Source organism: Anaeromassilibacillus sp. An172 (genome assembly GCF_002160515.1).
In the GTDB taxonomy this organism is placed as follows: domain Bacteria; phylum Bacillota; class Clostridia; order Oscillospirales; family Acutalibacteraceae; genus Limousia; species Limousia pullorum.
This window is the reverse complement of record NZ_NFKS01000008.1, coordinates 1-57,671: the sequence shown is the minus strand read 5'-3', so window position 1 is coordinate 57,671 and position 57,671 is coordinate 1. Positions and strand designations below refer to the sequence as shown.

Below are 57,671 nucleotides of genomic sequence, written 5' to 3'. Positions count from 1 at the left end.
GCGTACTTGTTTACAATTGCATGCATCTGATCCATCTTCTTTTCCATATCAGCAACCAGCTTGAACTGTGTGCGGCAACGGTCGAGATTGTGGTTTGGTCTGTGAATCTTGAAATATGTATCTCCGCTGAGATAGTCTGTGAGGAATCTGATTCCGCACTCGAATGTCATAATCTTTGCACCGATTGAAAGGCTGTAAAGCTCTTCATCTGTAAGGAATTCCTTAGCAACGCTGAGGTAACCGCTTGCAAATACCTCGAAGAGTTCAAGGCTCATTTCAATTTTGCTCAAGTCAACTTCGTCCTCTGCGCCTGTGCTTGCGCCGAAACGAATGCTGTCGCCGAAGTCATAAGCAGCTGCGCCCGGCATGATTGTATCAAGGTCGATGATGCAGATAGCCTTACCTGTAGCGTCGTCGATCATGATGTTGTTGAGCTTTGTGTCGTTATGTGTAACTCTGAGGGGAATTTTGCCCTCTTTGAGCATATTAACGATTTCGCATGCAGCCTCTTTACGTGCCATTGCAAATTCGATTTCAGCCTGAACGTCTTTTGCACGTCCGCAGATGTCCTTATTTACAGCCTCAACAAAAGCTTCGAAACGCTTCTCTGTGTTGTGGAAATTAGGAATGGACTCTGAAAGCTGGTCAGCAGGATAATCTGCCAAAAGTCTCTGGAAGTTACCGAAAGCTGCTCCGCAGTTGTAGAAATCTTCCTTAGTCTGGATGCTCTGATAGGTTGTTGCACCCTCAATGAAGATGTAAGATCTCCAGTAGTTGCCGCCCTCATCTACAAAATAGAGCTTTCCGTCCTTTGCAGGGATAACTGTGAGAGTCTCTCTGAGAACGTCTCCGCCGTTAGCCTCGATAATCTTTTTAAGGAAAGTTGTAACTCCGTAAATATTGTCCATGAGAGCTGCAGGCTCTGTAAAGATGCTGTGGTTAATTCTCTGAACAATAATTCTTCTCTTTTCGCCGTTATTCTCGATAACAGCAGCGTATGTATCGTTAATATGACCTTCACCGAATGGGCCAACGCTTACCATTTTGTCGCCTTCGTTTAAAAACTGGCTTACGATAAGGTCAAAGTTATAATTCTTCTCTGCCACTAAATATCACTCCCACAATTTTGACGGATATTCTCCGCTGTCTACTTTATCCTTTATTGACTTAACAACATATGGCTTGTCGTCCTTATATGTTACGCCGAACCATGTAGCGTCTGTCTTGAGAACCTCAACAGTTGCCTTGCCCTCGTCAATCAGCTCTCTGATAACTGTAGGAAGGAGATATTCGGACTTGAGAGGATTCTTCTCAAGGTTCTCATCCAAAAATTCCGTGAAACGCTTTGCTGTTTCATCGATGAATTTTGGTGTGAGGCACCAGCAGTTCATGGAAACGATTGAATTTTCGTCCAAGTCTACCCAGTTTTCTTCATCCTCTGTATACTGAACCTGGCCGTCTCTGCGCATAATCTTTGTTCTTTCAACAATGCTTGTGAGATAGTTGTTCTCGTCCATTGTGCAAACGCCTCTTGCAACATGGCCATACTCTGTAAGAGTGTTCTTAAGAATATAACCTGCCATGCAGTACTGCATTGGATCTGCGTTAAGGTCAGCCTTGTCAATCCACTCGGAAACCTTAACAAAAGCATCTCTGCCATAGAAGTCGTCAGCATTGATAACAAGGAAAGGCTCTTTAACCTTTCCGAGGCAGCTCATGATAGCATGTGCTGTACCCCAAGGCTTTACACGCTCTTCAGGAACCTTATATCCCTCAGGAATATTTGTAAGCTCCTGGAAAACATACTCAGTCTCGATCTGGGAAGCAATTCTGTCACCTATTACTTCACGGAATATATCGTAGTTCTCTCTCTTGATAATAAAATAAACCTTACTGAATCCTGCAAGTTTAGCATCATAAATAGAATAATCAATGATGATTTCGCCGTTAGGACCAACTGAATCAATCTGCTTCAAGCCGCCGTATCTGCTTCCCATGCCGGCTGCCATAATAACTAATGCCTTTTTCAACGAGAATTCCTCCTTAAAAATTAGATTTATTTTCAGTCTATTTATGGTGCAGCCGCAAAAAGCAGCTGCACCTTTGTTCCGTCTTTATATACCTGTCTTAAAATCAGTTGATTTCGTACCAGATAATCTCGTTAGCGTCCATATCCAAATCAAAGCTTGAACCGTCGCCTCTGTAAACAGTTGTGCTCTGTGGCTCGTATGTGTTGTTAACAACGCAGTACTTGTTGTTTGCAACATATGCGTGTACGTCAACGTTGTAGTTTGTGCTGTACCACTTGTTGAGGTCAGCCTCGCTGTGTGATGACCACATAACTGCACGGTGGAGAAGTCTTGCATTCTCGAATGTGTATGGGAGACCGCTGATGTAAACAGCACGTCCGTTACCGAACTCGTTAACTGCAAGCTGAACTTCTTTCTCTCTCTGGCAGATAATTGTTGTGCCTGGAAGAGCATAGATATTCTTTTTGCCTTCACCGAAGTCGATTTCGCCCTTAACATCCTCTGTGATGAAGTGCTCGTGCTCGTCCCAGTTGTACTTGTCCACGTTAAGTGTAAATCCAACCTCTTCCTCTACGCCGAGAACGCCGGAAAGCTGGAAGTACTTGCCCTGGTACTGATATGCAGAAGGCTCACCAACACCGATGAAGCCGCCGCCGTTGTATACGAACTTCTTGATAGCTGTAACGATTTCCTCGTCTGCCCAGAATGCGCCGCCGCTGTGTGCTGTGTAAGCGTCACCGTCGTTGATGATAACGTCGATGTCCTTGAGCATGTCAGGATTTTCCTTAATATCGTCAAAGCTGATGAACTTAACATCATATGGAGCGCCGCTGAGTGCCTCAATAACGCCGAAATATGAGTAGTTCTGCTTCTGATAAAGACCATGGTGAACCATGTGGTTACCCCATGCTCTCATCTTACCCCAGCAGTTGAGAACTGCTACTGTCTTTACGCAGTATGGAGTTGTGCCCTTTGCGTTTTCATAAAGCTCTCTGAACTCGTTGCAAACGCTCTGAACATATTCTATAAACTCAGGGAACTCAACTGCAAGCTTCAGATATCCGCCGTATCCGATACGGTCGATTGGCTTTCTGAGGATTGCACGTCTTGCTGTTACCCAGTTGTATTTTGCTTCCTTAACAGGGTCGCCGCCCTCGTGGAATGTATCCGGGAAGAAGTATGGAAGAAATCTGCCTTCTGTGTACTTAACGCCAGGAATATCGCTGATAAGACGGAGAGTTGCACCGTTACCAACACTACCAACAACTGCGTCAAGGCCGATTGTCTTGAACTCGTCCATGAATGGCTCTGTGCCGATCCAGTGGTCGCCCAAGAACATCATAGCTTCTTTGCCGTACTCGTGTGTGATGTCTACCATTTCCTTAGCAAGCTTTGCAACTTCTCTGCGCTGGAATGCCTGGAAATCTCTGAATTCCTTAGTTGGAATTCTGTATGGGTTGTTCATGTAGCCCTGATCAATGATGTATTCAGGTCTGAACTTGTAGCCAACTTCTTTTTCAAACTGCTCGAGGATATATGGGCTTACGCTTGCAGAATATCCGTACCAGTCAACATACTTTTCACGGGCAAGCTCGTCAAAAATAAGTGTGAACTGATGGAAGAATGTTGTATATCTGATAACATCAACATATGGATGCTCTTCGATAAACTTGCGCAAACGCTTCATTGTAAACTCGTGAGTCTTTGGCTGACGAACGTCGAAAGTAATCTGGTGCTCAACGCCCTTCCAGTCATTAACAACTGCGTTGTACATGTGTACCGGATCCCACATGATGTATGCCAAGAAGCTTACTGTGTAATCATGGAAAGGAACTGCCTTGTCGATTACTACGCAGCCTGTAGCTTCATCATACTTCCACTGGTCAACAGGAACAACTTCACCTGTTGTACGGTCGATAACTTCCCACCAGCGTGTGATATCATCACGTGTATTAACGGAAAGCATGTCAGGATAGAGATTTTTCATAAGCTCTATTGACAGAGAACCGTCGATAGCTGTTTTCGGAGCAGTCATAATGTACATCTGCTGTATTTCATCCGGGTTTGCTTTTGCCCATTCGTTGTCTTTTCTTGTTGTGTAATAAGTTGAATAAACTTTTGCATCTACTGACTTCAATTCCTCTGGATAGTCTGTGCCGTCACAGTCACGGATAGCATCAGCTCCCCATTTTTTCAGAAGTTCCAGTGTTTCGGGAACAACGTCAATGTCAGTAGGAATGGTAACACGACCAAATTCTCTAGTTGGCTCTTTCATAAGTTTAATTTCCTTTCAAACAAATATATGTTTACAGAAAAAATCTGCAATCAACCCTTTAGGTACAACTGTATGCCCGTCGCTGCTACGCAGTGGCGGACATACATCATCGCAAATATGCACAGTTATACCGGCATATTTTGCCCAATATTATTTTTTATTTTTTTTAACAGGTTTAACATCGTATTTTGTCCATCTTTTGTTGTACACAAAGAGAAGACCAAGCAGAATAAACAAACCTACAAACTGCATTATAAGGTGTCCGATATCTGCTACGTTACGTCCTACGAAAATTAAAACCATACCAACAATAAATGCTACAATACCGATTATTGTGCTTATAATTTTCTTAGATTCCATAATCAATGTTATATCTGCTCAAAGAGAGATATAACCAAAACCTCCTTTGCAGTTTATTATTAACCCTTAACACCGCCGGCGGTCATACCCTGTGTAAGTTTCTTCTGAACAAACATGTAGAGGATGAGAACCGGAAGCATTACCAATACAAGTCCAGCGTACATACGTCCGTATTCTGCCTTTGACTGTGAAGCCTGTGAAAGGTTCATAATACCAACCGGCAATGTTACGTTGTCTCCGGAGAGCAATGTAATTGATACGATGTACTCGTTCCAGAAAGCAAGGAAGTTAAACAGAATAACTGTGATAACACTTGGCTTTGCCATTGGAATCATAATGCTGAACATTGTCTTAAAGTAACCTGCACCGTCAACATATGCTGCTTCTTCGAAAGCTGTAGGGATAGTAACAAAATAGCTTTCGAGAAGATAAATTGTAAACGGCAAAGCTGTTGATGCAAGTACTACTGCAAGTATGAACTTGTTGTTCATAAAGAATGTCATGCCGATTGCTCTGTCGAAGCTCAAAAGAAGGAGCATAATCGGAACAACGATGTAAGATACGTTAACAAACAATCCGCCCATGAGAGCTGTGTTAAGTATTTTCTTACCCGGGAACTTAAATCTTGCAAGAACATAAGATGCCGGGATTGCAAGAACGAGAAGCAATGCAAGAGCAACTGCTGTAACAATTACAGAGTTAAGGAAGTAATCTCCCATTTTAGCTGTTGTCCAAGCTTCTACAAAGTTGTCAAATCTAAATTCACTTGGAAGTGACCAAGGGCTTGTCATTGCTGTTTCGCCACGGAAATCACTGTTAGGTCTGAACGCTGCCAGGAAAACCCAGAGCACAGGAACAATGATAATAAGTGCGAAAATGATAAGAGCGAGATAAATTATAACTTTTACTATACGCTCTTTGAGAATGGTATTTTTCATAATTTAATCCGCTCCTTTCTTAGAATTCAAGAATCTCACGCTTTGTTACCGCATTAACAATACCTGCAAGGAGGAATGAGAACAAGAACGTGATAACGCCTATTGCCATTGCACGACCATAGTCTTGTGTCTTTTCATACATGTAGTAGAGAAGAACATATGTACTTTCAGGAGCTCTTGAGCCATACATAGCACGAACAAACAGATAGCTCAAGTTGATTGTAGAAATGATGAAGAATGTAAGTGTTGTACGGATATTTGTCCATACAAGTGGAATTGTAATCTGGAAGAATACTCTTACGCGGCTTGCACCTTCAAGGTTTGCACTTTCATAAATACTCTCTGGAATGGCTGCCATACTTGACATGTACATAACCATGTAGTAACCGATTGCCTGCCAAATCATAGCAATTGCAAGGCTGAAGATAACAACCTCATTGCCTGATTTCCACTGAACTGTAAAGCCAAAGAGGCTTGTGATACTGTTGAGTATACCGATGTCTGAATCGTATACTACGTTAAAGAAGATTGATGAAATAACAACTACAGAAAGTATATTTGGGATGTAGAATATAATTCTGAAGAAATTTTGACCTTTAATTTTTTCTCTGCTGAGAATACCTGCGTATACAAGTGCAAATGCAAATGTAATGATAGTAACAAGTACTATAAGAAGAATTGTGTTCTGGAATGTGCCTATAAACTTCGGAGCAATTGTTGAATTTGTAAACAAATCTATGTAGTTCTGGAAGCCTACAAAACTTTTGCTTGTAATGTTATATTTACTGAATCCGCCGAAGAAGGAGTAATAAAAAACTTCCAATGTAGGTACAACCATGAATAATGTAAACAACACTGTTGTCGGGATAATGCACAGTCCGACAAACAGACCTCTACCGCCACTTTTTTTCATGCTGCATTTCTCCTATCGGTTATTTAATGAAAATGCGGCGGGCAGACAAACTGCCCACCGCTTGATAGATCCACATTAAAGTCGCATGGTAAGTTTATTTATACCACTTAAATCTATTTAGATTGGGGATAAATCGCTTTGAGCGACTTTTGTTCTCATTCTAATTAAGATTAAGCTGCTGCATCAGTAGCCTCTTCGCTAGCAGAAATTACTGCTGCGCCGAGAGCTGTGTTAGCATCCTTAATACCTGCGAGCCACTCGTCAACTGTGATGTCGCCTGCAACGAGCTGGTTAACTGGTGTGAAGTATGCATCTGCAGGTGTTACACCAGCGTCTGTTGTAGCTACGAAGCCACCCATAACTGCTGTTGCACCGTTATCATAGATGCTGTAGAATGTCTTGTTGTCGCCTTCGAGCTTGTCAGCGATACCTGCTACTGGCTGAACTGCGCCGTACTTAGCAAAGATATCGATAGCTGCATCTGAATACATGAATGCGATGAAAGCATCTGCGCCAGCTGTGTTCTTAGCACCCTGCGGGCTCCAGATCTGCTCGAGGAATGTGAAGGATGTTGGGTTCTTGTCAGCAGAAACTGCTGGAACAGCTGTCATGCCCCATACGAAACCTTCTGGAGTAGAGTCAGCCATCTCACCTGGGAGCCATGTGCCGTTAGGGCAGAAGAGTGCTTTGCCGTCGATAACGAGCTGCTGGTTCTTAGAGAAGTCGATGTCGTTAGCGTTCTCTGTTGTTGTTGGCTCTGTGTATGTAGCAAGCTTTGCGATAACGTCGAGTACCTGTCTTGCTTCCTCTGTATCCCAAACGCCCTCTTTGAAGGAAGTTACGTCGTTGTAGAGGTCGATGCCCTTATCTGTTGATGCGAGAAGTGCAAACATGAAAGCATCGAAGTAACCTGTTGTTGGGTATGTGAAGAGGGAGATTCCTTCTTCCTTAGCCTTGTCGCCGAGTTCCCACATCTCGTCCCATGTTGTTGGAACTGTCCAGCCCTTTTCCTCGAAGAGGTTTGCGCTGTAGAAGATGCCGCATGGGCTGTAGAACATTGGCATGAGGTATGTTTTACCATCGCCGTATGGATTTGTAGCGTTTGTCTCTGTAAATCCTTCGATGATCTTGTCGCCTACTGTTTTGTCCTCACCTGGGTTTGTGAGGGAAAGAACGCCTGTGAGGTCACGGAGCTGCATGTTGTTGATCATATTCTCTGTAATCTTAGCGTCACGGTTTGTTGCAAGGTGAACAACGTCAGGATAGTTACCTGCCTGGATTTCGTTTGCAAGAGTTGTCTCAAGAGTCTTGCTAACCTCGAGCTCAACTGTTGTGCCAGGATATGCTGCTTCGAAAGCATCTTTGATTTCGTTCCACATATCTGCGCCGTATGCTGTTTCGATAGCCTTTACAACGATTGTACCGCTTACTTCTGCGTTGCCGCCTTCACTTGTAGCAGTTGGATCTGTTGTTCCTTCTGTAGTATCTGTGTTGCCGCCGCAGCCAGCTGCGAGAGAAGCAACCATGAGAACTGACAGAATCATTGCCAATACCTTTTTCATGACTGATTTCATCCTTTCTGAAAATGAATAAAAATTTTGCCCAACCGGGCAGTCTGCAATGACAAAAGACAGGCACGTATGCCGCCTATCCTTTACATTCCATAGTATACCTCATACAGAAATAATTTCAATAAGTTTCTTGCAGTTTACTATTTTTTTATTGCTTTTTTCGTTAATTTTTATAATAATTTTTGATTTAAACGCCTTTTTTTATACCCACAAGTCCAAAAGTTTGTTTTTTATGCAAAATCAAGAAATTTTATTGTATACATGGCACAATCCAGTTGTTAATTTGTTCACATAAAGTTCTGTTTTTTTACACATATTTCCTACTTGCAAAGAGATATATAATATGTTAAAATTATCGTGATGATGAGTAGGCATGTTTCTTTTTTGTCTTAATTTAAGTTATATTTAAGAGGAGGTTATCTTATTGAGCAACGAACTTTACACAATTGACCACACTACTACTGAACATTTGGACGCAAGATTACTTTATGTAGGAAAATCCAAATACGGCAACGACTGGCACAGCACACTTCATTCACATTATTTTGCCGAGTTTTTCTATGTGACAAGCGGCAAAGGTGTTGTTAAAGTTGAGGACACAGAATTTACAGTTGAGGAAAGCGATCTCGTTATTATAAATCCAGGTGTTTCACATACAGAAAAAACTCTTTCCGGTGAAGATTTTGAATATGTTTTTGTAGGTGTTGACGGAATTGCTTTCTGCTTCGACAATCCTAACTCAAACGACGACTATACTCATATCCATTATAAAAAGGACAGAGAGGTTGTTGAAACATATCTCAAGCTTTTGCAGTCCGAAATGGATAAAGATACACCATATAAGACAACTGTATGCCAGGATTTACTCGAACTTCTTATTATCAACATAATCAGAAAGGCAAACTACAGCCTTACTCTTGATAATTCCAAGAGCGTTAACCGTGCATGCCGCACAGCAAAAAGATATATTGACGAAAACTTCCGTGAGTCCATCACTTTGGACGAGCTTGCAGAAGTTGCTAAGGTTAACAAATATTATCTTTCACACGCATTCTCAGAAGACTATAAGATTTCGCCTATAAACTACCTCATCAGCAAAAGAATTGACGAATGTAAGAACCTTTTGGTTTCCAGCAACTACTCAATCGCACAGATTGCCGGTTTCACAGGCTTCTCTTCACCTTCTTATTTCTCTCAGTGCTTCAAGAAGAACACAGGACTTCAGCCTGAACAGTACAGAAAGAGATTCCGTGCTAAGGGAGATATCCAGACAAACCCAGGCAATTTCATGAAAAAAGAAATAATCAAGTAATATTACTTTTTATAAAAGCGGCACATGATTTCTCATGTGCCTTTTTTATATAATCAAGGAAAAATATAGGGGAAAGGGTGAAAAAATGAAACAGACAATATGCACAATTCCTGTAACCGACGTATTTATTGAAAAGGATGGCTGTCCTTTCTGCCGTCTTGAGAAAAAGCTGGAGGAAAGCTACGCCCGCTACATAACCGGCGACGCCAAAATGGAGCCTACTGTGAGAATTGAAACAAATAAAACAGGCTTTTGCAAGCATCATTTGCAGCTTATGTTTGAAATAGGGGGAAGGCTTTCAAACGCACTTATTTTGGAAAGTCACTTGCAGTACATTATTGACAACTGTTTTAAAGAAGAGGAAAACGTGAAAAAAATCAAAGGGGAAGCCGCCCAGTGTGAAAAGCTTTTCCATTCCTGTTTTATCTGCCAAAATGTTTCCGAGGATTTACAAAGAGCTATGGAAACCACCGCAAAGCTTTTTGTAAAAGATGAGAGCTTTAAAAAGCTTTATTCCGCCCAGCCTTTTTTCTGTCTTGAGCACTATTCAGCCATGATAAAAACTGCCGGAGATATTCTTGGCAAAAAAGATTTTCTGGAATTTGCTGAGGTGACAAAAAGAATAACTCTGAACCATTTAAAAGAGCTTAAAGGAGACGTCACCCATTTTTGCAGTATGTTTGATTACCGAAACGCCGGAGGAGATTTTAAAAATTCCAAAGACTCCATAGAACGAAGCGCAGTCTTTTTAAACGGCCCCATGGATTTCCAAACAAAATAAACAAACCGTTACCGGCAGATTAACTGCCGGTAACGGTTTATTTTATAGGATAACGTGTATGGTAATTTTCTGTTAATCAAATATCCTTTTCCACCGGCTCAAGGCTTCTCTTTAAAATTCCGTTTACCTGAGCCAAAAGCACTCCGTAATTCACCATAGGAATACCTGCATCGTTTGCGCAGGCTATTCTATATTTCATTTCTCTTTCGTTGAGCATACATCCGCCGCAGTGGATAATAAGGCTGTATTTGCTTAAATCAAGTGGAAATTCTCCCCCTGAGGTAAACTCAAAATTGAGATTTTTTCCAGTGTATTTTCTCACCGCATTGGGGATTTTAACACTTCCGATATCGTTGCACTGTCTATGATGTGTGCATCCCTCGGAAATAAGAACGGTATCCCCGTCCTTAAGATTATCCATAGCCTTTACGCCATTTACGAGGGTTGAAAGCTCTCCCTTATGGCGTGCAAAAAGAATTGAAAATGATGTGAGTGGAACGTTCTCCGGAACGATTTTTGCAACCTCTTTAAAAGCCTGACTGTCTGTTACAACAATCTTTGGAGGCTCTTTAAAGCTTTCAAGGGCTTTTGCCAAGGTTGTAACCTGAGTAACCGCCGCCATAGCGTTGTTATCAAGCAAGTCCCTTATAGTCTGCTGCTGCGGCAGAATAAGTCTGCCTTTAGGCGCAGACTCGTCTATAGGCACAACCAGCACCGCTGTTTCTCCCGGACAGACTAAATCTGAAATTATAGGTGACTTCTCCTTTTCTGTATTCAGTGAAGCTATTTTTTCTTTCAGTTCAAAAATACCGTCTTTTTTCTCTGCGCTCACTGAAACCACATTTTCAATATTATATTTATCCTTTAAAAGCTTTTCAAATTCCTTTATTTTATCCTCTTTGGCTATATCTGTTTTATTGAGCACTGCCACAAAGGGGATATTTTTTGCCTTTACAAGCTCTAAAAGCTTTTCTTCTTCCTTTGAAAAGCCGCTGTTTACATCTAAAATCAGCAATGCGATATCTGTTTTATTGAGCACCTGAAAAGCCTTTTGAACTCTCAGCTCGCCCAGTTCTCCCACGTCGTCAAGTCCCGGGGTATCTATAAGCACAACAGGGCCTAAAGGTAGAATTTCCATAGCCTTATAGACCGGGTCGGTTGTTGTTCCCAAAACTTCGGAAACAATGGCTAGGTTCTGTCCAGTAACCGCATTTATAACGCTTGATTTTCCCGCATTTCTTCTGCCGAATATACCTATATGAACTCTATCGGCATTAGGTGTATTATTCAATCCCATTTTTAAATTCACCTCTATTTTTTAGCTCCGCCTTGGAAAGGTTCATCTATTTGAAAACCTCCGCCATGCGGCGGTTTAAACTTTGCTTTTTTCTTGTCCGACGGCTTCACTTCCTGCTAAAAATCAGCTTCCGTTTTCCGTCGGGCGATTTTTTTCTATCCGACCTGCAAAGGTTTATTTAATAAATCAACGCCTGCACAGGTCGGGCGATTTTTTTCTATCCGGCGGCTTAACCCACACATAAAAATAAACTTCTGTTTTCCGCCGGGCGAGACCTTTTCCGCAGTCTTCGGAATGGTTCGCTCTCATTTAACTTTGTTTTTAATTTTCTTTTATAGAATTATTCGTCGTAGAGGCGAATTAACATATCCGCCCCTACGGTTAGGGTTTTCTTTTTAGAATTATCAAATGTTTGGTCGAGCATAAATAAAATGCCAATCCAAATGAGAGCGAGCCACTCCCAGTCACCCAACATAACGTTTCGCCCGTCTTGTAATGACGTTTATTTCTAAAACAAAGTTCTGCAAGGCAGAAATAAAAAACGTTTCGCCCGACCTGAAACGGAAGTTAATTTTTATATCCGACCTTTGCAGGTCGGATATAAATTAAAGGCGGAAATCTCTTTGACCTTGTTCGATTTCGATAAGGTGCTGTTTTACTATGTCTTTTACTTTTTCCTTTGGAATGTTATTTATCTCTTTGGCAATAAGAGCTTCGCCGTTTTTCTTTGTCTCCTCAGAAGCATAGTCCTCAAGGTATTCTTTCAAGGTCATCAAAGCGTTTGGCTGACAGCAGTTTGCAATCTGACCGCTCTTAACAAGGCTCATAAATCTGTCGCCGGTTCTGCCCTCTCTGTAGCAGGCTGTGCAGAAGCTCGGAATATGACCCAGCTTCATAAGCCAGTTTACAACCTGGTCGAGAGTTCTTCTGTCGGAAACGTCGAACTGAGCGGAGTTTTCCTCCTCAGGCTCTTCCTCGGCGTAACCGCCAACGCTGGTTCTTGAACCGCCGCTTATCTGAGAAATACCAAGCTCCAATACTCTCTCTCTGCATTTCGGGCTTTCTCTTGTGGAGATAATCATTCCTGTGTATGGAACGGAAATTCTGATACATGCAACAATCTTTGCAAATGTATCATCGTCGATACCGTTGTCAAAAGCTTCAGGGTCAATGTCGTCAGCCTTACATACACGTGGAACGCTGATTGTGTGAGGGCCTACGCCTTTTGCAGCTTCCAAGTGTTCAGCGTGCATCAAAAGTCCTACAAAGTCGTATCTGTAAAGGTTAAGTCCGAAAAGAACGCCGAGACCTACGTCGTCGATACCGCCGTCCATAGCTCTGTCCATAGCCTCTGTGTGGTATGCATAGTTGTGCTTAGGGCCTGTTGGGTGGAGCATTTCGTAATTTTCCTTGTGGTATGTTTCCTGGAAAAGAATATATGTGCCAATGCCGGCTTCTTTAAGCTTTCTGTAGTTTTCAACAGTTGTTGCGGCAATGTTTACGTTAACACGTCTGATTGCGCCGTTTTTGTGCTTGATGCTGTAAATAGTCTTGATACAGTCAAGAATGTATTCAATAGGATTGTTTACAGGGTCTTCGCCTGCTTCAAGGGCAAGTCTTTTGTGACCCATATCCTGCAAAGCCACAACCTCTTTTACGATTTCCTCCTGGGTAAGCTTCTTTCTTGCAATGTGCTTGTTTTTGTAGTGGTAAGGGCAGTAAAGACAGCCGTTTACACAGTAGTTGGAAAGATAAAGGGGAGCGAACATAACAATTCTGTTGCCGTAAAATTCCTGCTTTATCTCCTTTGCCAATGCAAAAATAAGCTCGTTTTTCTCTGGTATATCGCACTCAAGCAAAACTGCGGCTTCTCTGTGGGAAAGGCCTTTTCTAAGTGCAGCCTTTGCCAAAATCTCATCTATAAGCTGGGCGTTGTGCTTGTTTTCCTCTGCATATTTAAGTGTATCAAGTATTTCCTCGTGGCTGATAAATTCTTCAGCCTTTGGTGATTTTACGTCGTACATAACTTTATCTCCTTTATCTTTATTTTAAACAATCTCCCCTTGATACAGGGATTTCATATCCTATTTTCTCAAGGGATTTTCTCAAAATTTCCAAGCCCTCAGAGGCTTCCGCTCCGCTTGACAGCTTGTTGTCGTACAGCATATATTTTTTTCTCACCTCAACCGGTGAAAGGTTAGGCATAATAACATTTGCACCGTGGAGAATTCCTCTTTCTCTGCCGCCCTCTTCTCTTGTTCCCAGGGCTGTAGTGGCAGGAAGCAAAACCTTAGGCAGCATAATTCTCACAAGGCTTAAAATAAACAGGGTGAGTTCTGCGCTTCCCTTTGGAAAATCTCTGAAAGGTGTCTGACTGTGGGGAAGGAAAGGCCCTATGCCAACCATGTGGGGCTGAAATCCCTTTAAAAATATCAGGTCGTTTGCAAGATTTTCCATAGTCTGCCAAGGCGAACCCACCATAAATCCTGCGCCTGTCTGATATCCCAGCTCTTTCAAATAATAAAGACATTCCATTCTGTTTTCAAAGGATGAGCTTTTGGGATGAAGCTTTTCGTAATGCTCCTTTGTGGCTGTTTCGTGCCTTAAAAGATATCTGTCTGCGCCTGCCTCTTTCAGCAGCTTATAGGAGCTGTAGCTTCTCTCTCCCAGGGAAAGGGTCACTGCGCAGTCGGGATATTTATTTTTAATTGCGGCAACGGTTCGGCACACAAAATCGTCGTTAAAAACCGGGTCCTCGCCGCCCTGCATTACAAAGGTGCGAAAGCCTGCATTGTAGCCGCTTTCACAGCAGTTCATAATATCCTCAAAATCCAGTCTGTATCTTTGAGCTTCCTTATTGCCGCAGCGTATTCCGCAGTAAAAACAGTTTTTGGTACAGTAGTTTGAAACCTCTATAAGTCCTCTGATAAACACATTGTTGCCGTAATTTTCCAAGGCTTTTTCTCTGCCCAAATCTCTGGCAAAACCGAATATTTCCGGCTCTCTGTAATTTTCAAGGAGAAGCACCAGGTCGGATACTTCCGGCATTTCACCCTTATCTAGTGAAATTATGGTATTTTTTAAATTTTCAATCAGTCTGATGTCTTTCATTTTTCCTCCGACAGTGTTGGTATATCAAGTTTAGACATAACAGACTTTGCGGTTACGTTTTTAATCATTCCCAGCTTGCCTGTCAATGCACTTATTATCTCCACCGGAGCGTCAATAATTATGCTTATCACCATAACGCCGTATTTTTTGTAGGGCAGTCCCATTCTTCCCACAATATATGAGGAATAGTCGTGGAGTATATCGTTTACCCTGTCCGCCGCTGTGATATCCTGAATTATTATTCCTATCTGAGCCAATCTGTCTATTTTAATCACCGCTTTTCCTATCCGCAAAACAATTATAAAATAAAAAGTCCCGTACACCAAAAGGGTATACGGGAGCCAAAACGCATATATACAGGTACACTATTCCTGTGCAAATCCTCGGCTTTTAACTCGGGCTAACCCTTATTGTCAGCAGATTTAATATTTTTCAGGCACAAGCTCTCCGAAACACCATCGAGATTCTGCGTTTATTAAATTATACTACCTTGGATTGCTGTTGTCAACAGGATAGTTGAATAAAACAATAATAATTATCATTTTTACCAAAGGTTGCCTGTAAATTTTGGTTTAAAAAACAAGAGCTTGCCGCCCTCGGAAAGTCTTTTGGAAAAAAGCAGTTCTCTTTTTCTCAGTCTTCCGAACTCGCTTAAAATTTCCGTGGTTTTTTCCGGCAGTTTTGACTGTTCAATAAACATATAATAGCTTTCACCGAAAAGATAAGCTGACACACGGTATAATGTTTCCTTTTTCTCGGAAAGCTTTTCCAATGAGCATAAAAAGTCCTCGGCGTTTTTAAAGCGACAGCACCAGCCGGAAGAGTTCTTTTTTATGCGGTATACGGTTCTTTTTTTCTTTTTGTGATTCATGGTCAAAAGGATAAGACAGCCGTTGCTGTGGGGCATAGCCTCCACCAGCATAGATTTGTCCTTTTCCTGTTTTATGCCTGTTTTTCCGCAGGCTATAGTTAAAAGCTTGTTGAGTATTCTTCTTGAATGCGGGTCGTTAAAACTCATGGTGTCAAACCGCAGAGAATATTCCGTTAAATCCTCGTTGCATAGAGAAATCAGCACCTTTGAGCTGTCTATCTGTTCAACCGTCATAGACACCCTCCTTTACAAACTATGGCTCAATACATGATATGCAAATTACGTTAAGGGGGATATATTTTTTATTGAAGGTTATAACACAACATCGGTTTACCACTCTATTATTCTTTTATAGAACTATCATTGTATGGATTCACTTTTAAAATTAAAAAGCCCACCCTATTTAAGAGTGAGCCATTCTAACATATTAAAGAAAACGTCTCGTCCGACGTGTGCAGCAGCTGATTTCATAGAAAAACCTTTGCACGTCGGAACTAAAAAACTCGCCGCCGAGTGCTGAACCTTACCGTTAATTAAAACTTAGGCATAGCGGAAATAAAAAAGCTCACCCTTGATAGAGTGAGCCATTCTAACATATTAAAGAAAACGTCTCACCCGACGTGTGCAGAAGTTGATTTCATAGAAAAACCTTTGCACGTCGGAACCAAAAATCATTGGATAGAGCAGTCCAGATAACGGTCAAGCTCTTCCTCATCTCTCTTTTTCTTTTCTCTGACAATCAGAAATGCTGTAATTGCGGCTGTAACAGCGGCAACTGCAGAGATAACTCCGATAATCAATCCCAATTTTCCGTTCTTGCTCATTTGAAACCCTCCGTTTTCTAAATTTTAAATAAAAAAGAACACAAAATTCTCTGTTATAATAATAAAACTTTTTTTATAAAAAGTCAATAAAAAAACAAAAAAAGCAGGGCGTGTGGCTCTGCTTTTAGCGTTAATTTCGTATTTGCTATTATGCGGAAGCATTGAGTCTCTTAGCGAGAGCAGACTTGCTTCTTGCAGCTGTGTTCTTGTGCATGATACCCTTTGCTGCAGCCTGATCAATCTTCTTAACAGCAAGACTAACTGCCTCAGCCTTGTTGTCAGCGTTTGTATCAATAGCAATGTACGCCTTCTTAACTGCTGTTTTCAAAGCAGATTTGATAGCCTTATTCTGAGCTGTCTTAGTTGCGATAACCTTTACACGCTTCTTTGCTGATTTAATGTTTGGCATTGTCCCACCTCCTTAAATATCGTCATGTGCTGTTATCATATCATTTTTTCAAGAAAAAAGCAAGTAGTTTACGGAATTTTTCACAATTTTTTTTGACGAAAAAAATAAGTAAAAAACATAAGATTTTACAGCATATAGATAGTTAAAGGAAAGCTTTCTGTTTAAGTATTGACCAAAGACGGCAAAAAATACCCAATAAGACAAAATTAAAAAAATCTTAAAACAGCCATAAAGCAGATAAGACTGCCGGAAACAGTTACCAAAAGCTTTTTTGAAAAACGGGAACGGTCTTTTATTTTCTTTCCGAAGAAATTGCCAAGCTGCATTAAGAAAAACTGGCAGACACCGCTGCATAGGGGAAGAAAGAAAAATCCGCTTCCGCTTACGGCAAAGCATATGCCCGCCCCAAAAGAATCCACGGACAGGGCGACGCCAACATATAGAGCCTCCGCCCAGGTGATTTTTCTGTTGTTGTCAAAATCGCCGGATATGTTTTTCTTTAAAAAGCCCTGACAGATGACAAAAATCCCAAGAGCAAAAAGCATTATGCATCCCACAACTTTGGCAAAATTTTCATCCACAAAGCAAAGTATCAGCCTGCCCAAGGAAAGAGCCAAGAACATATTTAGAACAGAAACAAGGCTTACGATTATTCTTGAGAGAAAAGGGACTTTTATTCCTCTTAAACCGTAGTTTAACCCCATTGAAAATGAGTCGGCGGAAAGTCCCAGACATAAGATAAAACCCGAAAGGAAATCCATTGTTCAACACCTGAAAGTTTTTTCCTTTTATCCTATGTCCTTTTATACTTTGTTGTTACTTTTGTTTTTAAAAAATAGAAAACCTGCGGCTTTCTGTATTACCGCAGGTTTTCTTTTCAGTAAAAAATTCAATAATTATTTATTTGTCAATCGTTTTTATCTCCCGGTTCACGGATTTTTGTTATGCCGTAGGCGGTTACAAGAACACCAAGATAAAAACCTATGTTGGCTATAACATAAAGAGCCGTGTTTGGATAGCTTGCCACGCAGAAAATGCACACAAGGCAAATCAAAAAACCTATACAAGTAATTCTCATAATAACGCCTCCTTATTTAACTAAACCTCTTAAATAAATTATAACAAAATAATAAAAAAATACAATATGTTATCCAAATTTTCCAGAAGTTTGCAAGTACAAATTATATAGCTTAAATTGTAAAATATATACAAAATCAAAATTTTACTAAGAATTGTCCTCTTCCGGCAATATAAAAATTCCCCGAAGTTCTGCCTCGGGGAATTATCTTTAGCATTTTAATCATTATAAGGATTTTACGTGGACTCCGGTTCAGTATTTTCCTTATGTCCTGAAACCTCATATTCATAGATTTCCGCATCGTCTATTTCGGTGTTCTGTTCCGGCTGTTCATCGGATTTTTTGCGTTTTTTTGCAGTTTCCTTTTTCTTTGACGGCTTCTTTGAAAGGTCAACCACCTCTGCGTTTATGGTGCTTTCCTCGGAAATCTCAAGGGCGTCTATTTTCTGGGTCATGTAGTGCTTGTTCTTTATGGACTGAACAGGCAGTTCAAACCAGAATGTGCTTCCGGCGCCCAGCTTGCTCTTAACTCCGAACCTTGCATTGTGAAGCTCCAAAATGTTCTTAACTATGGAAAGTCCCAAGCCTGTGCCGATAACGGCAGATTTATGAGCCTTGTCAACCTTGTAATATCTGTCCCAGATGTATTCAAGCTTGTCAGGGTCAATGCCCACACCGTGGTCTGTAACCTCAACACGGACAAAGTTTTTGTCGGCAATCTGAGTTACAATAACGGTCTTGTCGTCGCCCACATAGTTTATGGCGTTGTTTATAAGGTTATAGATAACCTGCTTTATCTTTACATCGTCGGCGTTGATTATAACGTCCTCTTTGTAGTTGAAAACAATATTGTAGTGGTTCTGCTCGATAAGCTTTGTGTAACGGTTGAAAATCTCCTCGATACATTTTGTAAGGGAGAAGTCAGTGCGCACAAGCTGCATAGCGCCGGACTGGAGCTTTGAAATATCCAGCAGGTCGGTTACCAGCTCGTTAAGGCGTGTGGCTTCGTCTATAATAATCTGAATATTTTCAGGTGTGTTTTCTCCCGGTAAATCCCTTATAACCTCGCCGTAGCCTGTAATCATTGTAAGAGGGGTTCTCAGGTCGTGGGAAATGTTGGCGATAAGGTCCTGCCTGAGCTTTTCAACCTTGGTAAGCTCTCGGGCGGCAAAGTTTAAGGTGTCGTTCAGCTCACGGATTTCCAAATATCCGTCGCTTTCAAACTTAACATCATAATTCTGTTTTGCAAGTTCCTTTGCGGCTTTGTTTGTTTTAATAATAGGTCTTGTAATAAGGTTTGAAACTATTATTGAAAGCATAACGCTTAGAACAACAAGTATTGCGGAGATTATTATAAGCTGATTTCTCAGTGTGTCCACAACGCTGTTAAAAGGCGTAATGATAGAGCGGATTGTTATCATGTAACGGCCGTTTCCCGAATCCATAAACACTTCGGAATATGTAACAGATTCAGCCGCATACTTTTCAAGGCTTCCGCTGTCCTCATTTAATGCTTTATGCTGGTATTCAAGATACGTTCCGCCGTTTTGTATTGCCATATTTCGATATCTTATAACATCCGAACCGCTTATTTTCTCGAGGTTTTCAGGAACATCCGAGGAGCATATACTCATGGCAAAGTTGGTGTTCAAATCATAAAGAGCAACCATCATGTCGTTCTGCTCGTAGATATATTCCACCATAGCGCTTACCTTGTCCACGTTAACGCCCTCGTCGTCCTCAGTTCCCTGCATCATGGTAATTATATTCTTTGCGCAGGATTCAACCTGTGAGATTTTTACAGACCTGTAAAAGCCTTTAAAAAACACAGTTTGAAAAAGCCAAAGAAGAATAAGCATTATAAATGAAAACAGAAGAAAGTACATTACAACCCTGTAGCGCAGGGGCATGTTTGAAAATTTATGTTTAATTTGTTTCAAATCTATATCCCACCCCTCGAAGTGTTACAATACAGCTTGCGTAAGGGCCAAGGCTCTTTCTAAGGAGTTTAATGTGTGTGTCAAGGGTTCTGTCGTCACCGAAGAAATCATATCCCCATACTTCACTGATAAGCTTTTCTCTGGTAAGGGCAAGTCCCTTGTTCTTAACCATATAGAAAAACAGCTCGTACTCTTTTGGAGTCATTTCGGCACGTTTTCCGTCAACGGTTACAATTCTGCCGCTGAAATCAACGTGCAGTGTCTTGTATTCAAAAACATCTCTCTTTTCGCCGTTTTCACCGCCGCCTGTGCGCTTCAAAACTGCGTTTACACGGAGCATAAGCTCTCTGGGTGAGAAAGGCTTTACAACATAGTCGTCAATGCCAAGCTCGAAGCCGTGGATTTTATCGTATTCCTCGCCCCTTGCAGAAAGCATAATAATCGGGGTTGATTTTTTCTTTCTTATTTCACGGCAGGCGGAAAAACCGTCCAGCTCAGGCATCATAACGTCCATAATAATCAGGTCAAAATCCTGTTGATTGCATATAGAAATAGCCTGTATTCCGTCTACAGCCTCTTCAACTGTGTGGCCCTCAAAAACTGCATATTTCTTTATAAGTTCTCTTATTCTGAATTCATCATCTACTACCAATATTTTACTCATAAATATCCCTCCTGTGATAAGCTTATCTTAATTTACCAATGTGAAAAATATATGTCTGTTTTGTATTGTTACTTAAAAATATGATAACATAATTTTTTTCATATTGAAATACATTTCACAATATTTTATAATATATTAAGATTTAAAATTTCTAAGCAATCAGGTGAGAATATGGAAATTAGAAAAATCAAGGCGGATACTGTCACAAAAACAGTCAAGCAGCTTTTCATGGACTGTAACTATTTTATCGACGACAGCATAACAAAGGCTTTGAAGGATTTCAGAGAAAAGGAAAAATCCCCCGTTGGCAAAAATGTTTTGAGCCAGCTTTTGGAGAACAACGAAATAGCCGCTAAGGAGCAAATCCCAATTTGTCAGGACACAGGAATGGCTGTGCTTTTTGTTGAATACGGTGACAAGGTAGTAATCGAGGACGGAAGCTTTAAGGAAGCTGTAGAACAGGGCGTCCGTGAGGCTTACGACGAGGGCTATCTTAGAAAAAGCGTGGTAACAGACCCGGTGTTCGACAGAATAAACACAAAGGACAACACACCTGCGGTTATCCACACAGAGATTGTTCCCGGAGATAAAATCAAATTTTTGGTGGGCGGAAAGGGCTTCGGAAGCGAGAACATGTCCGCAATCAAAATGCTTACACCCTCATACGGGGCAGAGGGAGTAAAGGACTTTATCCTTGAAACAGTTAAAAAAGCAGGACCCAACCCATGTCCTCCTATAGTTGTGGGCGTTGGCATAGGCGGAACCTTTGAAAAAGCCGCCCAGCTTGCAAAAAAAGCCACTTTCAGACCAATCGACACAAAGAACCCGGACCCACGCTATGCGCAGATGGAAGATGAGCTTCTTGAAAAAATCAACCGCATGGGCTTTGGCCCTGCCGGTCTTGGAGGAAACACCACCGCTTTGGGAGTAAACATAGAAACCTACCCAACACACATTGCCGGTATGCCTGTTGCAGTCAATATCTGCTGTCACGCTGCCCGACATAAAGAAGCGGAAATTTAAGGAGGGTCTGAGATGACAAAAAAAATTACACTTCCAATTACGGAAGAGGACATAGAAAACCTTAACGCCGGCGACAGCGTGCTTTTAAGCGGTTCAATAATAACAGGCCGTGACGCCGCCCACAAAAGACTTTTCGAGCTTTTGGAAGAGGGGAAAGAGCTTCCGGTGGATATAAAGGGAGAGATTATCTACTATGTAGGCCCTGCTCCTGCAAAACCACCTTATGCGGTAGGCCCTGCCGGCCCAACCTCCAGCTACAGAATGGACAAGTACACACCTGCCCTTTTGGACAGAGGAATGAAAGGCATGATAGGCAAGGGGGCAAGAAACAAAGAGGTAATCGACGCCATTGTGAGAAATCACTGCGTTTATTTTGCCGCCATAGGAGGCGCCGCCGCACTAATCGCCAAGAGCATAAAAAGCGAGGAGCTTCTCTGCTATGAGGATTTGGGAACGGAAGCCATTAGACGCTATGTTATAGAGGATTTCCCCTGCATAGTTGTAATAGATTCAAAAGGCAACAACCTCTACGAATCCGAACCGCCGAAATACCGTATTACTGAAGAATAAATATTTTCATTTAAAATGCCGTATTCATTACGGCATTTTATTTTTTATAAAATAGTTCTATAAAAGAAAAACCCCACCGCATTTACGGTGAGGTTTATAAAAATCAAATTACTGAGCGTCTGCGTCAAGGGAAAGGATTGCCGCTTCAAGTGTTGCGTCGATTATCGGGCTTGTGGTGCTGAGTCCCCAGCCGCCGTGTTCAACAACAACCGCAAAAGCCAGCGGATACTCCTCGCTGTCGATATATCCCACAATCCATGCGTTTGGTTCGCCCTCGCCAACCTCCGCAGTACCTGACTTTGCACAGGCCGGAAGTCCAGCAAAGGTGCTGTCGCCGTAGTGGGTTTCTACAGTATATCGCATCATAGAGCCAAGCTCTTTTGCAACTTCCTCGGGCATCATTCTGTCGCCAAGTTCTCCTCCGCCGGAGGAAAGTCCCAGCTGGTCGAATATTGAGGAGGACTCCTCAACAAGATAAGGGATTACAGGCTGTCCGCCGTTTGCAATAGCTCCGCAGATAATAGCCATCTGCATTGGGTTTGCAAGGTCTGTATACTGTCCGATACCTGACCATGCAAGCTGGTTGTCGTCGGCTTCTGTTACGTCATAGTGTGAAACCGCTGTAGGAACGTCGCTTATTAAGAAATTGGAGTTAAATCCCATTTTCTCGGCAACCTCCTGCATATGCTCTGCACCGACCTGAAGTGTGATTTCTGCAAATGCCACGTTACAGGACTGGGAAAGAGCCTCTTCAAAGGATATGTCACCATGAACGGAGTGACAGTTTACATCGTTTCCCAAAATTTCCACGCTTCCTGAGCAGTGGAAGGTCTGTTCCTTGATATCGTCTATATACTCCAAAGCGGCAGCCGTTGTAACAAGCTTAAATACAGAACCCGGAGTATATTCTGAGGAGATTGCGTGGTCAAGATATACGCCGTCGTATTCTTCCTCGTTTTCCTCGGTAATCTCAGGAGGGTCAGCCGGGTCATAGGTTTTATTGCTTACGGAGCAGAGAAGCTCGCCGGTTTTGTAGTTGTAAACAACCACTGCGCCCTCCTGGTCGCCCATAGCTTCCTGAGCCGCTCTGTTTATGTCTGCGTCAATGGTAAGGTTTATATCGTTTCCCTGTTTCAAGGACTCAGGCATTCCAAGACCCCAGATATAGTTAAAGCCTGTAAGCTGGGTTCTGTAAAGGCTCTGAATAGCCGTTGAAATGTTAAGGCTGTTGTCGCCCACCACATGAAGCAAAGAACATCTTGTCAAATAGTCGTCGTGATATTTTCTCTCGCCGTCCTCGGTATAGGCAAGGACGGTTCCGTTTCTGTCGTAAATTTTACCGGCCATAGCAAGTCCGCCGCTTCCTGCGGTATGGCCGTTATATGGCTGCTGTACCCATGCTTCGTTGTTCAGAACAAGTCTTGCACAGAAGGTTGCAAGTCCTGCAAAAAACGCAAGGGCAACTATATACACCAAAATACTTCTTGTCCAAGTTCTTTTCATGGAATACCTCCTTTATTTGCGGCGCATGGCGTAAGTTCGTTCGTCCGCCGCTTTTATAAACGCCAAAAGACCCCAACAAGAAATCATACTTGAACCTCCCAAGCTTATAAACGGCAATGTAACACCGGTAAGAGGAAGAATATCTGTAGCTCCGAAAATATTCAAAGCCATCTGGAAAAGCAGAAGTCCTGCCGCACAGCATGCGGATATAGAATAGAATGTACTTCTGCTTCTGGTGGTTATTGCTCTTGAATAGAGAACAAGACCGCCTATTGCAATGGCGCAGATAACCGCCACAATTATTCCCATTTCCTCTGCCACAAGTCCGAACACAAGGTCGTTTTCAGAAGCAAATACATATTTCAAACATCCATTGCCCACGCCAACACCGAAAAGTCCGCCGGAGGCAGTATATGTAAGAACTCTTGCCTGCTGATATGCGTTTGTCTGGGCATATTCCCAAACATGACCCCATGAAACAAATCTGTCCGCAATGTAAGGCTTAAACTTGAGTACCATCGCTCCGGCAAAAACCGCCGCAGTAACTGCAAGGATAATTGTTTTAAAGTCGCCGGAACGCATGAAGGCTATGAAAAGGAAGGTAACGAAGAATATAAGTCCTGTACCAAAGTCGCCCATAATAGCCAGCGCACCTACGCACACCGCAGAAAATATGATGTACTCCAAAAGGTTTTTACTGGTCTGCAGCTGGTCAAGTGTTGCAGCGCCCACAAATATAAATGCAATTTTTACAAATTCAGAAGGCTGAATGGTAAATGAGCCGATTGAAATCCAGTTTGCTGCGCCGTGCTGGATTTTACCGAACACAAGGTTTATTGCCAAAAATGCAACTGCGCCTATCATAATGATAGTTCTGTACTTTTTAACTCTGTCCGGATTCTCTATAAACTTTATAAGGAACATGAACAGCACCATACCCATTGCCGCAGTTATCATCTGCGTGTATGCCTGCCGTTCTACCTGCCGGACTAACAGCATTATACCAAGACCCGTAAGGAAAAATCCCAGAGCCTCCAGCTCAAAGTTAACCCTTTTAAGGATTACCGTTGAAACAAAGAAAAATGTCCAGCCGAGAGCTGTAAGAAATCCCCACACAACAAGCGGTCTGAAATCCTGTATTTCATTAGAAAAGCAAGCCGCCAAAGCCATAAGCAGATGGAATACCGTTATAAGTATCATAAGCTTATACTGTTTTATTGACGGTTTTGTCTTAGCTTTTGAAAAATACCATGAAGGTTTTATCTCTTCGGAATATTCGCTGCCTCTTCTCACTGCAAGAGTAGTGCTTCCCACCGATATTTCATCGTCAATCATAACCTTTACTCTGCCACGTGTCTTTTTTCCGTTTACATAGGTTCCGGCTTTTGACTTAGTATCGGTAATAAACCAGCCGTCCTCTCTTCTAAGCAGAACGCTGTGATCTCGGGAAACGGTTTCGTTTTGAATACATATATCGCTTCTTTTGCTTCTGCCGATGGAGTTTTCCCAGAATACCACCGGATATTTTTGTCCTGTAAATACATCCTCCAAAGTGAGCAGAGGTTTTTCCGCTCTTCTGTGGTGACGCATAGATTTGTAACACTGGTACACTATAACCATAGCATAGATGGGCAAAAGAATTCTCAGCGCTACCACCGAAGCGTCCATAACTATTTGCAGATCCAAAAAATCACCCTTTCCTGCCAAAGCTTTTTTAATTTAAAAATCTCTTCTTTTAAATGCACTATTTACATACGGAAATAAACTTATTTTTCAGTCACTTCTGCACCTTATATGATATTACCAAAATGAAAGAATGTCAACAAACCTTTATGAATTATTCGGTATTTTACAGCTTTCGGCAAAAAACGCTATATATATTGTATTTATCAAAATTCTATGTCGGAAAAATAACAAACAAAAATACCCTTATGTGTATTTTATTTCACAAACTTTACACATTTTTTACAAACAGATAACATTCTTTTTACTTGCTAACCTCATAATAGAAAATGATTTCAACACCAAAAAAGTATAAAAGGATGGTAGAAATGGATATCTTATCAATCATTGCCCTTTTGGGAGGCCTTGCTTTCTTCCTTTTCGGAATGAACATAATGGGCGAAGGTCTTGAAAGGGTCGGCGGCGGAAAGCTTGAAAAAACACTTGAAAAGCTTACCGCCGGCGTTTTCAGAGGAGTTCTGCTTGGTGCAGCAGTTACAGCTGTTATTCAGAGTTCCTCAGCCACCACGGTAATGGTCGTTGGCTTCGTTAACTCAGGTATTATGAAGCTCGGTCAGGCTGTGGGCGTTATTATGGGTGCCAACATCGGTACAACCGTAACCGCTTGGCTTCTGAGCCTTACCGGCATTGAAGGCGACGGTCTTTTGATGCAAATGCTTAAACCAAGTACTTTTGCTCCTTTGTTTGCATTTATCGCTATTGCAATCACAATGTTTTCAAAGAAACAAAAGACAAAGGACATTTGCAGCATCGTAATCGGATTTGCAATCCTTATGGCAGGTATGGAAACAATGAGCGCAGCTGTTAAGCCTTTGGCAAACGCTCCTTGGTTCAGCCAGATGTTCCTTATGTTCGCAGGAAACCCAATCCTCGGTATCCTTGCCGGCGCTGTTTTGACAGCTATTATCCAGAGTTCTTCCGCATCTGTCGGTATTTTGCAGGCTTTGTCTGCAACAGGAGCTATCTCCTTCGGCGGTGCTTTCCCGATTATCCTCGGACAGAACATAGGTACCTGTGCCACCGCTCTTATCTCCTGTATCGGAGCAAAGAAAAATGCAAAGCGTGCGGCATTTATCCATCTTTATTTCAACATAGTTGGCGTTGTGGCAATTTCCCTGCTGTTCTATGGATTAAACGCTCTGTTTAGTTTTGATTTCGTAAACGGCACTATCACAAGAACCGGCATAGCTATTGTTCACACCTCATTCAACGTTATTGCAACCGCAATTCTCCTGCCGTTTAACAAGTTTCTTGTTAAGCTGGCAACACTTACAATCAAAGAGGACAAGCCTACAGGCGACGCTCCTTTCCTCGACGAAAGATTTCTCAACACACCTGCTATCGCTACAGAGCGCAGCATGAGACTTACAGCTGAAATGGCTGAAATTTCAAAAAATATAATGTTTAAGGCTTTTTCCTGCATAAAGAATTTTGACCCCCAGAAAGAAACCGATATTTTAAACGGTGAAAAGAAAGTTGACCAGTACGAGGATATTCTGGGAACTTATCTTGTAAAGCTCAGCGCAAAGAGCCTTTCCGGCGATGACAGCAACATTGTTGCCGGTATGCTTCACAGTATCGGAGACTTGGAAAGAATCAGCGACCACGCTGTTTCCGTTCTCAAGGTTGCCAAGGAGCTTCACGACAAAAAGGTTTCTTTCTCACCTGAAGCACAGGAAGAGCTTGAACATCTCATCGCAGCAACAAAGGAAATCCTTTCCACAACAGTTATCGCTCTCAACAAGCGTGACCTTATCCTTGCTCAGGACATCGAGCCTTTGGAGCAGACAATCGACGACATCAAGGCAAAGATGAAGAAGCATCACATCAAGCGTCTGCAAAACGGCGAATGCACAATAGAGCTTGGCTTCATCTTCTCAGACCTGCTTTCAAGCATTGAGCGTGTAAGCGACCTTTGTGCAAACGTAGCTGCATACATGATTGAAGTTGCCGACGACCGTCTTGAAACTCACATCTATTCCCACGATGTAAGAAAGAACGGCGACAACTACCGTCAGAAATACGAAAGCTACCGTCAAAAATACCTCAAAATGTGATTTTTAATTCCGCCTTGCAAGGGTTTAGCTTAGAAATAAACGTCGTTTCAAGGCGGGCGAGTCTTTTATTTCCGCCTTGTAAAGGTTTAATTTGGAAATAAACATCGTTTCAAGGCGGGCGAGACGTTTTCTTTAATCTTTGGAATGGCTCACTCTCGGTTAGATTTATTTTATTTCCGACCTGCAAGGGTTTATATTGTATTTTAACGCCTACACAGGTCGGGCGAGACCTTTTCCTAAGTCTTTAGAATGGCTCGCTCTCGGCTTGTTTGATTTTAATTGAATATTACTTTTACAGCTATGGTTCTGAAATGACCATAGCTGTTTTTGTTTTTCTTTTAAAGAACTATGCACCGTAGAGGCGCACTATCATGTGCATCAGGTAACACAACATCGCTACGGCGCTGGATTGGATAATTTCCATTTCTTTATTTTTCTTTTACAGAACAATTATTCAATAAATCTTATATATAATATTAGAAACATAAAGTCGAAAAAGGGTGAAAAAAATGGAAATAACACAGCAGGGGAACAGTGTTCTTATAAACGGCGTAAGGGATTTAGACCTGCGTGAAACGCTGGACTGCGGACAGAGCTTTCGCTGGGTTGAGCGTGAGGACGGAAGCTTTCACGGCGTGGCTTTTAACAAGGCGGTTGACGTAAGCTTAAACGGCGATATTTTAAAAATCGACAACTGCACACTGGAAGATTTTAAAAACATCTGGGAAAACTACTTTGATTTAACACTGGACTACGGAAAAATCAGAGACGACATAAGCCAAATACACCCGATATTAAAAGAGGCAGCCTCCTATGCTCCGGGAATAAGAATTTTAAGACAGGAACCCTTTGAGGCACTCTGCACATTTATAATCTCACAAAACAACAACATAAAAAGAATAAAGGGAATAGTTCAAAGGCTCTGTGAAAATTTCGGCGAAAAGATAAACGACACGGATTACGCCTTTCCAACCATTGAAAAGCTTTCAAGTCTTTGCGAAGAGGACTTAGCTCCGCTGCGTGCAGGCTTTAGAAACAGATACCTTATAGACGGAGCAAGAAAAGTGGCTTCCGGAGAAGTTGACTTAGAAAAATGCAGAACATTGCCCTATGAGGAAGCCAGAAAAGAGCTTATGAAAATCGTGGGAGTTGGGGTAAAGGTTGCAGACTGCACATTGCTTTTCGGTATGCACAGGGTGGAAAGCTTTCCTCTTGATGTGTGGATGAAACGTGCAATGAAGGTTTTGTTCCCGGAATTGACCCCTGAGGATTTCGGAGAATATGCCGGAATTGCCCAGCAGTACATTTTCCACTACAGCCGTATGCATCCCGACCTTTTGACGGAAAAAAACTAAAAGAAAACGCCATGCAAAAATGCATGGCGTAATTTTTTTATGAAACAAGGAGATATACAAAATATGCGGAGTAGGATAAGAGCATCACTATGCCTCCGCTTCTTTTCAGCTTTCTGTCCTTGTTGAGAACAAAGAGGAAAAGCATAACGGCGGAAGCTATGCACACAACACCGTCCACTATAAATTTGCTTTCAAATGGAACAGGGGCGATAAGTGCGGTGGTTCCCAGCACAAAAAGAATATTGAAAATATTACTTCCAACAATATTTCCTATTGCAATATCGGTGTTGCCCTTTCTCGCGGCGGTTATAGAGGTTACAAGCTCCGGCAGTGATGTACCCAAGGCAACTATTGTAAGTCCAATAAGTCGGTCGCTCATTCCGAAGAATTTTGCAATGTAGGTCGCTCCGTCTATTGCCAGGTTGCTTCCTATTACAACTGCGGCAAGTCCTCCCAAGGTCATAACTATTGCAATTAAAACAGCCTTTGCTCCGCCTTTTTTTCTTACCTCTTTTATCTCCCTTTCGTCGGCGTCGGAAATTTCCTTATTTCCGCCCTTTTTGGAAATAACTATAAGGTAAACAAAGAAGGCTATAAATAAAACCCAAAGAATAATTCCTGCAAATGTGTTCAGCTCTCCTGCTGTTACAGCCAAAACCAAAAGCACTACGGAAACAAAAATTACAAAGGGCATTTCATATTTTGCCGTGGTTTTTGCTACCGGCAAATTTGCTATACAGGCGGTAATTCCTAAAATAATTCATATATTTAAAATGTTACTGCCTAAAATATTTCCTATTGCTATTCCCGTGTTGCCCTGAACTGCGGCGCTGATACTTATTGCCGCCTCCGGTGCACTTGTTCCGAATGCCACGATTGTAAGTCCTATTACAATTTCCGGTATTCCGAATCTTTGGGCAATTCTTGATGCGCCCACAACAAAGAAATCTGCGCCTTTGATAAGCAGAACAAATCCTGCAACCAAAAGCAAAATGTTCCATACTAACATCATTTCTGCTTCACCTTTCTTTTTTGCACACAATAAAAAGCAAGGCTTTTATTGCATAACTGAAATTATACAATAAAAGTCTTGCTTTCAATTACGATACGGACATTAACCTTTTTAAAGGAAAACATCGGGCATGTCGCACCGCAAACACATTGTGCAGCTACTCCCTTTTATATAATGTAATGTATCAAATATTTCAACGTTTGTCAACTATGTTTTTTGTTTCTTTATTTTTCTTTTATAGAACTATATATTATAGAGACAGATTATAGCGACATAAATAAACAGCCATGATTCAAAAATAAAACCATGGCTGTAGATTATAAAATATTAAAATTCAAACTCAACCGAGAGCGAGCCATTCCAAAGACTTAGGGAGAGGTTTCGCCCGCCTTGAAATGACGTCCATTTTCAAAGCAAAGTCCTGCAAGGCGGAAACAAAAGACTCGCCCGACCTGAAACGGAAGTTTATTTTTATATCCTCTCTTTGCAGGTCGGATATAAAAAAACTCTGCCACAAAGTTAAATGTGACAGAGCCATTGTTATTTCTAAAGCTAACGTCTCGCCCGCCGTGTGCAGAACCCTTATCAACAAGCAGAAGTTATGCACGGCGGAGCTAAAAATCAAAGGAGTTCTTTGCGGAGGTCGGCTGGTGATTTTGGTGAGAGGTATGCAGGAGCAATGTCGAATGCTGTTTTGCAGCCGAAGCTTCCTTCTTTTGCAAGCTTAACAGCGGCTCTTGCATAAGCTACCAAAATGCTTGAAGTAAACTCCGGGTTTGAACCAAGCTTCAAAGAATACTCGATGATGTGGTTTGTTTCGCCGTTTTCGCCGGTCTTGCCGCTTCTGATTACGAAACCGCCGTGAGGAATACCGCTGTGATCTCTCTTAAGCTCTTCCTCTGAAATAAAGTGAACAGTTGTGTCGTAGTCAGCGAAGTAGTTAGGCATAGTCTTGATATCGTTTTCAATCTTTGCCTTGTCTGCGCCCTCTTTAGCAACAACGAAGCATTCTCTTGTGTGCTTTTCTCTTGTGGAAAGCTCAGGATTTGAACCGCTTCTAACTGCGTCCATAGCTGCTTCAACAGGGATTGTGTACTGTTTTGCATCCAAAACACCCTCAACACGGCGGATTGCGTCAGAATGGCCCTGGCTTACGCCCTTGCCCCAGAAAGTATATGTGCTTCCCTGAGGGAGAATTGCCTCAGAGTAAATTCTGTTAATTGAGAACATTCCCGGATCCCAGCCAACAGAGATAACGCCAACGGTGTTACCCTCTTTTGCCGCCTTGTCTACATCTTCAAAGTGAACAGGAATATTTGCGTGTGTGTCGAAGCTGTCAACTACATTGAAATGCTTTGCAAGCATTGGAGTCTGAACAGGGAGGTCTGTAGCGCTTCCGCCGCAGAGGATGAGAACATCCAATTCGCCCTTAAAGTTCAAAATATCGTCCATTTTATATACAGGACAGCCCTCTGTGAGGATTTTTACAGTGCTTGGGTCACGTCTTGTGAAAACAGCGCAAAGCTCTGTATCTGGGTTTTGTCTTACTGCAAGCTCAACACCTCTGCCAAGGTTGCCGTAGCCTACAATGCCGATTTTTATTTTTTCCATACATATGCACCTCGTTTATCAGATTTATTTACCGATTTTCACGGTGATAAAAACACTCAGCGAAAATATTTTATCACAAATCCAAAAGGAATTAAATAGGATATTTGCAATTTATTTTGTATATTTTGAATTTTTTCGCTGTTTTTTCCTGTTTGGGCGGTAAATTAAAGGCTATTATGAAATCCTGTTTTAAAAAACTTTCATAATTAACTTAAAAAAGAGTGTTTGTTTTCCCATAAGAAAGATAAACTTTAACAGCAATAGTTTCAATGTTTATTGTAGTTTATTTGTAAATATATATAAATTCTACAGAAAAACGGCGGATATTTAATATTATTTCACGGTATTATCACTAATTGTTCATCATTATATGCTTGACAAGGTGATATTGTAGATATATAATGAAATTAAATAATAACATAGTTAACAGTGACTTACTGCGAGGTGATACTTTTGGAACCTGTCCAAAGACAGATAAATGACATAACGCCCCTTGAGCCGGAAGAGGTTCAGGCGGCAAAGCTGATAAACGCAATGCACATATTTTCTAAGATAAACATCGGAACCGTGCTGGGAAAGCTTTCCCAAACCGAATACCTGGTTATATATTTTGTGAGAAAACACGGCGAATATGACGGTCATTGCAACAACGGTGTAAATGTGACAAGTCTTTCGGAGGTTCTGGGTGTTTCAACACCTGCCGTATCGAGAATACTGCGCAGTCTTGAAGAAAAAGGCTTTATCAGAAGAATTACCAACAGCAAAAACAGACGAGAAACCTATATCTCCCTTACTGATACCGGACGGGAGATTTATTTGCGGGACAGAGAAACCGCCTCACTGCTTTACAAAGCAGTGGAAGAAAAAATGGGCAAAGATGAAATACGTGAACTTGTAAGGCTTTCCCTGTCATTTAACCGCATTATGTGCGAAGAAATAGAAAGAATCAATTTATCAAAGACAAACAGCATTTAACCGCTGATTTTACAATAGGAGTGATAACAATGCCAAACAACAATGAAATGATTTTTGATTACAGTGATAATAATCCTCAGATTATGTCTTTAGCCGATATATGCCTTGCAAACAACAACATTGACCAGAGCCTTTATACAAAGTACGATGTAAAAAGAGGTCTGCGTGATTTGGACGGCAAGGGCGTTTTGGCAGGTCTTACCGACATTTCCGAAATAAGACAGAACAAAATTGTAGACGGCAAAACCGTTCCTACCGACGGCAAGCTCTTCTACAGAGGAATAAATGTAAACGATATAATCAAGGGCTTTCTCAAAGATAAGAGATTTGGCTTTGAAGAGGTTACCTACCTGCTCATATTCGGCAAGCTTCCAAACGCTCAGGAGCTTGAGGAGTTTACAAACCTTTTGGCTACCTACAGAACACTTCCTACAAACTTTGTACGTGATGTAGTTATGAAAGCTCCTACAAGCGACATGATGAACACACTTGCAAGAAGCGTTCTCACACTTTACTGCTACGACAAAAATGCAAACGATATTTCCATATCAAATGTTTTAAGACAGTGCTTGCAGCTTATTTCCGTATTCCCTCTCCTTTCCGTTTACGGTTATCAGGCATACAACCACTACTGCTGCAATCAGAGCCTTGTAATTCATGTGCCTGATCCAAAGCTTTCCACAGCAGAGAACATACTCATGCTTTTGAGAGAAGATAAAAAATATACAGAGCTTGAAGCAAAGGTTCTCGACCTTGCCCTTGTTCTCCATGCAGAGCACGGCGGCGGTAACAACTCAACCTTTACAACTCACGTTGTTACAAGCTCCGGTACAGACACATATTCCGCAATAGCTGCCGCACTCAGCTCACTTAAAGGCCCTAAGCACGGCGGTGCAAACCTTAAGGTTGTGGGCATGTTTGAAGAGATGAAGAGAGAGATTAAAGACTGGACAGACGAAGAGGAAATCGACGTATATCTCCAGAAGCTTCTCCACAAAGAGGCTTTCGACCGTTCCGGACTTATCTATGGTATGGGTCACGCTGTTTATTCTATCTCCGACCCGAGAGCTATCGCCCTGAAGAGCTTCGTAAAGGAACTTGCCGTTGAAAAGGGTCTTGAAAAAGAATTTACCCTTTACAGCAATGTTGAAAGACTTGCTCCTATTGTTATCGGAAGAGAAAAGAAGATTTACAAGGGCGTTTCCGCAAACGTGGACTTCTACAGCGGATTTATTTACAGCATGCTGGGACTTCCAAAGGAGCTTTTCACTCCGATTTTCGCTATAGCCAGAATCTCCGGCTGGAGCGCACACAGACTGGAAGAGCTTATCAACGCCGGCAAAATCATCCGTCCTGCATACAAGAGCGTTTGCGACGAAAAAGAATACATCCCCCTTTCCGAAAGATAATTTTTATATCCGACCTGCAAGGGGAGGATATAAAAAATAAACACCTACACAGGTCGGGCGAGACCTTCTGTTTAGTCTTTGGAATGGCTCGCTTTTGGTAAGGTTTGATTTTGAATATTATAGTTACAACCATGGTTAATATTTTTTGACCATGGTTGTTTTATTATTCTTTTAAGTAATTATCAATCATAGAGACTCACTAATATGTGCGCCCCTACGGTTATATTTATTTTTTATTAAACACCATAATAAGAAATGGCTCTGCCACAAAGTTAAATGTGACAGAGCCATTGTTATTTTCAAAACTAACGTTTCGCCCGCCTTGAAACGGTGCTAATCTCCAAACTAAAGTCTTGCAAGGCGGAAACAAAAAAGTCGGATATAAAAATATCATTGGACGTAGGGGAGGAAGACGGTTATGGTTGTGCCTTTGCCTAAGGTGCTTTGTATGGATACGGCGCCGTTGTACTGTTCGCAGATGTGCTTAACAATGGCAAGTCCTAAGCCTGTGCCGCCGGTCTGCTTGCTTCGGCTTTTGTCAACACGGTAAAATCTTTCAAAAATTCTTGAAAGGTGTTTTTCGTCTATACCTATTCCGTTGTCCTCTACAATCAAATTAACTCCGTTTACCCCGTTCTGTTCAACGGGGCTTTTTATTGTGACAAAGACCTTTCCGCCTGGATGATTGTAGCGTATACCGTTGTCGCAGAGATTGTATATAAGCTCGTGAAGCATGTCACGGTTGCCCTTTATTACTGCGGTCTGACCTTTCAATTCTATGGAAACGCCGTACTTTTCGCAGAGAATGTCAAGGCTTTCCCTGCATTCCTTGCAAAGCTCGTATATGTCCACGTCCTCCAAATCCTTTGGAACCTGGTTGCTTTCAAGCTGTGATATTTTTAAAATATCCTCTATAAGTCTTAAAAGTCGCATGGACTCTCGGTGTATTCTTTTTCCGAAAACCTGCATGTCCTCGGGCTTTGCCATTCCGTTTTCTATCATTTCGGCGTAACCGGAAATTGAGGTAAGGGGGGTTTTCAGCTCGTGGGACACGTTGGCGGTAAAATCACGCCTTATTTTTCCCGCTTCCAAAACCCTCTGCATCTGGTCGTCCAGCTTCTGCCTTTGCTCTTTTATCATTCCGGTAAATGGTACAAGCTCGTCGTATGGAGCTTTTTCCATATCTATCGCCATTTCCTCTATGGGCTTTACTATGCCACGGGTGAGCTTTGATGAGATAATCACACAGACGAAGATTATAATAAGGGTTACGGAAACCGTTACCGGGATAAACTCGTTGAAAAGATCTAAGAAAGAATCCATTTCCTGGGATATTATCAGAATTTCTCCGCTTTCAAGCTTTTGGCAGTAGCAGTATTTGTCGCCCACCTTCAGCTCCAACTGACCGTTTTTAACGGCGTTTATGCTCTGTTCGTAAACATCATATATGCCGTTGTCGTAAATAATTTCCCCGTTTTCATCGGCAACTATTATGCCGTAATTGTCGGAATCCTCGAAAAAGTGCTCAATTCCCTTTTCTTCCGAGCTTTCGAGAAATGCCGCAACCGCTTCGCCGTAATCCTTTACGTCGTCTTTCATGACAGAGTAGGTGGCAAGACTGAAAAACAGGCTCAGGGAAATCATAGTCACCAAAACGGACGCAACAGCCACCACAATAAAGTCCTTGAGAATTTTTGATTTCAGCTTCATTTTTCCTCCGAAAAACTTATTCTTCCATTTTGTAACCGATATTTCTTATGGTTTTAATAAGGTCGGCGCTGTCGCCAAGCTTCTTTCTTATGGTTTTTATGTGCATATCAACAGTTCTTGTTTCGCCCTCGTAATCATAACCCCAAACCTTTTCAAGAAGCTTTTCTCTTGTAAGGGCTATGCCTTTGTTTTTGATAAGGTACTTTAAAAGCTCAAATTCCTTAAAGGTGAGGACGCACTTTTCACCGTGTACGGTGACGGTGCGTTTTCTGTTGTTTAAAACTATGTCGCCGCAGGTGTAGAACTCGTCGGCTTCCTGAGATGTTCTTCTGAGGATTGCCTTTACTCGGGAAACCAGCTCCATAATGCCAAAAGGCTTTGTTATGTAGTCGTCGGCGCCCATGTCAAGGCCTTTTACCTTGTCCAGCTCGCTGTCCTTGGCGGTTACCATTATAACAGCAATACCGGCTGTGTCGGCGTTGTCACGGATTTTTTTGAGGATTTTCAGTCCGTCCTCCCCGGGAAGCATAATATCAAGGAGTACGATGTCAGGCTCTTCCGAGGCAAGTCCTGCAAAAAACTCTTTTCCGTTTTCAAATGTTTTAACATCAAAGCCGCTGTTTTTCAGGGCGTATCGTTCCATTTCTCTTATGTCTTTATCGTCTTCAACTATATAAATCATGCTTTCAACTCCGAAAATAAGTTAGTGTTTGTCATGTCCTTTTCGCAAGGCAAAATTATCTTTATGGCATTTTCAATTATTTCAACTGTTGGGTTTAACATGCTGTAGATTTCACCGTCAACGCTGATATCCGCAAAACCGTTTGTTTCTATTTCAATTCTTTTGCAGCGGCAGTTTTTTACATATGGCTCGCAGCGTTTGTCGGAAAGGTGGTTTCCCTTGATAAACTGTGAAACAAGGCTTAAAAATCTCAGCACGGAAACCTTTTGTATGTAAACCAAATCAAGTAAGCCGTCATAGGGGTCTGCGCTGGGCGCACCCTTTATTCCGCCGCCGTAGTATTTTCCGTTTCCGAAAACCGCCAGCAGGTAGTCGTTTCCGTTGTTGCCCATTGGTTTCCCGTCGGCAAAAAGGTTAAACCTGTGCTTCATCTTTGAAAAAAGACAGTACACAAGGGAAATTTTATAGGCGAGAGAGCCTCCCACAAAGGGTATGTCCTTAAACTTCACCACGTTTTTAGCCACGGCACAGTCATAGCCCACGGAAACCTCGTTCATACCTATATGTCCTTCGCAGGAGATAAGGTCGATTGATTTTTCAATTCCCTTTGTCATTTTCTCAAGGTTTAAAAAATCATTGAGAGGAAATTCCTCAAATGTTCTCAAAAAGTCGTTGCCTGTTCCTATTGGAATACCGCCAACGGCGCAGTTTTTATATTTGTATACTCCGTTGATAACCTCGTTTATGGTTCCGTCTCCTCCGCAGGCGTAAATTCTTATAAATTTATCGGGATTTTCTTTGACCCATTTTTCCGCAAGGCTTGAGGCGTCGCTTTTTCCCTTTGTAATCTCTATAAAGCAGTTTTCAATACCGAGATTTTGGGCTTTTCGGGAAATATCGCCGCTCATGTCCTTTTTTCCGGCAACGGGGTTTACTATAAAAAGATGTATTGTTTCCATAGTCACCTCCGCTGTTTCAGGAATTTTTGATTTCTCTCAGGAAAGCTTTAAGCTCCCTTGCAAGAGCGGAAAGGGGAAGTCCCACAATGTTAAAATAATCCCCTTGGATTTTTTCAATCAGCAGACTTCCTTTTCCCTGTATTCCATAGGCTCCGGCTTTGTCCATAGGCTCGCCGGTTGCTATGTAGTCCCTGATATCCTCATCTGATAAAGGATAGAAAAACACACGGGAGGTCACTGAAAATTCCCTTTTATGTGTGCCGTCGGTGATACAGCAGCCTGTCACCACAAGATGGTCTTTTCCCTGAAGCCTTTTAAGCATTGAAAAGGCGTCATCTTCATCCTTTGGTTTTCCCAGCATTTCATCATCTATAAAAACTCCGGTATCACAGCCTATAACAACGGCTTTTTCGGAAAGACAGCCGCATATATGCATCGCCTTTTTCACAGCTAAAAACTGAGGTCTTTCCAAAATTTCCACCTGAGCCGGAACGGTTTCATCCACGTCGGGGCTTACGGATTTAAAATCTTCGCAGATAAGCTTTAAAAGCTCTCGTCTTCTGGGAGAGGCGGAGGCAAGTATAATATTTTCTCCGTCTTTTAATCTGAATAAGCTCATTTTTTACACCCTTATATTATATATTTAACTTTAATTATAAAGCTTTAATACGGATTTTGCAAATTTTCTGAACTCTTTTACGGTTTTTTCCGGCTCCATAATCTTAGCCTTGTCGCCGAATGCAAAAAGCCAGCCGAAAAACTTTCCGCTTATTACCACATCCACCTCAGCTACAAAATGGCAGGCGTCATATTTTTCAATCTTAACATCTTTTCCGAACCTGTCCGCAACGGCTCCCACAAGGCTGTTTTCAAACCTTATCTTTACCTTTTGGGGTTCGCCGCCGAACATTCCGAAAACGGTCTTTTTGTAGTCGGGAAAATCCATCTTCAAAAATTCCTTAATCCCCGTGCGCTCGCCGTAAAGAATTTCTATTCGCTCCATTTTGTCCACACGGTAATGCTTTATCTTTTCGCTGTTTCCGTCGTAGGCCACAAGATAATAGTTGTCGTCGTTCCAGATAAGTCCGTATGGTGAAACCACGTATTTTTTGCCGTTTTTCCTGTAGCTTTTTGCCACCATATCCAGATGACCGAAATTCAAAACCCACTGGCTGTAGAGAAATTCCACCTGCTTTTTAGCGGCTATGGCGTGCTGGAGCTTGTCCACATTGTAATAAATCTGTTCGTTGGTTGTTTTAAGACTGCAATTAAGGTTCGCCTGCTTTTCCAGAATTCTTCCCTGTCTCAGGCTTGTAAGCCCCTTTATTTTTATGATAAGCTCTTCGCTTTTCTTTTTTGTTATAAATTTTGAGTTCTGCACAAGGTCAATTAAAATTTTAAGCTCTGCAAGCTCAAATTCTCTGCTTCCCAGATAGTACCTTGTGTCATGGCTTTTAACCATACATATATCCACACCGAAATCCCTTAATGCGGCTATATCACCATAAAGGCTTCTTCTTGCCGAAACAATCCGGTATTCAGCCTCCAAAATAAGGGCGATATCCTTTATTGTTATGCCGTATTCCTCGTCGGTGTATTCCCTTAATATTTGGTAAACACAGAGCAGTCTTTTTTGGGTACCTGCGCCTGCCATGAAATCACCCCTTAATTATACGGAAAGGGAATTTGCCAAAGCCACAACCAAAGGCATTGTGACTACGGAAATAACCGTGCTCAAAGCCACAAGTCTTACGGAAAGCATTGTGTCGCCGCCGTACTTTGTGGCAAACATTGTGCAGGAAGCTGCAACCGGGGCAGAAGCGGAAATAACTATGGAAACAAGCATAGTTCCCCTGATTCCGCAGAGATACATAACGCCTAAAGCGATAATCGGTATAAGCAAAAGTCTTATAATTGAAGCCACATAGTTTTTCTTCTCTGCAAAAACATCTACAAAGTTTACCTGTGAAAGGTAGAAACCTATAATAAGCATTGGCACAGGAGTGTTGAGTGTTCCCAGATATCTGATAGGCTCGCCGATAATTGCAGGCAGAGTTATTGAGCAGATAAAGAGGATAACACCTATAACAACGCCCAAAATTCCCGGGTTTGTAACAAGCTTTTTAACGGACATCTGTTTTTTGTCACCGCTCATAAGCACAAGGCCGTATGTCCAGCTAAAGAGGTTAAACACACCGATAAAGATTGCACAGTAGAAAACACCCTCAGAGCCTAAAACTGCTTCCTGCAAAGGAATTGACATAAATGCGCAGTTAGAGAAAATAGTTCCGAAGCGCAGAACCTTTTTTCTGCCCTCGTCCTTATCTCTGAACACAAGAGAGGCGATAACTATTGTCACTATATGAATTGCAACTGCGCATACAGCTGTAATAAGCAGATTTACAAGCATTTCCGGATTGTATTCACGCTGGAATGCGTTTACAATAACGCAGGGCATTGCAATCATAAGAATAATATCAGTGAGCTTTTTGGCTACATAGTCGTCAATAAGCTTTATTTTTCCGCAGATAAAGCCCACAGCTATAAGAATGAACAAAATCAATACCTGTTGAGAAACAATTACAAAATAATCAAGCATACCTATTCCCCCATATAATGGTTTATCCCCACAAAGGCTGTGAGGTTCTCTTTATTTTTTCTTATTCATTATAGCAACTTTATACGGTGTTTACAATCTGATAAATTATTTTTGTCATTTCAACTTGATATTATCGTAATTTTTTCCTGTTTGTGTTCAAAATTTAACTTGTGTTTATGAACAACTCGGTGTATACTGTCCACAAAGGAGGCATACATATGTTACAAATCAACTACCTTACAAAAGAATACGGAAAAGTATTGGCAAATGACAATATTTCATTTACTGTAAACGACGGAGAGATAGCTGTTTTGGCCGGCCCAAACGGCGCAGGAAAATCCACTGTTATAAAATGTATATCAGGTCTTCTGCGCTTTAAGGGACAGATTTTTATAGACGGTCACCCAAACAAAACCGTTGAAGCAAAAAGAGTATTCGGCTACATTCCCGAAATACCTGCACCTTTCGATGTTCTCACCGTTGAGGAGCACATGGAATTTGTGGCACGAGCCTACAGCCTTTCCAATTATAAAGAGAGAATAGAAGCACTTTTAAAAAGAATGGAGCTTTGGGATAAAAAAGACAAGCTGGGCAAGGAGCTTTCCAAAGGTATGCAGCAAAAGCTTTCCGTGTGCTGCGCCCTTCTGCCTCAGCCAAAGGTTCTGCTTTTCGACGAGCCTTTTGTTGGCCTTGACCCTCACGCCATTAAAGAGCTTAAAAACATATTTATAGAGCTTAAACAAGCGGGCTGTTCCGTACTTGTCAGCACCCACATGCTGGACAGCGTTGAGGAATTTTGGGACAGATGCCTTATCCTTATGAACGGAAGGGTTGTGGCAGAGAGAACAAGGGCTGACATTGAGAGAAACGGCGAGGACTTGGAGGACTTGTTCTTTAAAATCACAGAGCCTCAGGGTTCACGTTTGTGAGCAAACGGGGAGGTCTGAAAATGAAAGCTATACTTTACATGACCAGAAAATCCATAAAAAACTGGTTTCTGGATTTGTTAAGACACCCAACCAAGCTTGTAGGCGTTGTTCTCCTTGTGGTTATTATAGGCTTTTCCGTTTTAAATGTGCTGTTTTCCTCTGATTACTCGGAAAGTATGGGAACTCTCACCGAAAGCGGCGTGGATATAGGAATACTTCACGGAATATATTTCCTTCTCTTGTTCTTTTTGGGCGGAGCCGTTATTTTAAAGGGCCTTAAATCGGGAACCACGTTCTTTACAATGGGCGACGTTAACATGATGTTCTGTTCACCTATAAGTCCAAAATCACTGCTGGTTTTCGGACTTGTAAGACAGATGCTCACAATGCTGCTTATGGCTATTATCTTCCTTGTGTACGGAGGAATGGCAAAAAGCATTTTCGATTTAACAACAGCTCAGGCGGTAATACTTATAATCAGCTTCTTTTTGTTTCTGATTATATCCCAGATTGTGGCTCTGTTTCTTTACAGCACCACAAACGGAAAACCAAAGGCAATTTCAACCGCTAAATATATTCTCTACGCCCTTATACTTCTTCCGGTGGTTTTAATTTTGATACCGGTAATTCAAAACGGATTTACACTTTCCTCTTTGTATGGGGCTTTAAAGTCACCGGCGGCGGAGTTTGTCCCCCTGTTCGGCTGGATGAAAGGCTTTACATTCGGAATTTTAAGCGGCAATGTTATCACCTCTGTGGTTTACGGCGTTTTAATGCTTTTGGTTGTGGGTCTGTCACTTGTGTTCTTTATGAAAGCCGACTGCGACTACTACGAGGATGTTCTCCAAAATACGGAAACCTCTCACGAAATGCGCCAGGCGGTAAAGAAAAGAGGTATGAACAACACAGACGCATACCTGAAAAACAGAAAAATCAGAATAGGTTCCAAGGGTCTTAACGGGGGAAAGGGAGCTTCAACCTTCCTTTTCAAACACCTTTTGGAAAGACGCAGAAGCGGCTATGTTCTTTTCTGGGATATGTACAGCATAATAATGATTGCGGTCTGCGGATTTGTTTCCTTTTTCATTGTTTACTCAGGTGACGACAGCGAGGTACTGACTTCGGAAGCTACAATGCTTATTTTGCTTGCCATGGCTTCCTACATGCAGCTTTTCTTCAGCGTAACCGGCGACTGGGCGAGAGAGCTTTCAAAGCCATATATCTATATGATACCGGATTCGCCATTTAAAAAGCTTATTTTTGCTTCCCTTACAAGCATAATAAAGCCGTTTCTTGACGGAGTTCTGCTGTTTGTGGTGGCAGGAATAATCTGCTCGGCGTCTCCGTTGGTGATTATCTCCTCCATAATAGTTTATACAAGCTTTAGCTGTATTTACTGCATGGTGAACATTCTCACCGACAGGGTTTTGGGGTTTTTAAGCAATCAGGCTCTTTCAATGTTCCTGTTTATTATGATTTCCCTTATAGCCGTTGCTCCGGGAGTAATTCTCGCCTTTGTAATCGGCGCAGTTTCCGGCGCTCCCCTGTGGCTTGCAGCCTGCGTCTGCGCTTTGTGGAATTTTATAGTTTCTCTGGTTCTTGCACTTATCTGCAAAAACACTCTCCACAACATGGAAATGCCATTTTAATTATCTTTATATCCGTGGCGGAAAGCTTTATCCGTCACGGACTTTTTTTCTACAAATAATACAAAAAAATTGAGCCTTTGTATTGACAATCGGTATTTAATGATATACCATTAAATAATAACGGTTGATTTTCTTAAATCATCCTCAGCAACGGAAAAATATACTAAGAGGTGGTAACAATGATTTCAACATCCGTAAAGAAGCTTGTAAAATACGCCCTTGATAACGAGCTTATCAAAAAGGCAGACGAAATTTACATCACAAATATCCTTTTGGGTATTCTCAAGGTTGAAGATTTCGACTCTGAGGCAGAAATCCCTGCAGAGCCGGTTTGTCTTGAAAAGACTTTGGGCGAAATTCTTGACTATGCCGTTGAAAATGGCATTATCGAGGACGGCACTGTTTCCAGAGACCTTTTCGACACAAAGCTTATGGGTGTTTTGACTCCACGTCCATCAGCGGTTATCGACCGTTTCTTTGAAGAGTACGCAAAAACACCTGAAAAGGCTACAGACTATTACTACAAGCTCAGTCAGGATTCCGACTACATAAGAAGATATCGTATCGTTAAGGATATGAAGTGGAAAACTCCTACTGAATACGGCGATATCGACATCACAATCAACCTTTCCAAGCCGGAAAAAGACCCTAAGGCTATTGCCGCAGCTAAAAACGCTGTTCAGAGTTCTTATCCAAAGTGCTTGCTCTGTCCTCAGACAGAGGGTTATGCAGGAAACATGTCAAAGCCTGCAAGACAGAACCACAGAATTATCCCCATTGTTATCAATGACTCACCTTGGGGCTTCCAGTATTCCCCATATGTTTACTATAACGAGCACTGCATCGTTTTCAACCAGGAACACACTCCTATGAAAATCGACAGCTCAGTTTTCAGAAAGCTTTTTGACTTTGTAAGACAGTTCCCTCACTATTTCGTAGGTTCAAACGCTGATTTGCCAATCGTAGGCGGTTCTATCCTTTCCCACGAGCATTTCCAGGGCGGAAGATACACCTTTGCAATGGCTAAAGCTCCTATCGAAATTCCTGTTACATTCCCGGGCTTTGAAAATGTTACCGCCGGTATTGTTAAGTGGCCTATGTCCGTTATCCGTCTTTCCTGCGCAGACGAAGCTCCAATCATCGAGCTTGCCGCAAAGATTTTGGCTAACTGGCGTGAATACACCGACGAGGCAGCATATATCTATGCTTACACAGGCGGCGAACGCCACAACACAATAACACCTATTGCCAGAAAGAACGGCGACAACTACGAGCTTGACCTTGTTTTGAGAAACAACATCACAACAGAGGAGCGTCCAATGGGTCTTTATCACCCAAGAAACGAGCTTCACCACATCAAGAAAGAAAACATCGGACTTATCGAGGTTATGGGTCTTGCTGTTCTTCCATCAAGACTTAAGGGCGAGCTTGATAAGCTGGGCGACTTCATTGTAGAGGGCAAGGACATCCGTTCCGACGCCGATATCGAGAAGCACGCAGACTGGACAGAGGAAATCCTTAAAAACCACAAGGATATGCCAATGACAAAAGCCGCTGTTTCCGAAATGCTCTGCGAAGAGGTTGGCAAGGTATTCCTTGAGGTTTTGAAAGACGCAGGCGTATACAAGGATACAGAAGAGGGCAGAGAAGCATTCATGAGATTTATCAACTCAGTCAGATAATTTTTTACCTTTAAAATAATTATAATACAGGGAAATCGCAAGCCGGTTTCCCTGTTTTTATTCAGATTTTTTATATTAGGAAATAGGACACACATAGCTTTTATTTACAGATTAACCCTATCCACATTAAAATATAAAAATAATAGAAGTGAATTGAGAGCGAACCATTCCAAAGACTAAACAGGAGGTCTCGCCCGCCTTGGAATAACGTTTATTTTCAAAACAAAGTTCTGCAAGGCGGAAATAAAAAAGTTTCGCCCGACCTGAAATGAGATGAATTTTCAAAACAAACCTTTGCAGGTCGGATATAAAAAAAGGAGGATGATGAAATGGGTGAAAAAAATAGGATGGAAACCGAGCCGGTGGGAAAATTGCTTTTGAAAATGGCTGTCCCCACGGTTTTGGCGCAGATTGTAAACCTTTTGTACAATATAGTTGACAGAATGTATGTGGGAAGAATTGAGGGCATAGGAACTCTGGCTCTGGGCGGCTTGGGCGTGTCTTTCCCCATACTTATACTTATCTCGGCTTTTTCCTATTTGATAGGAGCAGGCGGAGCTTCAAGAGCCGCTATATTTATGGGAAGAAAAGAAAACGACACGGCGGAAAGAATATTGGGAAGCTGTACCCTTATGACAATAATCGCTTCCGCAGTGCTTACCGTGTTTTTCCTTGTGTTCAGAGAACCTATACTTCTGATTTTCGGTGCAACTCCGGAAAATCTTCCCTTTGCCATGGAATACACACAAATTTACCTTTACGGAACCATATTTGTGCTGTCGGCTCTGGGTCTTAATATGTTTATAACAAATCAGGGATTTACCAAAACCAGCATGGCCACAGTCTGCATTGGTGCGGTTTTAAATATAATTTTGGACCCTATTTTTATTTTCGGCTTTAACATGGGCGTTAGAGGAGCGGCTCTGGCAACAATAATCAGTCAGTGCGTTTCCGCTGTTTGTGTTGTAATGTTCCTCACCTCAAAACACACAATTTTAAAAATCAAAATTAAATATTTAAAACTGCCTTGGGCGGTGGTAAGCGGCGTTATATCTCTGGGTATTTCTCCCTTTATTATGCAAGCAACGGAATGTCTTGTTCAGCTTGTGTTTAACCGAGGAATGAGAACCTACGGCGACAACAACTACATAGCTCTTATGTCAATTCTGTTTTCTCTTACACAGATGATATGGATGCCTCTCCAGGGCATATCCCAGGGCGCACAGCCTATTATAGGCTACAACTTCGGAGCGGGAAACAAGGAAAGAGTAAAATCTACATTTAAAATACTTTTCGCCGTCAACGTGGCTTTCTCCGTGGGCGTTATACTTTTGGTGGAGCTTTTCCCTCAGATATTTCTGGGATGCTTTACAACGGACGAAAACGTTATTTCAATCGGCAAAAACGCTTTAAGACTTTTCCTTGCGGGAATGTCACTTATGGGCGCACAGTCAGCCTGTCAGCAAACCTTCCTCGCATTGGGTCAGGCGAAAATCAGCACATTTTTGGCACTGCTCAGAAAAGTCATTCTCCTTATTCCTTTGGCACTTATTCTGCCGCCTTTGGGTTTGGGCGTTTGGGGATTTTTCCTTGCGGAGGCTCTAAGCGACGTTATCGCCGCAACGGTTACAACCACCATGTTTAAACTTAAAATAAACGGCATTTTGGAAAGAGGCGCTCAGGGACAAAAAATCAAAGCATAAAGAGAACACTTCCTTTTCACATAATTTTCATATTGTTATTGACAATAAATTAAAGCTCTGTTATCATTATTTTTAGTTTCATTTCGCTTTAAATCGAAAAATAAATAGAGAGGAAGTAGATTATGGAAAAGAGAGAACATTTCTCTTCCCGTCTGGGATTTATTCTTATCTCTGCGGGTTGTGCCATAGGCCTCGGAAATGTGTGGAGATTTCCCTATATTGTAGGACAATACGGCGGCGCCGCTTTTGTTCTTATATATATTCTGTTTCTGGTAATTCTCGGTATGCCTATTATGGCTATGGAATTTGCCGTGGGCAGAGCAAGCCAGAAATCTGCCGCAAGAAGCTTTCACGTTTTAGAGCCTAAGGGCACTAAGTGGCACATAGCCGGATGGTCGGCAATGGCAGGAAACTACATTCTTATGATGTTCTACACAACCGTAGGCGGCTGGATGCTTGCGTACATCTATAAGACAATAACCGGAGAATTTGAAGGACTTGACGCCGAGGGCGTGGGCAACGTATTCAACAGTATGCTTGGCAACGCCGGCGAGATGATGACATGGATGCTTATCATCGTTATTATAGGCTTTGCAGTATGCGCAATCGGTCTGCAAAAGGGCGTTGAGAAAATCACAAAGGCAATGATGCTTGCCCTTTTGGGAATTATGATTGTACTTTGCATTAACAGTATTCTTCTTGACAATTCCTCCGAGGGACTTAAATTCTACCTTGTTCCCGATTTCGGCAAGATGCTCGATTACGGAATCTGGAACGTAGTTTACGCCGCAATGAGCCAGGCATTCTTTACCTTGAGCCTTGGTATCGGCGCTATGGCTATTTTCGGAAGCTACATAAGCCGTGACCGTTCACTTATGGGCGAATCAATCAACATCTGCATTTTGGACACCTGTGTTGCTTTCATGGCAGGACTTATAATTTTCCCTGCATGCTTCAGCTTCGGAGTAAACCCAGGCGAGGGCCCGGGACTTGTTTTTGTAACACTTCCAAACATCTTCAATCAGATGGCAGGCGGAAAAATCTGGGGAACCTTGTTCTTTGTATTTATGACTTTCGCCGCACTTTCAACAATTATCGCCGTATTTGAAAACACAGTAAGCTTTATGATTGACCTTAAAGGCTGGTCAAGAAAGAAATCCGTTATTTTCAACGGTATTTTGATTGCTGTACTTTCAATTCCATGTGTTCTCGGATTCAACGTATGGAGCGGTTTTGCACCATTCGGCGGCACAAGCACAATTCAGGATTTGGAAGACTTTATCGTTTCCAGCAACCTGCTTCCTCTGGGAAGCCTTGCCTATCTCCTTTTCTGTGTTTCAAAGCACGGCTGGGGCTGGGAAAACTTTATCAAAGAGGTTGACGCAGGAAAGGGAATCAAGTTCCCGAAATGGGCAAAAGGTTACCTTAAATATGTACTCCCAATCATTGTAATCATAATCTTTGTTATGGGCTACTACTCAAAATTCTTCGCTTAATTTTTATATCCGACTTTTTTATATCCGCCTTGCAAGGGTTTAACATGGAAATAAACGTCGTTTCAAGGCGGGCGAAACGTTTTCCTTAGTTTTGGGAATGGTTCGCTCTCGGTTAGGTTTATTTTATTTCCAACCTGCGAGGGGAGGATATAAAAATTAACATCATCACAGGTCGGGCGAAACCTTTTCCTTATTCTTTGGAATGGTTCGCTCTCGGTAAAGTTTTACTTTTTAAATTATAAATTTACAGCCATGGTTCACTTCAAAATAACCATGGCTGTTTCTTTTATTGAATTATATATTTTCTGACATATTATCTTCTTATTCTAAAGAAAAAATAAACTATTGTGCATATGAAAATGCCTCCCAATGCGCCGGACATATCGAAAAGAACGTCTCTTATCGCCGGGCCTCTTCCTGATAATATCTGTATACTCTCATCTGTGACAGCTATAAAAAGGGGGAGAGTAATCATGTTCCATATCCTTTGAAAGTTATTAAAAATGCCCTTGGGAAAAGGCTTTTTTCCACCGGCAACAAATATCATGAAAACCTCTATTCCCAAAACTCCGTACTCTATCACATGGGCGGATTTTCTCAGGTGGTTTATAAGATACTGAAAAAATGGCACTTCCGCCGGAACAACCTTTTCAACAATCTTTTCTGTTATTTCGCTCTGTGCGCTGGAAACAGTTATCGGCAGGGAGGAATTAAACCATATAACCGCAACTGTGATTATCATTAAAAGGATTGCGGCGGCTCTTATTTTTTCTTCCCTGCTTTTGAGATTTACAATCATTTTATCACAACCAATTATTCTCAAATTTTGTTTAACAAACAGATTATAAACCAAAACCCTCGTGATGTACAGCGCAACAGGGCGAATTTTCCAATTTAAAAAATTTCTTTTTTATTTTTAATGTTGATAAGGTGGGCAATTCCCGGGATACTTTGTTTTTGTCCGCTGGTGGTGGGGCTCAGCAATGCTCCCGTGGCGGTGACTAAAACATTGTTAAGCTCGCCTTTCTCCATGGATTTTAAGATATAGGAACAAAGGACGGAAGCGCAGCAGCCACAGCCTGAACCGCCTGCGCAGACCTGCTGTTCATGACAGTCAAAAATCATTGCTCCGCAGTCCTTATGCTTGCCCTCTATTTCAAAGCCGTCGTTTCTCAGAAGCTCCGCTAAAATTTCGCTTCCCACAACTCCCAAATCCCCCGTAAATATCATGTCGTAGTCTTGGGGCGTGGTGTTTGTATCTCTTAAAAAATTTCCTATTGTATCGGCGGCGGCAGGTGCCATGGCGGCTCCCATATTGTTTGCGTCCTTTATTCCTAAGTCCACAATTTTTCCCGGCACCACATGAGCTATCACTGCACCTGACGCCATAGGTTCAATAAGGCATCCCCCTGCTCCTGTCACAGTCCACTGGGCGGTTGGCGTTCTGAAACATCCGTACTCCAGAGGATAGCGGTATTGTCTTTCCGCAGAACAGAAATGTGAGGAGGTGACGCAAAGGCAGGCGGAAGCTCCACCGGATTCGACGGCGGTGACCGCTCCGATTATGGACTGAACCATTGTAGAACAGGCTCCGTACTGTCCCAGATAGGGAATTTCAAAATCCCTCATTCCGAAAGCCGATGCGGTACACTGGTTAAGCAAATCCCCTGCAAAAATCAAATCTATTTCACCGCTTTTCTTTTTGCTCTTGTTTAAAACCATCTGTGCCACTGTCTTTTGCAGACGGCTTTCCGCCTTTTCCCAGGTGGTTTCTCCTGCATACATGTCCGTAAAAACCCTGTCGAACAATTCACCAAGAGGGCCTTGACCTTCCTTTTCTCCCACGGCGGAGGCAAAAAAGCTGATTGCCGGATTTTTTTCTGTCTTGTATGTTGATTTACCTATCTTTTTCAAAAAAACACCCCTTTTACAGATATTCTCTGCAAAAGGGGTTATTTTATACTTTTAATTTACTGCCATTCCTCCACGGTGTAGCCTTTGCTTTCCAAAAGACTTATAATTCCGTCGTCGCCGAACATGTGGGCGGTTCCTACTGCAAGCAGTACAGTGGCTCCGCCGTCTATATATCTTTCAGCTGCCAGCGCCATGTTTTGATTTCTTATGGTCAGCATTTTTTCGTTGTACTCGTCCATTGCGGCTTTGGCTTCGTCATTCATCACTGATTCTGTAAGTCCGGAATCCGCCGCAACAAGTGTTTCCAGCTTTTCACGGTCTCCGTCAACCCAGCTTTCATACATTGCGTTTAAGCTTTTATTGTACATATCCTCGGTTGTAAGCACCGAAGCACCCAGCAGATACTCCTGAGTTTCCGGAGAAAGTGACTTTAACATATCCATTTGAAGCTCCATGCTCTCAATATCCAAAACCTCAATATTCTTGTCGTTGGCGTATTCAATAAGGGCACGGTCTGCGCCGTATTCTGTTTTAAGGTCGCTTTTCTGCATGAAAGCTTCAGAAACAAACTGCTGCCACATTATGGGAACATAGTAATCAAAAGCGGAGTTATAAATTCCGCTGTCCTCCATAATCTTTTTAGCGTCTTCGTAAATCTCGCCGTCAATATGGTCTTTTATGGTGGTTCCGTCTGTGTACATTAAGGACTTCATAGTTTCAAGAAGTCCGGCGGTATTGTTTTCTGTTTCCAGAATATCAAACTCAACCGCCAAATAGTCGCAGGCATCCATTGTTTTTGTTACCTCTAAAGGAAGAGTTTCCATCCTCTCGTCGCCCACGTGTATGGTTCCCATAAGATAAAGACAGCCGCCCTCTCCGTCTTTTACAATCCACATAAGCGGATCTATCCGGGAAGTTTTTGATGAGCCGCATGCGGTAAGGGATATAACCATTACCAATGTTAAAATTAAGGCTAAAATTCTGTTTTTCCTCATGGGTTGACCTCCTTTTGTGTTATATTGATGATTATAACATAAGTTTTACAAAAATCAATGATTTTTGTTAAATATTCGAATGTATTATATCAAATATATTTTTTACCGAAAAAGCGCAGAAAAGCAGGCAAACCAAAAGGCTTGCCTGCTGTTTAAAACTATTTAATATACTTGTAACGCCTGAAATCTTAGGCAGCAGCCTCTGACGGCGTTTCGCTGCTTGCCGGCGGCTGCGTTGTCGGAGCTTCCGTGGTTGGAGCCTCTGTAGTTGGAGCTTCTGTTGTAGGTGCTTCTGTTGTCGGAGGCTCAGTTGGCTTTTCAGTTGTAGGAGGCTCTGTTGGCTTCTCTGTGGTTGGAGGAGATGTAGGAGCCTCTGTGGCTTCGGTTGTGTCACTAGAGACCGAGTCCGTACCTGATGCCCAGTAACCTGTATCGTTAGGGTCCTTTTCTACCTCGTAAGGACGTACAGGCTCTCCCGGAATTCCGCCCAGTGTACCGCTGTCTGCATCCCATACGCTATGTGAACCGTCAAGTCTGTAGGTTGAGCTTGGAAGCTCTTCTCTTCTGATTTCCTCGCCGTCTTTAATATAAATTCTGAAAGCTGCTGTGTTGTAGTAACCGCTTGGGCCTTCATAGTTGTAGGAATATGTAGCTATTCCATCGTATGACGGGTCTTTCCAGCCGTAGAATGTAACTGTAAGGGTTGTGCCCTCCATGTATGCTTCAAGGTAAACTGAATAATCTGTGTTGTTCTTGAGCTTAAGGTCAAGGTTGCCCCAGTCGATTGTAGCGTCAAAGCCTGAGTAAACGTAAGGTGATGCCCAGTAGTGGTTGTATCTCTCAACAATTTCAAGGTTTGCAAAAAGTGCTGCATTGTAAATTGTACTGCTTGCCTGGCAAAGTCCGCCGCCTACGCCGCTGGTGTATTCGCCGTTTGCAATAACTGTTGCCGGAACATATCCGTTTGACTCAAGGTTACTGTTTCCTGTTGAGTCGTTGAATGACCATGTTTCACCAGGCTTGATTATTGAACCGTTGCAGGCTGCAAGAGCTGTAGCCATGTTGTGGTTTGCATTGTATGTATTTGTAGAATTAGTTGAAAATGTAGCAATCGGAACCATGTTCTCTGTAGCCATTTCAGCTGTGATTTCAGGTTCAACAGCGTCGGTCTTTGGCTCTACCTCGCCTGTTTCTTCCTGTGTCCAGAGAAGCTTGTTCATTTCCTCAACAGCTGAGTCATAGTTGAGGTTCTGGCCGTCTGTGCCGCCCTCGATTGTGAACTTTTCATCTGTATCTGCGCCCGGATTAAATCCTACAACCTCTGCATTTACAGGCTCTGTGTTCAAAACCTCAGATGCTTTGTCAAGCTGTTCTGTCAAAACTTCGTTTTCTGTAATCTCAAAAGGAAGTGTGTATTCAATCTGCTGGATTTCGCCGTTCTTATCTGTTGGAAGAGCGTCGCCCTTTTCCTTTGTGTACTTTGCAGCAGTTGCCAAAACGCTGTCGATATTTGCGTTAAGCTCCAGACCCTCGGACTGGATATCGTAAGTATTTTCGCCAAGCTTAATTGTATATGTAAACTCAGGCTGATTGTCCTTTGCGTATTTTTCCAAAAGCTTTCTTGCGTCGGAAACCTTCATTTTACCGATGCTCTGTCCGTTTACAAAAATACCGGAAGCCAAAACATAGTTGTCGCTTACGCCCTCAAGGGTCAAATTCTCTACCTCGGCAGGAATTGCGTTTATCATTTCCTCGTTACCGCCGGTTACAAATAAAGAATCCATTGTGCCGCTGAAAATAAGGAAACAGAAAACAGCTACAAGTACAACGCAGACTGCGGATACTCCCGCAATAACAACATTCTTCTTTGTGCTTTTCTTAGGCATTTCAACTTCGTTTGCAAACTGTATTCCCTCGTCTGCATAGGCAAACTGAGCTTCGTCCTCTGCCTGCTCGTCTGTTGTGATAAAGTCGTCATAGTCGTTTGGAAGAGGCTCGTCGCCGCCATTCTGTGTGGTTTCAGAAACAAGCTCTTCTGTCAAACATGAATTTATATCTATCATTTCATCAGCAGGAGCATTCTCATTCACCGGTTTGTTTTGTTCGTTTTCGTTTGGATTATTTTTCTTCAACTCATTACCCCCTTGGATGTTTTATGAAACCTGATTCGGTAGGATTTTTACCGATTGCTACTATCATACAATATTTAAAAGGAAAAATAAAGTGGAAACACAAAAAATTCAGATGTAATAACTAACAAACTTACCTATGTTGTTTACAAATATTTTGTTATTAACTTTTATTTCGGAAATCTTTCCCATTAAGTAAAAAATATCTTTCGCATTACCGCACAATAATAACATATTTTTTTGTGTTAAAATGTATTTTTTACCCTTTAATGTATTAGAAAGCATAAAAAGGAAAAATAATATCTATTGCAAAACTTATCTTTATTTATTATAATATAGGTAACTTAAGAGAATATTAAATCAGCGTATAGTTTCTTTTTAATCTATAGGGGAAATAGTGTTAAAAAGATTTTATGGGTTTGCAGAAATTGGAGTAATGAGGTGAACACTTTCGGCTATTTTTTAGCCTGCGAAATTTTACGGAGGGAATTATGAGAGTTTTAATTCTCAGTGCTTCCACCGGCGGCGGACACAAAACCGCTTCGGCAGCACTTAAAAATATCATTCTGGAAAAACAGCCGGATGCAACAGTGGAAATTGTAGACGCCATTGAGTACTGCGGCCATATTTACAACAAGACAATATCCGACGGATATCAATATCTGGCCACCAAAGCGCCTACTATCTATGGCAAAATGTACGTATCCTCTGGCGAGGACACTTGGGTAAACGCTTTTGTAACTAAGTTTAACAAACAGCTCAGCAAAAAGCTTTTGCCTTTGTTTATAGATTTCAAGCCTGATATAATTGTCTGCTGTCATGCATTTATAAGCGAGATGGTTTCCGCTCTGGTTGTTGAAGGCAGCGTTACGGTTCCGGTAATCAGTATTATCACCGACTTTGCAGCTCACAAAACCTACATAAACAAGGGCATTTCCGCCTACGTTGTGGCAAACGACGATATGATAGACGAGCTTATGAATGTTTACGGGGTTGAAAGAGAAAAAATTCATTCTCTTGGTATTCCGATAAACTCTGTTTTCTATAAAAAGAAAGACAGGCACGAAATTCTTGAAAGCCTCGGATTTAAGGACGGAGTCCCCATAGTTTTGATTATGGCGGGAAGCTTCGGAGTTACCGATATTCTTAAAATCTACGAAAACCTCATCCAGTTAGACGATGAGTTCCAGATTATTGTAATCACCGGAAGAAACAGAAAGCTTTACGACGCCTTTGACAAGCTTGTCAACAGAAATGAGGACAGCTTTGAAATTGAGGACGACGATAAATATTCTCCTGAAAGCAAACTCAGGAAAATGAAGGAATTTACAAACCAGCTCAAGGATGATTTGTCTTTGAGTAAAATCAAATTTAAAAGAAGTACAAACAAAACCAAGCCCACCGCTCTTTTCTTCTTTATAAGCAACGTAGCGGACTACATGTCTGTTGCCGACCTTATTATAACAAAGCCCGGCGGACTTACGGTTTCAGAAAGCCTCGCTTCCGGACTTCCTTTGGCAATCTTCAGCGCATACCCGGGACAGGAAAAGGACAACGCAGAATTTCTTGTGCGCCACAACCTTGCAATTAACCTTGACAGGAAAAACGGCGCCCAGCAGATACACGACCTGCTTGCCCATCCGGAAAAGCTTGAGCAGATGAAAGCAAACTGCAAAAAGCATTTCAAGGACCGCTCCGCAGAGCACATCTACGGTCTTATGCTTGACCTTATAGCCAAAAATAAGAACACGGAGGCACCGGTAAACAAAGATGAAAAATAAAAAATTTAAAATTTCTGGCAGACTTATTCTAAACCTCTTGGTTGCGGCTTTGTGCGTGTGGATGATATTTTATTTTCTGTACAGCGAGCAGGGTCTTTACGACCTTATAACCTCCTCACAGCAGATAAATCTCTGGTGGATAGCCGCCGCACTTTTAAGCTACTGTACCAGCGTTTTTGCTGACGTACTTGTTATTCATCTCTATATTCACGACGAGTACAAGCAGTTTAAAATCCGCCATTCCGCCCGCACTGTTTTGCTTGGTCTGTTTTGGTCGGGTATAACACCTTCCTCAACAGGCGGCCAGCCAATGCAGGTTTACTACATGTCTAAGCACAAGGTTGACGTGGGATATTCCTCCTCCCGACTGCTGAACAGATTTCTGGTCTATCAGATAACCATGACTGTTATGACGGTCATTGCGGTAATTTTAAAGTTCAGCTATTTTCAGGAACACATGGACACGCCGATTTTAAGCACACTTGTGACTATCGGCTTTATATCTCAAACCTTTATCACCCTTGTATTTGTCTTTCTTGCCTTTTCAAAAAACCTTACCGCAAAAGCCACAAGGGGAATTGCCTCTTTGCTTTGTAAAATAAGGCTTATTAAAGACAAGGACAGATTGGAAAAATCCCTGGAAACTCAGCTTGCCAAGTTCCATTCCGGCAACAGAATGATTTTTTCCAAGCCGAAACTGGTTATCATGGCTGTTGTACTCACAGTGATTCAGCTTATAGCTATGTTTTTGGTTCCTTACTGCATCTACAGAAGCTTCGGTTTAAATCAGGCTTCACCTTTCGATATGGTATGCAGTCAGGCTTTTGTAACTCTGATTTCCGGTATGATTCCAATTCCGGGAGCTTCCGGCGCTGCCGAGTTTAGCTTCACTGTGCTTTTCGCACTGTTCTTTACACCTGCAACAATCAAAAGCGCAACACTTATTTGGAGAATTATCACATACTATCTTTCAATACTTGTGGGCGCACCTTTTGCCTACATGACAAAAACTACCACACGCAACAAGCGTCTTGACGACCTTATCGCAGGAGAGGATTCCTTTGATAATTTGGATTCCGATGATGATGAAACAGATAGGGAAGAAAACAAAGAAGAAAAATCTTTTACAAAAGAATAATTTACGTTATACGGGCGGAATTGACCGCCCGTTATTTTTTGCAATGATTTATAGTTCAATAAAAATAAAACACAATCCGCCCCCTACGATGTATTTTCTATAAAAGAAAAATAAAGAAACAGCCATGGTTCAAAAATAAAACCATGGCTGTAAATTTATAATTTTAAAAGTCAAACTTTACCGAGAGCGAACCATTTTAAAGACTTAGAAAAAGGTTTCGCCCGACCTGTGTAAGCGTTTATTTACTAAAATTACTTTTGCAGGTCGGAAACAAAAGTCTCGCCCGCCTTGAAACGATGTTTATTTCCAAACTAAACCTTTGCAAGGCGGAAACAAAAAACTCTGCCACAAAGTTGATTGTGACAGAGCCATTGTTATTTCTAAAGTTAAGGTCTCGCCCGACCTGTGCAGGTGTTAATTTTTATATCCTCCCCTCGCAGGTCGGAAACAAAATAAACCTAACCGAGAGCGAGCCATTTTAAAGACTTAGAAAAAGGTTTCGCCCGACCTGTGCAGGTGTTTATTTATTAAAATTACTTTTGCAGGTCGGAATTAAAAGACATCATGGTGGAGTGGATGGCACGGACTTTTTTGGCGAGGTCGATGTATGAGCTTGGTGTGAGCTGCTGGGCTGAGTCGGAAACGGCAACCTTTGGGTTCGGGTGAACCTCGATTATAAGTCCGTCCGCTCCTGCCGCAACTGAGGCAAGACTCAGTGACTCGATGTAAGCTCTTTTGCCTGCCGCATGGGATGGGTCAACAATTATGGGCAGAGAGCTTCTCTCCTTTACAACAGCAACCGCAGAAATATCCAAGGTGTTTCTTGTGGCTGTTTCAAAGGTTCTTATTCCTCTTTCACAGAGAACTATGTTGTAGTTGCCCTCGCTCATCACGTACTCGGCGGCGTCCAGCCATTCCTCGATTGATGAGGCTATTCCTCTCTTTAAAAGCACAGGAACACCGCTTTTGCCAACAGCCTTTAAAAGACGGAAATTCTGCATGTTTCTTGCGCCTATCTGGAACATGTCGCAGTATTTTGCCGCAATGTCAAGTTGGTTTTCGCTTATAACCTCGCTTACAACACGCAGTCCGGTGGCGTCGGCGGCTTTTCTCAAAAGCTTGAAGCCCTCGTCCTCAAGTCCCTGGAAAGAATATGGTGAGGTTCTTGGCTTGTATGCGCCGCCCCTCAAAAACTGTGCGCCGGCTTCCTTTACAGCATATGCCGCCTCCATAATCTGGTCTTCGCTTTCAACAGCGCAGGGACCGCCCATCATGGTGAACTCTTCGCCGCCTATCTCAAAGCCTTTGACGTTTACTTTTCTTCCCTCGGGACACATGTCACGGCTGGCAAGCTTGTAGCTGTGCATAATGGGAACACAGCTTTGAACTCCGTCCATTGACTCTATGCAGGTGTCGCAGAGCTTTGACTTGTCGCCGATTATACCGATAATTGTGGTGTCTGTTCCCTTTGAAAGATGTACTCCAAGACCGTGGTCTTTAAGCACTTGCTGAACATTATTTATCTCCTGCTCAGTGGCGTTCTTTTTCATTACAATAATCAAAATTCATTCATCCTTTCTTAGGAAGCAGTTTTCTGTTATTTTACAAAGCGTTTTATATAGCCGTCAGCCTTGTCAATAAGGTTAAAATCATTTTCATAACTGCAAAGCTTTTTTGCGCCATCAATATCAACCCATAAAAAGCTGTCGATTTCGCTTTCCTGAAGCTTGATATTGTCGCTTACGGTTCTCGCAAGAAAGAAAACAACTTCCTTTCTTATTTTTCCGAAAGGACAGTAGCTGCTGACCTCACGGAAATTATCCATTATTTTTACGTCGAGATTTGTTTCCTCTTTGATTTCTCTGATTGCGGTTTCCTCTTCGGTTTCGTTTTCCTCAATATGACCCTTTGGGAAACTCCAGTGTCTGCCGTTGTGGTTTTTCACAAGGAGAAGCTTCACGTCATTTTTGTTCTTTCTGAAAATTACAGCTCCGCAGGATTTTTCATACAAACAGATAATTTTTGCAGGGACAAAACTCTTTAATGCGGAAAGAGCTTTCATGATGTCTGGCTGGTAATACACTTCGTTTTCTGAACTGACCATTATCTTTGCATCGCCGTTTTTCGGAGTAACAATGGCAATAACAATTCCGTAGAAAACATCGTTTACCGGTTTTTTGGTAAATATAATCGCCCGCCTGCTTTTATCCTCAATATTAGCGTACCCCGAATAAAGATTATTTGCAAGTTTTCCGTATATATTTGCAGTTACCTTTCTTGCCAACATCGCCCATTCACCCCCGTTACCAATAGATTAAAAACTTGTCGATATTTATGTTTAATTATATTACAAAACTAACATCTTTACAATATATATTCATAAAATTATATCCCCTGTTTGTGTTATTTTTTCTTGTTATCATAAATTTAAAGTGACTTATCTATAAAAACCTGTATTGCATGACGGTGTTCTTTGTGATACAATGTACAAAAGAAATATGTAAATATTACTATGCGAGCAAAGCCTTAATACAGACGAACTATTCTAAAGAATAAGGAAAAGCCTCGCCCGACCTGTGCAGGCGTACATTTCCAAAAATAACCCTTACAGGTCGGAAATAAAAATAAGGTCTCGCCCGACCTTGTAACGATATTCATTTCTAAATGAAACCT

Annotated in this window: 50 protein-coding genes (1 of these 50 running past the window's edge); 15 read left to right on the top strand and 35 right to left on the bottom strand. The window is 41.9% G+C overall.

The window, feature by feature from the left end:
* From B5F08_RS05410 to B5F08_RS05380, 7 genes are all read right to left on the bottom strand, one after another.
* On the bottom strand, nucleotides 1–1,043 hold the 5' portion of the coding sequence (locus tag B5F08_RS05410; protein WP_087377256.1) for a phosphotransferase enzyme family protein. 7 nt of this gene lie to the left of the window's left edge; the window shows 1,043 of its 1,050 coding nt (coding positions 1–1,043); it begins with the start codon at nucleotides 1,041–1,043; the stop codon falls past the left edge of the window.
* Between the two features lie 69 nt (nucleotides 1,044–1,112).
* Nucleotides 1,113–2,009 (bottom strand): nucleotidyltransferase family protein, encoded by an 897-nt coding sequence (locus B5F08_RS05405; RefSeq protein WP_087377258.1) that lies wholly within the window; start codon nucleotides 2,007–2,009, stop codon nucleotides 1,113–1,115.
* 124 nt (nucleotides 2,010–2,133) lie between these two features.
* Nucleotides 2,134–4,305 (bottom strand): 1,3-beta-galactosyl-N-acetylhexosamine phosphorylase, encoded by a 2,172-nt coding sequence (gene gnpA, locus B5F08_RS05400; protein WP_087377143.1) that lies wholly within the window; start codon nucleotides 4,303–4,305, stop codon nucleotides 2,134–2,136.
* A gap of 150 nt (nucleotides 4,306–4,455) precedes the next feature.
* A complete protein-coding gene (locus B5F08_RS05395; protein WP_442856059.1) occupies nucleotides 4,456–4,665 on the bottom strand; it encodes a DUF6903 family protein in 210 nt (69 codons plus the stop codon).
* 59 nt (nucleotides 4,666–4,724) lie between these two features.
* Nucleotides 4,725–5,603, bottom strand: coding sequence for a carbohydrate ABC transporter permease (locus tag B5F08_RS05390; RefSeq protein ID WP_087377139.1), 879 nt, complete (start codon nucleotides 5,601–5,603; stop codon nucleotides 4,725–4,727).
* A gap of 19 nt (nucleotides 5,604–5,622) precedes the next feature.
* Entirely contained in the window at nucleotides 5,623–6,516 is an 894-nt protein-coding gene (locus B5F08_RS05385; protein ID WP_087377137.1) for a carbohydrate ABC transporter permease, read from the bottom strand.
* Nucleotides 6,517–6,686: 170 nt separating this feature from the next.
* The gene (locus tag B5F08_RS05380) at nucleotides 6,687–8,078 is read right to left on the bottom strand and encodes a carbohydrate ABC transporter substrate-binding protein (RefSeq protein ID WP_087377135.1); all 1,392 of its coding nucleotides are present in this window, start codon (nucleotides 8,076–8,078) and stop codon (nucleotides 6,687–6,689) included.
* A gap of 433 nt (nucleotides 8,079–8,511) precedes the next feature.
* Here B5F08_RS05380 and B5F08_RS05375 point away from each other — a divergent pair, with 433 nt between their 5' ends.
* Nucleotides 8,512–9,399 (top strand): helix-turn-helix domain-containing protein, encoded by an 888-nt coding sequence (locus B5F08_RS05375; RefSeq protein ID WP_087377133.1) that lies wholly within the window; start codon nucleotides 8,512–8,514, stop codon nucleotides 9,397–9,399.
* Between the two features lie 85 nt (nucleotides 9,400–9,484).
* A complete protein-coding gene (locus B5F08_RS05370; protein WP_143256360.1) occupies nucleotides 9,485–10,180 on the top strand; it encodes a DUF6062 family protein in 696 nt (231 codons plus the stop codon).
* Nucleotides 10,181–10,256: 76 nt separating this feature from the next.
* Here B5F08_RS05370 and hydF read toward each other — a convergent pair whose 3' ends face one another.
* The 11 genes from hydF to B5F08_RS05325 form a co-directional block, all read right to left on the bottom strand.
* Nucleotides 10,257–11,477, bottom strand: coding sequence for a [FeFe] hydrogenase H-cluster maturation GTPase HydF (hydF, locus tag B5F08_RS05365; RefSeq protein WP_087377129.1), 1,221 nt, complete (start codon nucleotides 11,475–11,477; stop codon nucleotides 10,257–10,259).
* A 605-nt stretch (nucleotides 11,478–12,082) separates the two neighbouring features.
* A complete protein-coding gene (hydG, locus tag B5F08_RS05360; protein WP_087377127.1) occupies nucleotides 12,083–13,501 on the bottom strand; it encodes a [FeFe] hydrogenase H-cluster radical SAM maturase HydG in 1,419 nt (472 codons plus the stop codon).
* Between the two features lie 19 nt (nucleotides 13,502–13,520).
* Complete coding sequence (hydE, locus tag B5F08_RS05355) at nucleotides 13,521–14,588, bottom strand: [FeFe] hydrogenase H-cluster radical SAM maturase HydE (RefSeq protein ID WP_087377125.1); 1,068 nt, start codon at nucleotides 14,586–14,588, stop codon at nucleotides 13,521–13,523.
* Nucleotides 14,585–14,863 carry a TM1266 family iron-only hydrogenase system putative regulator gene (locus tag B5F08_RS05350; RefSeq protein WP_442856058.1) on the bottom strand — a complete coding sequence of 93 codons (279 nt, stop codon included), beginning with the start codon at nucleotides 14,861–14,863 and terminating at the stop codon, nucleotides 14,585–14,587. Before B5F08_RS05350 ends, hydE begins: the two co-directional genes overlap by 4 nt.
* Nucleotides 14,864–15,132: 269 nt before the next feature.
* Nucleotides 15,133–15,693: an adaptor protein MecA gene (locus B5F08_RS05345; protein WP_087377123.1), complete on the bottom strand. Its 561-nt coding sequence runs from the start codon at nucleotides 15,691–15,693 to the stop codon at nucleotides 15,133–15,135.
* A 437-nt stretch (nucleotides 15,694–16,130) separates the two neighbouring features.
* Entirely contained in the window at nucleotides 16,131–16,283 is a 153-nt protein-coding gene (locus tag B5F08_RS13370; protein WP_204245157.1) for a hypothetical protein, read from the bottom strand.
* Between the two features lie 148 nt (nucleotides 16,284–16,431).
* Nucleotides 16,432–16,692: a 30S ribosomal protein S20 gene (rpsT, locus tag B5F08_RS05340; protein ID WP_087377121.1), complete on the bottom strand. Its 261-nt coding sequence runs from the start codon at nucleotides 16,690–16,692 to the stop codon at nucleotides 16,432–16,434.
* 206 nt (nucleotides 16,693–16,898) lie between these two features.
* A complete protein-coding gene (locus tag B5F08_RS05335; protein ID WP_087377119.1) occupies nucleotides 16,899–17,453 on the bottom strand; it encodes a manganese efflux pump in 555 nt (184 codons plus the stop codon).
* Nucleotides 17,454–17,599: 146 nt separating this feature from the next.
* On the bottom strand, nucleotides 17,600–17,770 hold the full coding sequence (locus tag B5F08_RS13240; RefSeq protein ID WP_158096226.1) for a hypothetical protein: 171 nt from the start codon (nucleotides 17,768–17,770) through the stop codon (nucleotides 17,600–17,602).
* Between the two features lie 236 nt (nucleotides 17,771–18,006).
* A complete protein-coding gene (locus tag B5F08_RS05330; RefSeq protein ID WP_242968298.1) occupies nucleotides 18,007–19,710 on the bottom strand; it encodes a sensor histidine kinase in 1,704 nt (567 codons plus the stop codon).
* A complete protein-coding gene (locus B5F08_RS05325) occupies nucleotides 19,697–20,374 on the bottom strand; it encodes a response regulator transcription factor (protein ID WP_087377117.1) in 678 nt (225 codons plus the stop codon). The genes B5F08_RS05330 and B5F08_RS05325 overlap by 14 nt, the downstream gene beginning before the upstream one ends.
* A gap of 177 nt (nucleotides 20,375–20,551) precedes the next feature.
* On the opposite strand from B5F08_RS05325, the gene B5F08_RS05320 reads away from it, so the two are divergent.
* Together B5F08_RS05320 and B5F08_RS05315 are read left to right on the top strand one after the other, a co-directional pair.
* The gene (locus tag B5F08_RS05320) at nucleotides 20,552–21,397 is read left to right on the top strand and encodes a fumarate hydratase (protein ID WP_087377250.1); all 846 of its coding nucleotides are present in this window, start codon (nucleotides 20,552–20,554) and stop codon (nucleotides 21,395–21,397) included.
* A 12-nt stretch (nucleotides 21,398–21,409) separates the two neighbouring features.
* Nucleotides 21,410–21,967 carry a Fe-S-containing hydro-lyase gene (locus B5F08_RS05315; RefSeq protein ID WP_087377115.1) on the top strand — a complete coding sequence of 186 codons (558 nt, stop codon included), beginning with the start codon at nucleotides 21,410–21,412 and terminating at the stop codon, nucleotides 21,965–21,967.
* A 108-nt stretch (nucleotides 21,968–22,075) separates the two neighbouring features.
* Here B5F08_RS05315 and B5F08_RS05310 read toward each other — a convergent pair whose 3' ends face one another.
* Together B5F08_RS05310 and B5F08_RS05305 are read right to left on the bottom strand one after the other, a co-directional pair.
* Entirely contained in the window at nucleotides 22,076–23,470 is a 1,395-nt protein-coding gene (locus tag B5F08_RS05310) for a penicillin-binding transpeptidase domain-containing protein (RefSeq protein ID WP_087377113.1), read from the bottom strand.
* 12 nt (nucleotides 23,471–23,482) lie between these two features.
* Nucleotides 23,483–25,156, bottom strand: coding sequence for an FtsW/RodA/SpoVE family cell cycle protein (locus B5F08_RS05305; protein ID WP_242968296.1), 1,674 nt, complete (start codon nucleotides 25,154–25,156; stop codon nucleotides 23,483–23,485).
* Between the two features lie 365 nt (nucleotides 25,157–25,521).
* Between B5F08_RS05305 and B5F08_RS05300 the strand changes: the two genes are divergently transcribed.
* A complete protein-coding gene (locus B5F08_RS05300; protein ID WP_087377111.1) occupies nucleotides 25,522–27,270 on the top strand; it encodes a Na/Pi cotransporter family protein in 1,749 nt (582 codons plus the stop codon).
* A 509-nt stretch (nucleotides 27,271–27,779) separates the two neighbouring features.
* Entirely contained in the window at nucleotides 27,780–28,625 is an 846-nt protein-coding gene (locus tag B5F08_RS05295; protein ID WP_087377109.1) for a DNA-3-methyladenine glycosylase family protein, read from the top strand.
* 37 nt (nucleotides 28,626–28,662) lie between these two features.
* Here the strand turns inward: B5F08_RS05295 and B5F08_RS05290 are convergent, their stop codons facing one another.
* The 3 genes from B5F08_RS05290 to B5F08_RS05280 form a co-directional block, all read right to left on the bottom strand.
* Complete coding sequence (locus B5F08_RS05290; protein WP_330395806.1) at nucleotides 28,663–29,319, bottom strand: sodium:calcium antiporter; 657 nt, start codon at nucleotides 29,317–29,319, stop codon at nucleotides 28,663–28,665.
* Between the two features lie 66 nt (nucleotides 29,320–29,385).
* Nucleotides 29,386–29,637, bottom strand: coding sequence for a sodium:calcium antiporter (locus B5F08_RS13675; RefSeq protein ID WP_330395805.1), 252 nt, complete (start codon nucleotides 29,635–29,637; stop codon nucleotides 29,386–29,388).
* 621 nt (nucleotides 29,638–30,258) lie between these two features.
* The gene (locus tag B5F08_RS05280) at nucleotides 30,259–31,248 is read right to left on the bottom strand and encodes a diaminopimelate dehydrogenase (protein ID WP_087377105.1); all 990 of its coding nucleotides are present in this window, start codon (nucleotides 31,246–31,248) and stop codon (nucleotides 30,259–30,261) included.
* Nucleotides 31,249–31,701: 453 nt separating this feature from the next.
* Between B5F08_RS05280 and B5F08_RS05275 the strand changes: the two genes are divergently transcribed.
* Both B5F08_RS05275 and B5F08_RS05270 read left to right on the top strand, forming a co-directional pair.
* Nucleotides 31,702–32,223 (top strand): MarR family winged helix-turn-helix transcriptional regulator, encoded by a 522-nt coding sequence (locus B5F08_RS05275; protein ID WP_087377103.1) that lies wholly within the window; start codon nucleotides 31,702–31,704, stop codon nucleotides 32,221–32,223.
* 29 nt (nucleotides 32,224–32,252) lie between these two features.
* The gene (locus B5F08_RS05270; protein WP_242968295.1) at nucleotides 32,253–33,632 is read left to right on the top strand and encodes a citrate/2-methylcitrate synthase; all 1,380 of its coding nucleotides are present in this window, start codon (nucleotides 32,253–32,255) and stop codon (nucleotides 33,630–33,632) included.
* 390 nt (nucleotides 33,633–34,022) lie between these two features.
* On the opposite strand, the gene B5F08_RS05265 is transcribed toward B5F08_RS05270, so the two are convergent.
* The 6 genes from B5F08_RS05265 to B5F08_RS05240 are packed head-to-tail and all read right to left on the bottom strand — an operon-like array spanning nucleotide 34,023 to nucleotide 39,582.
* Nucleotides 34,023–35,342, bottom strand: coding sequence for a sensor histidine kinase (locus B5F08_RS05265; RefSeq protein WP_087377101.1), 1,320 nt, complete (start codon nucleotides 35,340–35,342; stop codon nucleotides 34,023–34,025).
* Nucleotides 35,343–35,358: 16 nt separating this feature from the next.
* Nucleotides 35,359–36,024: a response regulator transcription factor gene (locus B5F08_RS05260; RefSeq protein ID WP_087377100.1), complete on the bottom strand. Its 666-nt coding sequence runs from the start codon at nucleotides 36,022–36,024 to the stop codon at nucleotides 35,359–35,361.
* The gene (locus tag B5F08_RS05255) at nucleotides 36,021–36,983 is read right to left on the bottom strand and encodes a diacylglycerol/lipid kinase family protein (protein ID WP_087377098.1); all 963 of its coding nucleotides are present in this window, start codon (nucleotides 36,981–36,983) and stop codon (nucleotides 36,021–36,023) included. The genes B5F08_RS05260 and B5F08_RS05255 overlap by 4 nt, the downstream gene beginning before the upstream one ends.
* Nucleotides 36,984–36,999: 16 nt before the next feature.
* Nucleotides 37,000–37,602 carry a Maf family protein gene (locus tag B5F08_RS05250; protein WP_087377096.1) on the bottom strand — a complete coding sequence of 201 codons (603 nt, stop codon included), beginning with the start codon at nucleotides 37,600–37,602 and terminating at the stop codon, nucleotides 37,000–37,002.
* 30 nt (nucleotides 37,603–37,632) lie between these two features.
* Nucleotides 37,633–38,637, bottom strand: a complete 1,005-nt coding sequence (locus tag B5F08_RS05245) for a helix-turn-helix transcriptional regulator (RefSeq protein WP_087377094.1) — start codon at nucleotides 38,635–38,637, stop codon at nucleotides 37,633–37,635.
* A 15-nt stretch (nucleotides 38,638–38,652) separates the two neighbouring features.
* Nucleotides 38,653–39,582 carry an AEC family transporter gene (locus B5F08_RS05240; protein WP_087377092.1) on the bottom strand — a complete coding sequence of 310 codons (930 nt, stop codon included), beginning with the start codon at nucleotides 39,580–39,582 and terminating at the stop codon, nucleotides 38,653–38,655.
* Between the two features lie 218 nt (nucleotides 39,583–39,800).
* Here B5F08_RS05240 and B5F08_RS05235 point away from each other — a divergent pair, with 218 nt between their 5' ends.
* The 5 genes from B5F08_RS05235 (at nucleotide 39,801) to B5F08_RS05215 (ending at nucleotide 47,041) form a co-directional block, all read left to right on the top strand.
* Entirely contained in the window at nucleotides 39,801–40,511 is a 711-nt protein-coding gene (locus B5F08_RS05235; RefSeq protein WP_087377090.1) for an ABC transporter ATP-binding protein, read from the top strand.
* Between the two features lie 20 nt (nucleotides 40,512–40,531).
* Nucleotides 40,532–42,160 (top strand): putative ABC exporter domain-containing protein, encoded by a 1,629-nt coding sequence (locus tag B5F08_RS05230; RefSeq protein ID WP_087377088.1) that lies wholly within the window; start codon nucleotides 40,532–40,534, stop codon nucleotides 42,158–42,160.
* Between the two features lie 179 nt (nucleotides 42,161–42,339).
* Nucleotides 42,340–43,842: a UDP-glucose--hexose-1-phosphate uridylyltransferase gene (galT, locus tag B5F08_RS05225; protein WP_087377086.1), complete on the top strand. Its 1,503-nt coding sequence runs from the start codon at nucleotides 42,340–42,342 to the stop codon at nucleotides 43,840–43,842.
* Nucleotides 43,843–44,171: 329 nt separating this feature from the next.
* Nucleotides 44,172–45,545, top strand: a complete 1,374-nt coding sequence (locus B5F08_RS05220) for an MATE family efflux transporter (protein WP_087377084.1) — start codon at nucleotides 44,172–44,174, stop codon at nucleotides 45,543–45,545.
* 122 nt (nucleotides 45,546–45,667) lie between these two features.
* Nucleotides 45,668–47,041 carry a sodium-dependent transporter gene (locus B5F08_RS05215; protein ID WP_087377082.1) on the top strand — a complete coding sequence of 458 codons (1,374 nt, stop codon included), beginning with the start codon at nucleotides 45,668–45,670 and terminating at the stop codon, nucleotides 47,039–47,041.
* Between the two features lie 313 nt (nucleotides 47,042–47,354).
* Here B5F08_RS05215 and B5F08_RS05210 read toward each other — a convergent pair whose 3' ends face one another.
* The 4 genes from B5F08_RS05210 to B5F08_RS05195 all read right to left on the bottom strand — a co-directional run bounded on the left by B5F08_RS05210 (nucleotide 47,355) and on the right by B5F08_RS05195 (nucleotide 52,082).
* Entirely contained in the window at nucleotides 47,355–47,840 is a 486-nt protein-coding gene (locus tag B5F08_RS05210) for a VanZ family protein (protein ID WP_087377080.1), read from the bottom strand.
* 95 nt (nucleotides 47,841–47,935) lie between these two features.
* Nucleotides 47,936–48,955, bottom strand: a complete 1,020-nt coding sequence (spoVAD, locus tag B5F08_RS05205; protein WP_242968293.1) for a stage V sporulation protein AD — start codon at nucleotides 48,953–48,955, stop codon at nucleotides 47,936–47,938.
* A 56-nt stretch (nucleotides 48,956–49,011) separates the two neighbouring features.
* Nucleotides 49,012–49,950: a TraB/GumN family protein gene (locus tag B5F08_RS05200; RefSeq protein ID WP_087377076.1), complete on the bottom strand. Its 939-nt coding sequence runs from the start codon at nucleotides 49,948–49,950 to the stop codon at nucleotides 49,012–49,014.
* Nucleotides 49,951–50,138: 188 nt separating this feature from the next.
* Nucleotides 50,139–52,082, bottom strand: a complete 1,944-nt coding sequence (locus B5F08_RS05195) for a VanW family protein (RefSeq protein ID WP_087377074.1) — start codon at nucleotides 52,080–52,082, stop codon at nucleotides 50,139–50,141.
* A gap of 488 nt (nucleotides 52,083–52,570) precedes the next feature.
* Between B5F08_RS05195 and B5F08_RS05190 the strand changes: the two genes are divergently transcribed.
* Complete coding sequence (locus B5F08_RS05190; protein ID WP_087377072.1) at nucleotides 52,571–53,860, top strand: MGDG synthase family glycosyltransferase; 1,290 nt, start codon at nucleotides 52,571–52,573, stop codon at nucleotides 53,858–53,860.
* Nucleotides 53,850–54,998 (top strand): lysylphosphatidylglycerol synthase transmembrane domain-containing protein, encoded by a 1,149-nt coding sequence (locus B5F08_RS05185; protein ID WP_087377070.1) that lies wholly within the window; start codon nucleotides 53,850–53,852, stop codon nucleotides 54,996–54,998. Before B5F08_RS05190 ends, B5F08_RS05185 begins: the two co-directional genes overlap by 11 nt.
* A 533-nt stretch (nucleotides 54,999–55,531) precedes the next feature.
* Here the strand turns inward: B5F08_RS05185 and aroF are convergent.
* Nucleotides 55,532–56,560, bottom strand: coding sequence for a 3-deoxy-7-phosphoheptulonate synthase (gene aroF, locus B5F08_RS05180; protein ID WP_087377068.1), 1,029 nt, complete (start codon nucleotides 56,558–56,560; stop codon nucleotides 55,532–55,534).
* Nucleotides 56,561–56,595: 35 nt separating this feature from the next.
* Nucleotides 56,596–57,285 (bottom strand): bis(5'-nucleosyl)-tetraphosphatase, encoded by a 690-nt coding sequence (locus tag B5F08_RS05175; protein WP_242968292.1) that lies wholly within the window; start codon nucleotides 57,283–57,285, stop codon nucleotides 56,596–56,598.
* Nucleotides 57,286–57,671 lie beyond the last annotated feature (386 nt).

What these genes read in the sequence shown, in the direction of transcription:
- B5F08_RS05405 (WP_087377258.1), bottom strand. Translation starts at nt 2,009, where the DNA reads ATGGCAGCCGGCATGGGAAGCAGATACGGCGGCTTGAAGCAGATTGAT.
- gnpA (WP_087377143.1), bottom strand. Translation starts at nt 4,305, where the DNA reads ATGAAAGAGCCAACTAGAGAATTTGGTCGTGTTACCATTCCTACTGAC.
- B5F08_RS05395 (WP_442856059.1), bottom strand. Translation starts at nt 4,665, where the DNA reads ATGGAATCTAAGAAAATTATAAGCACAATAATCGGTATTGTAGCATTT.
- B5F08_RS05390 (WP_087377139.1), bottom strand. Translation starts at nt 5,603, where the DNA reads ATGAAAAATACCATTCTCAAAGAGCGTATAGTAAAAGTTATAATTTAT.
- B5F08_RS05385 (WP_087377137.1), bottom strand. Translation starts at nt 6,516, where the DNA reads ATGAAAAAAAGTGGCGGTAGAGGTCTGTTTGTCGGACTGTGCATTATC.
- B5F08_RS05380 (WP_087377135.1), bottom strand. Translation starts at nt 8,078, where the DNA reads ATGAAAAAGGTATTGGCAATGATTCTGTCAGTTCTCATGGTTGCTTCT.
- B5F08_RS05370 (WP_143256360.1), top strand. Translation starts at nt 9,485, where the DNA reads ATGAAACAGACAATATGCACAATTCCTGTAACCGACGTATTTATTGAA.
- hydF (WP_087377129.1), bottom strand. Translation starts at nt 11,477, where the DNA reads ATGGGATTGAATAATACACCTAATGCCGATAGAGTTCATATAGGTATA.
- hydG (WP_087377127.1), bottom strand. Translation starts at nt 13,501, where the DNA reads ATGTACGACGTAAAATCACCAAAGGCTGAAGAATTTATCAGCCACGAG.
- hydE (WP_087377125.1), bottom strand. Translation starts at nt 14,588, where the DNA reads ATGAAAGACATCAGACTGATTGAAAATTTAAAAAATACCATAATTTCA.
- B5F08_RS05345 (WP_087377123.1), bottom strand. Translation starts at nt 15,693, where the DNA reads ATGACGGTTGAACAGATAGACAGCTCAAAGGTGCTGATTTCTCTATGC.
- B5F08_RS13370 (WP_204245157.1), bottom strand. Translation starts at nt 16,283, where the DNA reads ATGAGCAAGAACGGAAAATTGGGATTGATTATCGGAGTTATCTCTGCA.
- rpsT (WP_087377121.1), bottom strand. Translation starts at nt 16,692, where the DNA reads ATGCCAAACATTAAATCAGCAAAGAAGCGTGTAAAGGTTATCGCAACT.
- B5F08_RS05335 (WP_087377119.1), bottom strand. Translation starts at nt 17,453, where the DNA reads ATGGATTTCCTTTCGGGTTTTATCTTATGTCTGGGACTTTCCGCCGAC.
- B5F08_RS13240 (WP_158096226.1), bottom strand. Translation starts at nt 17,770, where the DNA reads ATGAGAATTACTTGTATAGGTTTTTTGATTTGCCTTGTGTGCATTTTC.
- B5F08_RS05325 (WP_087377117.1), bottom strand. Translation starts at nt 20,374, where the DNA reads ATGAGTAAAATATTGGTAGTAGATGATGAATTCAGAATAAGAGAACTT.
- B5F08_RS05315 (WP_087377115.1), top strand. Translation starts at nt 21,410, where the DNA reads ATGACAAAAAAAATTACACTTCCAATTACGGAAGAGGACATAGAAAAC.
- B5F08_RS05310 (WP_087377113.1), bottom strand. Translation starts at nt 23,470, where the DNA reads ATGAAAAGAACTTGGACAAGAAGTATTTTGGTGTATATAGTTGCCCTT.
- B5F08_RS05300 (WP_087377111.1), top strand. Translation starts at nt 25,522, where the DNA reads ATGGATATCTTATCAATCATTGCCCTTTTGGGAGGCCTTGCTTTCTTC.
- B5F08_RS05295 (WP_087377109.1), top strand. Translation starts at nt 27,780, where the DNA reads ATGGAAATAACACAGCAGGGGAACAGTGTTCTTATAAACGGCGTAAGG.
- B5F08_RS05290 (WP_330395806.1), bottom strand. Translation starts at nt 29,319, where the DNA reads ATGCCCTTTGTAATTTTTGTTTCCGTAGTGCTTTTGGTTTTGGCTGTA.
- B5F08_RS13675 (WP_330395805.1), bottom strand. Translation starts at nt 29,637, where the DNA reads ATGATGTTAGTATGGAACATTTTGCTTTTGGTTGCAGGATTTGTTCTG.
- B5F08_RS05280 (WP_087377105.1), bottom strand. Translation starts at nt 31,248, where the DNA reads ATGGAAAAAATAAAAATCGGCATTGTAGGCTACGGCAACCTTGGCAGA.
- B5F08_RS05270 (WP_242968295.1), top strand. Translation starts at nt 32,253, where the DNA reads ATGCCAAACAACAATGAAATGATTTTTGATTACAGTGATAATAATCCT.
- B5F08_RS05265 (WP_087377101.1), bottom strand. Translation starts at nt 35,342, where the DNA reads ATGAAGCTGAAATCAAAAATTCTCAAGGACTTTATTGTGGTGGCTGTT.
- B5F08_RS05260 (WP_087377100.1), bottom strand. Translation starts at nt 36,024, where the DNA reads ATGATTTATATAGTTGAAGACGATAAAGACATAAGAGAAATGGAACGA.
- B5F08_RS05255 (WP_087377098.1), bottom strand. Translation starts at nt 36,983, where the DNA reads ATGGAAACAATACATCTTTTTATAGTAAACCCCGTTGCCGGAAAAAAG.
- B5F08_RS05250 (WP_087377096.1), bottom strand. Translation starts at nt 37,602, where the DNA reads ATGAGCTTATTCAGATTAAAAGACGGAGAAAATATTATACTTGCCTCC.
- B5F08_RS05245 (WP_087377094.1), bottom strand. Translation starts at nt 38,637, where the DNA reads ATGGCAGGCGCAGGTACCCAAAAAAGACTGCTCTGTGTTTACCAAATA.
- B5F08_RS05240 (WP_087377092.1), bottom strand. Translation starts at nt 39,582, where the DNA reads ATGCTTGATTATTTTGTAATTGTTTCTCAACAGGTATTGATTTTGTTC.
- B5F08_RS05235 (WP_087377090.1), top strand. Translation starts at nt 39,801, where the DNA reads ATGTTACAAATCAACTACCTTACAAAAGAATACGGAAAAGTATTGGCA.
- B5F08_RS05230 (WP_087377088.1), top strand. Translation starts at nt 40,532, where the DNA reads ATGAAAGCTATACTTTACATGACCAGAAAATCCATAAAAAACTGGTTT.
- galT (WP_087377086.1), top strand. Translation starts at nt 42,340, where the DNA reads ATGATTTCAACATCCGTAAAGAAGCTTGTAAAATACGCCCTTGATAAC.
- B5F08_RS05220 (WP_087377084.1), top strand. Translation starts at nt 44,172, where the DNA reads ATGGGTGAAAAAAATAGGATGGAAACCGAGCCGGTGGGAAAATTGCTT.
- B5F08_RS05215 (WP_087377082.1), top strand. Translation starts at nt 45,668, where the DNA reads ATGGAAAAGAGAGAACATTTCTCTTCCCGTCTGGGATTTATTCTTATC.
- B5F08_RS05210 (WP_087377080.1), bottom strand. Translation starts at nt 47,840, where the DNA reads ATGATTGTAAATCTCAAAAGCAGGGAAGAAAAAATAAGAGCCGCCGCA.
- B5F08_RS05200 (WP_087377076.1), bottom strand. Translation starts at nt 49,950, where the DNA reads ATGAGGAAAAACAGAATTTTAGCCTTAATTTTAACATTGGTAATGGTT.
- B5F08_RS05190 (WP_087377072.1), top strand. Translation starts at nt 52,571, where the DNA reads ATGAGAGTTTTAATTCTCAGTGCTTCCACCGGCGGCGGACACAAAACC.
- B5F08_RS05185 (WP_087377070.1), top strand. Translation starts at nt 53,850, where the DNA reads ATGAAAAATAAAAAATTTAAAATTTCTGGCAGACTTATTCTAAACCTC.
- B5F08_RS05175 (WP_242968292.1), bottom strand. Translation starts at nt 57,285, where the DNA reads ATGTTGGCAAGAAAGGTAACTGCAAATATATACGGAAAACTTGCAAAT.